At 47.0% G+C, this 57,671-nt stretch carries 46 protein-coding genes (2 of these 46 only partly in view); 23 read left to right on the top strand and 23 right to left on the bottom strand.

Annotation, left to right across the window (positions count from 1 at the left end; genetic code table 11):
* The 3 genes from AAC022_RS07050 to AAC022_RS07040 all read left to right on the top strand — a co-directional run.
* A protein-coding gene (locus AAC022_RS07050; RefSeq protein WP_339729455.1) for a HEAT repeat domain-containing protein crosses the window boundary here: on the top strand, positions 1-1,913 show its 3' portion. The gene continues 814 nt to the left of window position 1, outside the view; 1,913 of the gene's 2,727 nt are visible here — the last part of the coding sequence; the start codon falls outside the window, past its left edge; its stop codon occupies positions 1,911-1,913.
* Between the two features lie 122 nt (positions 1,914-2,035).
* Complete coding sequence (locus AAC022_RS07045; protein ID WP_339729453.1) at positions 2,036-2,401, top strand: STAS domain-containing protein; 366 nt, start codon at positions 2,036-2,038, stop codon at positions 2,399-2,401.
* A gap of 58 nt (positions 2,402-2,459) precedes the next feature.
* The gene (locus tag AAC022_RS07040; protein WP_339729451.1) at positions 2,460-3,524 is read left to right on the top strand and encodes a TIGR00730 family Rossman fold protein; all 1,065 of its coding nucleotides are present in this window, start codon (positions 2,460-2,462) and stop codon (positions 3,522-3,524) included.
* Positions 3,525-3,532: 8 nt separating this feature from the next.
* Here AAC022_RS07040 and AAC022_RS07035 read toward each other — a convergent pair whose 3' ends face one another.
* Complete coding sequence (locus tag AAC022_RS07035; RefSeq protein ID WP_339729448.1) at positions 3,533-4,159, bottom strand: sigma-70 family RNA polymerase sigma factor; 627 nt, start codon at positions 4,157-4,159, stop codon at positions 3,533-3,535.
* Positions 4,160-4,368: 209 nt separating this feature from the next.
* Here AAC022_RS07035 and AAC022_RS07030 point away from each other — a divergent pair, with 209 nt between their 5' ends.
* Positions 4,369-6,609: a serine/threonine-protein kinase gene (locus AAC022_RS07030; RefSeq protein ID WP_339729445.1), complete on the top strand. Its 2,241-nt coding sequence runs from the start codon at positions 4,369-4,371 to the stop codon at positions 6,607-6,609.
* Between the two features lie 323 nt (positions 6,610-6,932).
* On the opposite strand, the gene AAC022_RS07025 is transcribed toward AAC022_RS07030, so the two are convergent.
* Positions 6,933-7,337: a hypothetical protein gene (locus AAC022_RS07025; protein WP_339729443.1), complete on the bottom strand. Its 405-nt coding sequence runs from the start codon at positions 7,335-7,337 to the stop codon at positions 6,933-6,935.
* A 102-nt stretch (positions 7,338-7,439) separates the two neighbouring features.
* Between AAC022_RS07025 and AAC022_RS07020 the strand changes: the two genes are divergently transcribed.
* Positions 7,440-7,847 (top strand): hypothetical protein, encoded by a 408-nt coding sequence (locus AAC022_RS07020; RefSeq protein ID WP_339729440.1) that lies wholly within the window; start codon positions 7,440-7,442, stop codon positions 7,845-7,847.
* Positions 7,848-7,942: 95 nt separating this feature from the next.
* On the opposite strand, the gene eno is transcribed toward AAC022_RS07020, so the two are convergent.
* Both eno and AAC022_RS07010 read right to left on the bottom strand, forming a co-directional pair.
* Positions 7,943-9,304, bottom strand: coding sequence for a phosphopyruvate hydratase (eno, locus tag AAC022_RS07015; RefSeq protein WP_339729438.1), 1,362 nt, complete (start codon positions 9,302-9,304; stop codon positions 7,943-7,945).
* Positions 9,305-9,409: 105 nt separating this feature from the next.
* On the bottom strand, positions 9,410-10,456 hold the full coding sequence (locus tag AAC022_RS07010) for a phosphotransferase (protein ID WP_339729435.1): 1,047 nt from the start codon (positions 10,454-10,456) through the stop codon (positions 9,410-9,412).
* Between the two features lie 395 nt (positions 10,457-10,851).
* Here AAC022_RS07010 and AAC022_RS07005 point away from each other — a divergent pair, with 395 nt between their 5' ends.
* From AAC022_RS07005 to AAC022_RS06990, 4 genes are all read left to right on the top strand, one after another.
* Positions 10,852-11,739 (top strand): hypothetical protein, encoded by an 888-nt coding sequence (locus tag AAC022_RS07005; protein WP_339729432.1) that lies wholly within the window; start codon positions 10,852-10,854, stop codon positions 11,737-11,739.
* 159 nt (positions 11,740-11,898) lie between these two features.
* Complete coding sequence (locus tag AAC022_RS07000) at positions 11,899-12,837, top strand: PIG-L family deacetylase (protein ID WP_339729430.1); 939 nt, start codon at positions 11,899-11,901, stop codon at positions 12,835-12,837.
* Positions 12,838-13,117: 280 nt separating this feature from the next.
* Entirely contained in the window at positions 13,118-16,231 is a 3,114-nt protein-coding gene (locus tag AAC022_RS06995) for a PSD1 and planctomycete cytochrome C domain-containing protein (RefSeq protein ID WP_339729428.1), read from the top strand.
* Positions 16,232-16,283: 52 nt separating this feature from the next.
* Positions 16,284-17,765 (top strand): DUF1501 domain-containing protein, encoded by a 1,482-nt coding sequence (locus AAC022_RS06990; protein ID WP_339729426.1) that lies wholly within the window; start codon positions 16,284-16,286, stop codon positions 17,763-17,765.
* A 34-nt stretch (positions 17,766-17,799) separates the two neighbouring features.
* On the opposite strand, the gene AAC022_RS06985 is transcribed toward AAC022_RS06990, so the two are convergent.
* The 3 genes from AAC022_RS06985 to AAC022_RS06975 all read right to left on the bottom strand — a co-directional run bounded on the left by AAC022_RS06985 (position 17,800) and on the right by AAC022_RS06975 (position 21,011).
* Positions 17,800-19,155 (bottom strand): BBP7 family outer membrane beta-barrel protein, encoded by a 1,356-nt coding sequence (locus AAC022_RS06985; RefSeq protein WP_339729424.1) that lies wholly within the window; start codon positions 19,153-19,155, stop codon positions 17,800-17,802.
* Between the two features lie 303 nt (positions 19,156-19,458).
* On the bottom strand, positions 19,459-20,016 hold the full coding sequence (locus tag AAC022_RS06980) for a TMEM43 family protein (protein WP_339729422.1): 558 nt from the start codon (positions 20,014-20,016) through the stop codon (positions 19,459-19,461).
* 47 nt (positions 20,017-20,063) lie between these two features.
* Positions 20,064-21,011 carry a nucleoside hydrolase gene (locus AAC022_RS06975; RefSeq protein ID WP_339729419.1) on the bottom strand — a complete coding sequence of 316 codons (948 nt, stop codon included), beginning with the start codon at positions 21,009-21,011 and terminating at the stop codon, positions 20,064-20,066.
* 315 nt (positions 21,012-21,326) lie between these two features.
* Between AAC022_RS06975 and rhaB the strand changes: the two genes are divergently transcribed.
* The 3 genes from rhaB (at position 21,327) to AAC022_RS06960 (ending at position 25,740) form a co-directional block, all read left to right on the top strand.
* Complete coding sequence (gene rhaB / locus AAC022_RS06970) at positions 21,327-22,820, top strand: rhamnulokinase (RefSeq protein WP_339729416.1); 1,494 nt, start codon at positions 21,327-21,329, stop codon at positions 22,818-22,820.
* Between the two features lie 128 nt (positions 22,821-22,948).
* Positions 22,949-23,887, top strand: a complete 939-nt coding sequence (ftsY, locus tag AAC022_RS06965) for a signal recognition particle-docking protein FtsY (protein WP_339729413.1) — start codon at positions 22,949-22,951, stop codon at positions 23,885-23,887.
* A 488-nt stretch (positions 23,888-24,375) separates the two neighbouring features.
* Entirely contained in the window at positions 24,376-25,740 is a 1,365-nt protein-coding gene (locus AAC022_RS06960) for a porin (RefSeq protein WP_339729411.1), read from the top strand.
* Positions 25,741-25,860: 120 nt separating this feature from the next.
* Here the strand turns inward: AAC022_RS06960 and purH are convergent, their stop codons facing one another.
* Positions 25,861-27,444 carry a bifunctional phosphoribosylaminoimidazolecarboxamide formyltransferase/IMP cyclohydrolase gene (purH, locus tag AAC022_RS06955; RefSeq protein WP_339729409.1) on the bottom strand — a complete coding sequence of 528 codons (1,584 nt, stop codon included), beginning with the start codon at positions 27,442-27,444 and terminating at the stop codon, positions 25,861-25,863.
* A 208-nt stretch (positions 27,445-27,652) separates the two neighbouring features.
* Complete coding sequence (locus AAC022_RS06950) at positions 27,653-28,930, bottom strand: PQQ-binding-like beta-propeller repeat protein (protein ID WP_339729406.1); 1,278 nt, start codon at positions 28,928-28,930, stop codon at positions 27,653-27,655.
* A gap of 600 nt (positions 28,931-29,530) precedes the next feature.
* On the opposite strand from AAC022_RS06950, the gene AAC022_RS06945 reads away from it, so the two are divergent.
* Positions 29,531-30,790, top strand: a complete 1,260-nt coding sequence (locus AAC022_RS06945) for a hypothetical protein (RefSeq protein ID WP_339729404.1) — start codon at positions 29,531-29,533, stop codon at positions 30,788-30,790.
* Between the two features lie 63 nt (positions 30,791-30,853).
* On the opposite strand, the gene AAC022_RS06940 is transcribed toward AAC022_RS06945, so the two are convergent.
* The 3 genes from AAC022_RS06940 to AAC022_RS06930 form a co-directional block, all read right to left on the bottom strand.
* Entirely contained in the window at positions 30,854-32,200 is a 1,347-nt protein-coding gene (locus tag AAC022_RS06940) for a sulfotransferase (RefSeq protein ID WP_339729401.1), read from the bottom strand.
* 55 nt (positions 32,201-32,255) lie between these two features.
* Positions 32,256-34,478, bottom strand: a complete 2,223-nt coding sequence (locus AAC022_RS06935; RefSeq protein ID WP_339729399.1) for a biotin/lipoyl-binding protein — start codon at positions 34,476-34,478, stop codon at positions 32,256-32,258.
* A 67-nt stretch (positions 34,479-34,545) separates the two neighbouring features.
* Positions 34,546-35,493: an efflux RND transporter periplasmic adaptor subunit gene (locus AAC022_RS06930; RefSeq protein WP_339729396.1), complete on the bottom strand. Its 948-nt coding sequence runs from the start codon at positions 35,491-35,493 to the stop codon at positions 34,546-34,548.
* Between the two features lie 677 nt (positions 35,494-36,170).
* On the opposite strand from AAC022_RS06930, the gene AAC022_RS06925 reads away from it, so the two are divergent.
* Positions 36,171-38,195, top strand: a complete 2,025-nt coding sequence (locus tag AAC022_RS06925; RefSeq protein ID WP_339729394.1) for an HlyD family efflux transporter periplasmic adaptor subunit — start codon at positions 36,171-36,173, stop codon at positions 38,193-38,195.
* 91 nt (positions 38,196-38,286) lie between these two features.
* Here the strand turns inward: AAC022_RS06925 and AAC022_RS06920 are convergent, their stop codons facing one another.
* The 6 genes from AAC022_RS06920 to AAC022_RS06895 all read right to left on the bottom strand — a co-directional run bounded on the left by AAC022_RS06920 (position 38,287) and on the right by AAC022_RS06895 (position 43,816).
* On the bottom strand, positions 38,287-38,952 hold the full coding sequence (locus tag AAC022_RS06920; RefSeq protein WP_339729392.1) for a hypothetical protein: 666 nt from the start codon (positions 38,950-38,952) through the stop codon (positions 38,287-38,289).
* Positions 38,953-39,090: 138 nt separating this feature from the next.
* A complete protein-coding gene (locus tag AAC022_RS06915; RefSeq protein WP_339729390.1) occupies positions 39,091-40,482 on the bottom strand; it encodes a POT family MFS transporter in 1,392 nt (463 codons plus the stop codon).
* Positions 40,483-40,526: 44 nt separating this feature from the next.
* Positions 40,527-41,219 carry a DNA repair protein gene (locus AAC022_RS06910; protein WP_339729389.1) on the bottom strand — a complete coding sequence of 231 codons (693 nt, stop codon included), beginning with the start codon at positions 41,217-41,219 and terminating at the stop codon, positions 40,527-40,529.
* 30 nt (positions 41,220-41,249) lie between these two features.
* A complete protein-coding gene (locus AAC022_RS06905) occupies positions 41,250-41,555 on the bottom strand; it encodes a hypothetical protein (RefSeq protein WP_339729388.1) in 306 nt (101 codons plus the stop codon).
* Positions 41,542-42,492 carry a metallophosphoesterase gene (locus AAC022_RS06900; protein WP_339729386.1) on the bottom strand — a complete coding sequence of 317 codons (951 nt, stop codon included), beginning with the start codon at positions 42,490-42,492 and terminating at the stop codon, positions 41,542-41,544. Before AAC022_RS06900 ends, AAC022_RS06905 begins: the two co-directional genes overlap by 14 nt.
* The gene (locus AAC022_RS06895; RefSeq protein WP_339729385.1) at positions 42,482-43,816 is read right to left on the bottom strand and encodes an AAA family ATPase; all 1,335 of its coding nucleotides are present in this window, start codon (positions 43,814-43,816) and stop codon (positions 42,482-42,484) included. The genes AAC022_RS06900 and AAC022_RS06895 overlap by 11 nt, the downstream gene beginning before the upstream one ends.
* 189 nt (positions 43,817-44,005) lie before the next feature.
* On the opposite strand from AAC022_RS06895, the gene AAC022_RS06890 reads away from it, so the two are divergent.
* From AAC022_RS06890 to AAC022_RS06880, 3 genes are all read left to right on the top strand, one after another.
* Positions 44,006-45,178 (top strand): lactonase family protein, encoded by a 1,173-nt coding sequence (locus AAC022_RS06890; protein WP_339729383.1) that lies wholly within the window; start codon positions 44,006-44,008, stop codon positions 45,176-45,178.
* A gap of 135 nt (positions 45,179-45,313) precedes the next feature.
* Complete coding sequence (locus AAC022_RS06885; protein WP_339729380.1) at positions 45,314-45,973, top strand: phosphoribosylanthranilate isomerase; 660 nt, start codon at positions 45,314-45,316, stop codon at positions 45,971-45,973.
* Positions 45,974-46,180: 207 nt separating this feature from the next.
* A complete protein-coding gene (locus AAC022_RS06880) occupies positions 46,181-46,615 on the top strand; it encodes a response regulator (RefSeq protein WP_339729378.1) in 435 nt (144 codons plus the stop codon).
* A gap of 20 nt (positions 46,616-46,635) precedes the next feature.
* On the opposite strand, the gene AAC022_RS06875 is transcribed toward AAC022_RS06880, so the two are convergent.
* Positions 46,636-47,130 (bottom strand): DUF420 domain-containing protein, encoded by a 495-nt coding sequence (locus AAC022_RS06875; protein ID WP_339729376.1) that lies wholly within the window; start codon positions 47,128-47,130, stop codon positions 46,636-46,638.
* 246 nt (positions 47,131-47,376) lie between these two features.
* Between AAC022_RS06875 and kdsB the strand changes: the two genes are divergently transcribed.
* The 4 genes from kdsB (at position 47,377) to AAC022_RS06855 (ending at position 51,512) form a co-directional block, all read left to right on the top strand.
* A complete protein-coding gene (gene kdsB / locus AAC022_RS06870) occupies positions 47,377-48,132 on the top strand; it encodes a 3-deoxy-manno-octulosonate cytidylyltransferase (protein WP_339729374.1) in 756 nt (251 codons plus the stop codon).
* Between the two features lie 137 nt (positions 48,133-48,269).
* Entirely contained in the window at positions 48,270-49,904 is a 1,635-nt protein-coding gene (locus AAC022_RS06865; protein ID WP_339729373.1) for a CTP synthase, read from the top strand.
* 50 nt (positions 49,905-49,954) lie between these two features.
* Positions 49,955-50,884 carry a tRNA pseudouridine(55) synthase TruB gene (truB, locus tag AAC022_RS06860; RefSeq protein ID WP_339729370.1) on the top strand — a complete coding sequence of 310 codons (930 nt, stop codon included), beginning with the start codon at positions 49,955-49,957 and terminating at the stop codon, positions 50,882-50,884.
* 52 nt (positions 50,885-50,936) lie between these two features.
* Positions 50,937-51,512, top strand: coding sequence for a nucleoside triphosphate pyrophosphatase (locus AAC022_RS06855; protein ID WP_339729368.1), 576 nt, complete (start codon positions 50,937-50,939; stop codon positions 51,510-51,512).
* 113 nt (positions 51,513-51,625) lie between these two features.
* Here AAC022_RS06855 and AAC022_RS06850 read toward each other — a convergent pair whose 3' ends face one another.
* The 3 genes from AAC022_RS06850 to AAC022_RS06840 all read right to left on the bottom strand — a co-directional run bounded on the left by AAC022_RS06850 (position 51,626) and on the right by AAC022_RS06840 (position 54,839).
* Complete coding sequence (locus AAC022_RS06850; RefSeq protein WP_339729366.1) at positions 51,626-52,177, bottom strand: sigma-70 family RNA polymerase sigma factor; 552 nt, start codon at positions 52,175-52,177, stop codon at positions 51,626-51,628.
* 268 nt (positions 52,178-52,445) lie between these two features.
* Positions 52,446-52,736, bottom strand: a complete 291-nt coding sequence (locus AAC022_RS06845; protein WP_339729362.1) for a hypothetical protein — start codon at positions 52,734-52,736, stop codon at positions 52,446-52,448.
* A gap of 378 nt (positions 52,737-53,114) precedes the next feature.
* Positions 53,115-54,839 carry a hypothetical protein gene (locus tag AAC022_RS06840; RefSeq protein ID WP_339729361.1) on the bottom strand — a complete coding sequence of 575 codons (1,725 nt, stop codon included), beginning with the start codon at positions 54,837-54,839 and terminating at the stop codon, positions 53,115-53,117.
* 485 nt (positions 54,840-55,324) lie between these two features.
* On the opposite strand from AAC022_RS06840, the gene AAC022_RS06835 reads away from it, so the two are divergent.
* Both AAC022_RS06835 and AAC022_RS06830 read left to right on the top strand, forming a co-directional pair.
* Positions 55,325-56,623, top strand: a complete 1,299-nt coding sequence (locus AAC022_RS06835; RefSeq protein ID WP_339729359.1) for a hypothetical protein — start codon at positions 55,325-55,327, stop codon at positions 56,621-56,623.
* Between the two features lie 167 nt (positions 56,624-56,790).
* A complete protein-coding gene (locus tag AAC022_RS06830) occupies positions 56,791-57,444 on the top strand; it encodes a hypothetical protein (RefSeq protein WP_339729357.1) in 654 nt (217 codons plus the stop codon).
* A gap of 93 nt (positions 57,445-57,537) precedes the next feature.
* Here AAC022_RS06830 and AAC022_RS06825 read toward each other — a convergent pair whose 3' ends face one another.
* A protein-coding gene (locus AAC022_RS06825) for a PmoA family protein (protein WP_339729356.1) crosses the window boundary here: on the bottom strand, positions 57,538-57,671 show its final stretch. 1,135 nt of this gene lie beyond the right edge of the window; 134 of the gene's 1,269 nt are visible here — the last part of the coding sequence; the start codon falls outside the window, past its right edge — the gene reads right to left on this strand; it ends in the stop codon at positions 57,538-57,540.

Genomic DNA, 57,671 nt, shown 5'->3' with positions numbered 1-57,671 from the left:
TAGCACGATTTATGTCACCAGCGAATATTCCGACACTAGAACAATCATTGGACGTTGGCGACAATCAGAGACGCCTTCCCAAAACATTACGTCGCGCAGCCATGGATGCCTGCATTATCCATGGACTCTGGTTTTATGCAGATCAGAATCGATTCTCAATCCCAGGTCACTCTCAAAAAGAATCCCGATTATTTGAGCCTGCAGTATGGCCCACAAACATCACGCAGGTTCGCTGGGATTCTGATTCTCTAATGCGCACGAATTTTGGATATTGGGCTGCTTTGGTCCGTCACCCGGATGCAGAAGCGATTCTGACATCCCAATTGAAAGATGCTGACCTGCAGGTTCAAAATGAAGCACTGAAACACCTGGGAATCCTGGGAACGGAGACGGCACTGCAACAGTTGAAAGAACAGGCCAAGCGTCCTCAGGAAAGCTCTCGAATCTCAGCAGCCGTTGGATTGACTCCGTGGGGAGCCCAGTACCTGGCTCCTCTCAGCAAGGACACTGCTGCATCGGTTCGACTTGCAGCAACCAAAGGACTCGGACAGGTCGCATCCCCGGAAGCGGCGTTGTTATTGCGATCACTGCTGAATGACCGTAGTACGCATGTGCAAATAGCGGTGATAGATTCGATCAGCCAATGGCCGGATGAACTTGCAATCCCGCTGCTCCTCGAAGGAATTCAGGAAGGCGTTTATAAAACGCGTCGAAAAAGTATCATCCAGTTAACGAACCGTACGGGTATGGGAGGTTCAATATCAATCGAAGCTCCCAAAGCAGACCGTATTGCCGCAGTTAGAAAACTGATCCAATCGGAACAGGTTCCCGGCGCCTTGTGGAATCAGCTTTTACAGTCGGGTCTGCAAAAACCACGTGAGGTGAATCAAAGTCGAGCTGCAGAAATCCAAGCCTACTTCCAGGATCTCATCAATCAACCACGGGAATCAACACAATATCAGCAAGCGTTTCAGGAACTCGAAAATATCTCTTCCAATGAGCTGGAAATCCTGGAAAAATTGATTCTGGAAACCTCCATTGAACTACCCAAGGAAATCTACACCGAATTGCTCCCGGGACTGGAATCGAATTATGCCGCTTTAAACCAGTTATCGAGTTCGCATGTCACGGATCGCCGCAAAGGCGCACAACAGCTTCTGCTGAACTCACAAAACGTGTCTTTAAACCCCGTCCTGATAAAACGCCTCCGAAAACTAATGACTCATGAGCAAGACCGCCTTGTCTGGCGGATCGTCATGTCTGCGATTTCAAAAGACAATTATGATGAATCAGCGCAACTGGCATTGCTGGCGATCAACCATAACTGGTCTGACATCAGAATATTGGGATGTGAATACTTTGGCAAACACGGCTTACCACAGTATGCAGCCTGGCTACTCCCTCTCCTCAATGACAAAAATGAATCCGTTCAGCTTGCGGCCATGCATGCCCTTGGTCAGTGCCATAATCCCATTGCCATCACAGGAATTCAAAACACAGCACAGAACCAGCCTCCTGCACCATCCCTGAAGTCGAAGTTGACGCATTCAAATCACAGAGTCCGTTTTGAAGCCGTTGCCGCTCTGAGCCGCCTGGGTGACATTGAAGGCATGCAGGAACTGGTGCGACTTTCGAACGATACCAATAATTCCATTCGCAGTGATGCCGTTCGCGAAATGGGAGATTCCGGCCAGACACGATATGTCGAACCACTGATTCAAATGGCGTGGACGGAACGCAACCATTCGACTCTCAAAGAAATTCTCAGTAGTCTGGATAAACTGGTTCCCGACTCAGAGCAACCGGCAGAATTGGCTTCTCAGCTCAAACACTTTGAACAAGCGAAAATCTGGATGAACTGGTGGCAAACACACCACTCTGGCCCTTCTGCAAGACTGTTTACCGGCAGTTAAGTATGAAATCTTGTTTTTGAGGTACTTGAAGCCTGTTCTCCCTTCCTGGATAACAGTATTATGGGCAGAAATAATAAGATTTCTGTACCCATCGAATATTTTATTCACTGCGGAATTACTACATGACGAACTACCACGACGACTTTCAATTGGAATGGCATGGAAATACGGTCGTAATCATTCCAGCAAGTAATGTCGAGTCTATGAGTTGGGATCTGATTGAGCAGGCTGCCGACATCGTTATGGCTCCGTTGCAGGAAGTCGAAATTCCCATGGTCGTTTTTGACTTGAGTGATGTCAGCTATTTTGGTTCCGTATTTCTCGCACTCTTACTACGCTGCCATAAACATGTCCGGAGTAGAGGTGGTGAATTGGTTTTGTGCGGTGCCAGTAAAATGGCAAGTGAGTTATTGAGAATCACCGCATTAGATACACTATGGGCGATTTATGACACCAGAGATGAAGCTCTGGATGCCCTGATGGGTTAGGTAATATAACGAATTCAGCCTAACAACTCGACCAGTTGTGTTAAAGGATTAATAGATCATGTCGAGAAAATATCGAAAAACACGTCCCGAAGTCTCTGAATCAGACGTATTGCCAACAGAGCATAGCCCTGAGCTTTATTCGCCTGATTCCATCGTCGCCAGTATCAAAGAGACCGCCGATAAACTTCAAAAAGATCACGCAACGCGCGGTGACCTCAAGATCTTGGACCGTGCGCTAAAAGAACTCCGGTACGCCTTCAAAGTTTTCACCCCCTACCGTAAGCAGCGCAAAGTCACTGTTTTCGGATCTGCGAGAACGCTCCCCGATGACCCCGCTTATCAGCAGGCGCTGCAGTTTGGTCGCCGTATGGCCGAAGAAAAATGGATGACCGTGACCGGTGCCGGACCTGGAATCATGGAAGCAGCCCATGTCGGTGCGGGCACTGATATGTCCATGGGCGTCAATATCGTGCTCCCCTTCGAACAGGAGCCGAATTATGTCATTCATAAAAACGAAAAGCTGGTTAACTTAAACTACTTCTTCACCCGTAAACTACTCTTCGTGAAAGAAGTTCATGCCATCGTTTGCTGTGCCGGTGGTTTTGGAACATTAGACGAAGCATTCGAAACACTCACCCTGGTACAAACCGGGAAACGTGACCCTATGCCGATCGTCCTATTGGATGCACCGGGCAGTACCTACTGGAAAGAATGGGAGTCATTCCTGAAAAACAATCTGTTAAAACAGGAATTGATTTCAAAGGAAGATTTATCCCTGTTTTATGTCACGGATAACATTGAAGATGCCGTCGATGAAGTCATCGGTTTTTACAGCGTGTATAACAGTATGCGGTATGTAAAAGGCCGTCTGGTCCTGCGGTTGCATGTGGAACCAAGTGATGAATTTGTCGAACAGTTGAACAATGAATTCAGAGACATCCTCGAATCAGGCATTATCACGAAAGTAAAGGTACACGAGCTGGAAAAAGACGACGAACATCTGGCAGACCTGCCTCGTATTTCGTTGCTCTTCAATCGTAAGAATCTGGGACGGCTACGTCAGATGATTGACCGAATCAACGACGAACTGACACCCAATCACGACGAAGTCGAGGATGAGTAAGCATCCTTCTACTGCCCGAGCATGCTTTTGAATTCGTCTTCGTGTTTCAAGATCTCCTGCAACTTCACCATTGAGCGACTGACCATCACGCGCACGGCAACGTCGGATTTACCCAACTGGACGGCAATCTCTTTGGTCGGCAGACCTTCGACATACTTTAAACGAATCGCTTCCCGATTCTCTTCTGGTAAGCTTTCCAGCGCCAGTAATAACTTCATTTCCTTTGCGCCGCGCGAAAATGCCTGACTGGGACTGGTGATACTGGCAATCAGTAAATCCATAAACCCCTGCCCTTCACCATCACTGGCCAAGCGCTGTTTGACTTCCCGCCCGGCAGCCCGCTTTTGCACCTGGAAATATTTTCGATGATTATCGATAATCCGCCGTTCAGAGAGGTGGCAGAGCCAGTTAAAAGGCGTCTTTTGCTCAAAATCCATTTGAGACAATGACTCTACCGCATTGAGTGATACTTCCTGCAGAATATCGGTCGCTTCCACCTTGCCTTTTAACGCATCACTCATGTTTTTGTTGATAAAGGCCAATAACGGGGCGCGATGCGATTCGATAAATTCGAGCAAAGCCGGTTCGCTCCCTTGTTTAATTTGGCTAATCAATACTTCAATGTCAGTCGTCATGTCAACTTCACACTTCCTGCAATGAGTCATTCAAGACTGGCGCGTTCAAGTCTGGCGCGTTCTACTTTCCACATGAAGCAGCATCGGTTACTATGATGCCCATTCAGATGGATCGATTAGCCCTTTATACCATTGACGGGACGAGTCTTCTACTGAAATATTCACAGGAATTCGCGTAGAATTGCATTCAACATTTCAGGAGCACTCTGTTGTCGGAACCTTTGCCACATCTGGATACGACGGACAGCCACGACGATCTCTCTGCACTGACAGAAGTGATGGAACAGTTTGTCGACGATTGGGAATCACAGCAAGCTCCCCCCGAATTAAAACAATATCTTCCTGAAGCAGTGCCCATCAATCGCTTTCTTCTCATCGAGCTGATTAAAATTGATTTAGAATTTCGCTGGCAGCAATTTAATTTCCCGAAACGGATCGAAGAGTACCTGAAAGAATTTCCTCTACTTCTGGAAGAGACCGTACCCGTTGATCTGCTATATGAGGAGTACCATCTTCGTCGGCAGAATGGATTTGAAGTCGACCCTGCTGAATATCTCAGTTTTTTTCCAGATGCCAGCGCACAGTTGAATCAACTATTTGAATTAGACCATGCCTACAGCAGCACGAAAATGCTGAATCATTCCCTGCCACTGGCACTTCACAATTTTCAACCGGGGCATACGGTCGATGATTTTGAATTGCTGACTTTACTAGGCACAGGTGCGTTCGCCAAAGTTTATCAGGCACGTCAGAATTCAATGCAGCGTCTTGTCGCTTTGAAAATCTCAGAAGATTCCAGCGACGAACCACAAACATTAGCACAACTGGATCACGACAACATCGTACGTGTGTTTGATCAACGCCTGCTGCCAGATCAAAAAATCCGTCTGCTCTATATGCAATATCTTCCTGGCGGCACTCTGCAATCCGTCGTCGAAATGATTCGCAAAACAGCACCAGCAGAACGTGCAGGGAACATTCTCATTTCGGCCATTAATCAGTCTCTGGAATTACGCGGAGAGTCACGGCCTGCTGAATCTTTTACTTACCAGACATTGAATTCACTGTCTTGGCCAGAAACGATTTGCTGGCTGGGAATTCGTCTGGCAAACGCACTGGACTACGCACATAAGAAAGGTATTTTACACCGTGATATCAAGCCGGCCAATGTACTCCTGACGTCAGAGGGCGTTCCGAAACTGGCCGATTTCAATATCAGTTTCAGTTCGCACGTTACTGGCACCACGCCCGCAGCATACTTTGGTGGCAGCCTGGCATATATGTCTCCCGAACAACTGGAAGCCTACGATCCCACTCATAGCCGATCACCGGAAAGTCTCGACGAGCGCAGTGACCTTTATTCTCTAGGACTCATGTTATGGGAACTTCTTACAGGCATGCGGCCTTTTCAAGATACTGCAATCTCTTCTGGCTGGTCATCCTTGTTGAAACAGATGATCCAACAGCGTCAGTCGGGCTCTGACTTACAGAAAATGCCACAACACCTTCCTCCGGACTGCCCGGAACATCTGATAACAGTGCTCCAGAAATGCCTGGCTCCCGCTCCTGAAGCACGGTGGACCTCTGGCGCAGAACTTGCCAGCCAACTGAAACTGTGTTTGAATCCTCGCGCACAGCAGATCTTATTTCCCTCTTCAACAAGCTGGTTTGCCCGCTTGAAAGGCTGGGAAATTCCGCTTGTCATTCTGGTTGTTGCCCTCCCGAATATTCTGGCTGGATTATTCAATTTCTTCCACAACCAGAAACATATCGTAGAACACTTAAAAAATTCACAAGAAGCGTTTTGGCAAATCCAATCCACTATCAATCTCATCGCCTACCCTCTCGGACTGGGGCTGATTGGATGGATTACCTGGACCATCCTCCGTTTTCCTTCTGAGAAACAGGCCAGCAGCGATTCGAAGGATCAGAAATCCGCAAGCATAGAAAAACGCTGTTTACGTCTGGGCCACTATGCGGCTCTGATCTGTACGGCCGAATGGGTGATCGCCGGCATCGCCTATCCCATCAGCATGCACTATGCCATTGGCTCTTTATCCATCTCTGCGTACCTGCACTTCCTCGGATCACTTTTACTGTGCGGACTGATTGCTGCCAGCTATCCCTTTTTCGGTGTCACCTGGCTCAGCCTGCATCTGATCTACCCGCGTATTCATCAGGCCCATGATGCCGCCGGTCAGCAGGCTCCCGAAATCTACACACAAATCAAACGGCTGAGCTGGGTCTACCTGATGCTGGCTTTCCTGGTGCCAATGCTCAGTATTGCCTCGCTGGCGATGTTCAACATGGATGACAAAGTTGCTATTGGCATCCTCACAATTGCCGGAACTCTAGGCGCCATCAGCATTTTCCGCGTTTTCCAGGCACTGCAAGCCGACTTGGAAGCACTCGACGGGCTCTACTCACAAAAACAGGCCACAAACCAGTGAACGTTTGATGTTTCGTTTTTTTCTAAGAATTGCTGTAACAGATTCTGACCGTTCCCGCTTGGTGGGGTGTGAGACAACAAACTCAACACTCAATCAAACCAATAAGGAACGAAACGATGAAATTTTCAGCCACTCTCTTCGCATGCATTACTTTGAGCTTAGTTTTAGTCTCTGAAACCGCATCCGCCGGTAACAATCGTTCTTCAGGAAAATCCTCAGGGCGATCTTCAAATCGTTCATCGAGTCGCTCTTTCAACAATCGTAGCAATCACAATAGCAGCCGGAATTCGCACAATCGTAACTATAGTCAACACTCATCCTCTTCACAGCGAAATCGGACTTCTTCCACGCAACGAAATTCGTCTCTGAAGCGAGTCACCCCCAAACAGAACTACCGGACGCCTCAGACTCAGAAGTTCACCCCCCAACACAACAACCAGAAATATTTGAAAAACACAAAATATAATACGACAAAAAACAGCGGCTTCTCCAGAACAAACAATTACAAATTTTCTCCTACTCATAAGCAGACCGTTCCCAACAGAACACAGAAGTTCAACGGCAAACATCAATTCAACCAGCAGCACAAACCAACACAGCGCCCATTCAAAACAAATTTTAAACCAGTAAAACATAACAACCATCACAATGGCCATCACGGGCACCACAACAATCAACACCATGGTCACCATGTTAATCACAAAGGACATCATAACGGCCACCAACACTGGAATCGTCCCTGGTGTCACATTAACTACCGTCCCTCATGCCCCTCTGTATGTCGTCGCTGGTACCCCGTTGTTTGTGCAGATCCAATTGTAACTCCTTGTATGATCACTGCCTGTGCTCCTGTGTCTTACAATGAATTCAACGAGCCATTTGCTGCAGCTCCTGCCATTGCCGAAGAAGAAATCGTTGCTGCCACAGAAGCCACTCCAGAACAGACAGAACCACAGCGTCTGGAATTGGTAGCGGGACAAAAGTTTCAATTAAGTGCAGAAGGACTGGGAACAGAACAGGGAATGGTTGTTCTGGAAATCAATGACATGGGATTACCAGCCAAAATCGTAAAGTGGGAAGACACGGCACTCGGTTTCCAGACTCCCCAAATCGGGCTGAGCAAAGCAACCGAAGCCAAAATGCACATTATGAACAAAAAAGGTCAGTTACTGGCAACACTGGATATCAACCTGTTACCAGAAGGAAGTGCAGAAGCAACCCAAGTCGCTGCAAATTAGTTGCTCAGGAGACAAGCGAAATGAATCCACTATAAAAAGAGCCTCCGCAGAAATCGGAGGCTCTTTTTTTCGTTTAGTCATGACCTGCAATTGCGCTAGTGTTTCAAACTCGAAAAGATGCCGCCCCCGTGATAGCCGGCCCGGCCCGTCAATTGTTCTTCTAACCGGAGCAATTGATTATATTTCGCTAAGCGCTCGCTCCGCCCCACTGATCCCACTTTTAATTGACCTGCCCCCGTTGCGACAACAAGATCAGCTATCGTAGTGTCTTCCGTTTCTCCACTGCGGGCAGAGACCACAGGCCAGTACCCATGATCAATGGCCATTCGCAAGGTTTCCAACGTTTCAGAGAGCGTTCCAATCTGATTCAATTTTATCAGCACACTATTCGCAGTCTGACAGTCAATTCCCTGCTGCAACCGATGACGATTGGTCACAAACAAATCATCACCAATTAACTGCACACGATGCCCCAGTCGCTCGGTTAGTTTCTTCCAGCCTGCCCAATCATCTTCGGCCAACCCATCTTCGATACTGATAATCGGATACGTATCCACCCAGCGTTCCAGCATATCAATTACATCATCGGAAGAAAGCGCTTCGTCACCCGTCGCATTCAAATGATAGGTGCCTGTTTCCGCGTTATAAAAATGGGTGCTGGCTACATCCAGTCCAATCGAAACATCTTCGCCGGGAACTAAGCCAGCTGCTTCAATCGCCGCCACAACAAATTTGACGGCTTCACTATTACAGCTTAGTTTCGGCCCATACCCGCCTTCATCCCCAATCAAGGATCCTTCATGCCCCGTTTTGTTTAAGATCTGACCAAGCCGACGATAGATCGTCACAATCCATTCGAAAGCCTGCCGATAGGACGTTGCGCCAATTGGCAGGATCAGAAAATCCTGAAAATCAAGATTCCGCCCCGCATGCAGCCCTCCCGAAATCATGTTAACCATCGGCAGCGGGAGCAACATGGACTGTGCCAGCAAAGAGGTCCGCTGGGGAGAATCCGTACCGGGCTTCGCAGAAGCATATTCTGACCAGATTTCGGCAAATCGTTCGACGGGGGATTGTTGTTGCGCCTCAGCAGCCGCGTATGCCGTTGCCAGAGATGCCCCTAAAATCGCATTCGCCCCCAGTCGCGATTTATTTTCAGTCCCATCCAGCTCACACAATTGGGAATCGATGGCGCGTTGGTCGGAAGCATCCTGACCGATTAAGAGATCTGCAATCTCGCGTCGTACATTTTCAACTGCCAGAGTGACCCCCAGCCCGTCAAAACGCGCGGCATCCTGATCGCGCAGTTCCACCGCTTCAAATTTTCCGGTGCTGGCACCACTGGGAACAATGGCTCTCCCCGGACGGGAATTCGCACAACAAATCTCCACTTCCACCGTAGGATTGCCGCGGCTGTCAAAAACTTCCCGTGCTTGAACATATTCGATTTGGGTCATGACAGAACACACTCCCAGACTGTCGTTGTAATTAGTAAATGCATTCACGACTGATTCTATGATCTAACATAACAGAATTCGCGTGAACCGTCACCTGAGTTACATTCAGGAATTCAGCATCTCCCTCAATCGCAAATTTGCTTTTTGCAGTGATTCGGGCGGGTCCAGGATCAGCGAAAGTGCAAATGAACGTACCTGATCCTGCATCAAAGACTCAGTCAGATAATCAACCGTACTCTTACCATCGACTCGCGCCAGCATACACGCCGCCAGATGTCGAATGGTTCGTCGTCCCAACTCCTGTTCTTCCAGTTGTTTTAACAGAGAAGCGTCGCCTTTCGACAAAGGGGACTGATTACTGACGTATTGCTCCCAAAACGATTCTGCCAACCGGATACAAGCATCGTTCTCTTGTTGATAATGAATGGCCTTCAGCAACAGATGGCTCAGAAAAAAACCGAGGTCAAACGCAGGGTCGCCATAATGAGCGGTCTCAAAATCGACAAGATGAATTCGCTGGTCAGTAATCAAAATATTCTTGGGACTGAAGTCTGCCAATACGAGACAGATCTGATGGGCGGACATCTCCTCAATCAAATCATCGACCCAGTCTTTGATATCGGGATGTGCTTTCACAATGAATCGGTAAAAAGGATCGATCCGTAGCTGGTCGAAGATTTCCCAATCCCCCCACTGATCGCGATACTGATCATTCAAAAAACTCTGGCGATGGATCGTACTTAGATAGCTTCCCAACTCCTTCGCAATATTCAGATCGAATTTTCCATCTAATAATTCTGCTTTCCAGACTTTATGATCTGCATCAATGGCTTCCATCGCAAACAGATAATTCTCTCGATCTTCAAACAGAACTTGAGGCACCACTCCCGCTGGCAGGAGATGCTGCAACTCCTGCATCACTTCCATTTCACGCCAGATGCGATCAAGCTGGCTGAACCACTCTGCCTGCGTCCGCAATTGTTTTCTGGACTGCTTAATCACAAAGTCAGCCCCCGCCCCTCGATCTATACGAATGACTACGTTGGAAACACCCCATGCCAGTGCCTCTGCGGATGCGACCTCATCAGATTCCAGGTGGTCATGGGCCTTCAAATACGCAATTACATTTTCCGCAGCGATCTCCTGGAGCATGAATCTTTCCCTATAAGCACAAAAGTGTTAATGGTTGTTAACGCCTGCTGCTATCGCAGGTTAATCAGTTCCTGCCACCTGCCGCTGGTTTCTGACGATTCCAGCAAAATTATTACGCCCCGTTTCATGTTCTGCTACTGATATTTACCACATAATCGTCACAATCTGATGCGCCATCCGATTTACCTGACCGGTCCTACGTAAATAGCCGTCATGCTGACTTGTGAAAAAGTTGGTTTCAAGACAACTTTTTGTTGCCAGCACCATTTAATATGCTGTAAGATAGTAATAATGAGTTAGTTGTACCAAATAGCTATTTCAGGATTAACAACCGAATTCTTTTCTTACACCGCGCCTGCGTGGTAACCTCTTAGTGAACCACAGGAACAATTTCTATGTTGTCCACAAAACCTGCTTCCCGATTATTGATGTTTCTTTCAGTTGGCTGTCTGGCACTCTGCCTGAGCACCAGCGTCGAAGCCGCGAAGAAATCAATCAAGCCACAGAAATACGATCCTTCTGCTGAAAAGGTCGACGATCTTTTTACCGCGATGGAATCAGGTTTAGTCGACGTCAAAATTATTGCCAAGAGTTCTAAGGGCGGCAATGTTTTGATTACAAATAATAACGCCAAACCACTCAACGTAAAACTGCCTGAGACATTTCTTGCAGTTCAGGTCCTGAAACAAGGTGCCCTTGGCGGTGGCTTGGGTGGTGGTGGTCTTGGAGGCGGCCTCGGCGGTCAGGGCGGAGGCGGTGGTGGAGCTCAAACGACTGGCGGAGGTGGCGGTGGTGCTGGCGGTGGCTTAGGTGGCGGACTGGGCGGAGGCGGTGGTGCTGGCGGTGCCGGTGGTGGTTTCTTCTCAATCCCTCCTGAAAAAACGGTTTATGTTCCTTATACTTCGGTTTGCCTGGAACATGGAAAAGCAGAACCCGCAGCACGTATGCAATACCGCATGGTCAAGACAGAAGAAATGGTCAAAGACCCTGCTCTTCAGGAACTGCTCAGATTCGTGGCAACAGGTCGTGTTAATCAACAAGCTGGACAGGCTGCTGCCTGGCATCTGGCCGATAAAATGAGCTGGCAGGAACTGGCATCCAAATCAGTCAAACATTTGGGTGGTGCTCCTGCTACAGCTTATTTCAACCCGGCAGAATTGCAGTACGCTACGCAATTAGTCGGCATGGCACACGAACGTGCTCGCAACCGAACAGAAACAGCCAGTAACACAGAAGAAAAATCAAAAACCAGAACGGAAACAGCCCGTAATTTTTCGAACTAATCAAGACTCGAAAAAACACGTTTCCATTTGATACAACAAAATCAGGTTCGCTTCGGCGAGCCTTTTTTTGTGCGCAACACTACCACTTGGTCTTCAACTGAGGTAATTTGGAAGGAAGTTAAAATAATCATTCCGTCATTACCATCGGAGTAAAGGACCATGATGCGCAACTTCAAAAAACTAGCCTACCTCACACTCTTCCTCGTTTCGCCCCTCCTGTTTTCCACACCTTCCCTGCAAGCAGCAGACAAAGAGCCTTTACGTATTATCTGCTTTGGAGCCCACCCCGATGATGCAGAATACAAAAATGGTGGCACAGCCGCGCTTTGGGCGCAGCAAGGCCATAAGGTAAAACTGGTCTCCGTAACCAACGGCGATATTGGTCACTTTGAAATGGCCGGAGGCACTCTGGCACAAAGACGAGCGGCTGAAGTTAAAGCAGCCGGCAAAATCCTGGGCGTGGAATCTGAGGTTCTGGATATCCATGATGGAGAATTATTGCCCACACTCGAAAACCGAAAAAAAATTGTGAAGCTGATTCGCGAATGGAAAGCCGATCTGGTCATTTCACATCGTCCCTGGGACTATCATCCTGACCATCGCTATGTAGGAGTACTCGTTCAAGACGCCGCGTTTATGGTGACGGTCCCCTACTTCTGCCCTGACATTCCTCGCTTGAAAAAGAATCCCGTCTTTATGTATTCCAGTGACGGTTTCAAAAAGCCATATCCCTTTCGACCTGATGTGGTCGTTGCCGTTGATAACGTGTTTGATCAGAAATTGAAAGCCGTCGCCCAACTGGTTTCCCAATCACTGGAAGGGGGCGCTGGAGGCAACCCGGAACGCGCCGCGAAAGTACCACCGGCCAATCCACCGGAACTACGCGTTGAACATATCCGCCCTTCCTGGTCACGCAGACAATCTTCAGAAGCGAATAAGTACCGAACAGACCTGATTAGCATTTATGGCGAAGACATCGGGAAGCAAATCAAATATGCTGAAGCATTTGAACTGTGCGAATATGGTTCTCGTCCTAACAAAAAGATGCTCCTCAAACTATTTCCGATTGAAGCATCAATCCCAAAAACTGACAAATAAAACGCTGACCGGTTTTATTTGAAACGAATTCGGAATGAGTTGACTCACCAAACCTTGAGAGATGATTCTGATGCATCTCTCAAGGTTTTTAGCATTATGGGCTGGTCAAATGCCGTCATGCTGGAAATAATTGACTTTAGTCGTATCTACCTATTAGTATGTACTACACAACGATCAGCCCGGGGACTTACCTGTTCTCCCCTGTTGCGGTGGCGCAGCAGTGGCCCTCCAGAGACGCACCCAGATCGTTGAATTGCCTGACAACAATGAAGGCAAGTAAATGAATCATAATTTTCTCCGCACTATCAGTTGGCTGTTCTTTCTATTCAGCCTGATTATCAATCCCTCTTACGTTTTCGCCAAAGACGCGAAAGCGGACTCTGCTAAAATCGATTTCGAGAAACAGATCAAACCCCTGTTTCAGGCCAAATGTTATTCCTGCCACGGTCGGGAAATGCAAGAAGGCGGTTTTCGGCTCGATCTGAAAAGTCGTGCTCTCGAGGGAGGCGACAGTGGCTTGGCAATCACACCCGGAAATAGTCAGAAAAGTGAATTCTATCACCGCATCGCGGGAACAGGTAATGGCGATAAAATGCCCCCGGAAGGGGAAGGTACGCCGCTCTCACCTGAAGAACTCGCACTCGTCAAACGCTGGATCGATCAAGGCGCAAAGTGGCCGGAGTCTGCGAACTCAAAAGACAAACTCCCTGGCTCAGACCACTGGGCATTCCAGCCAGTGAAAAAAGTAACTCTCCCTCAGGTCCAAAACAGTTCCTGGAGCAAAAATGGGATTGATGCGTTTATTCTTCGAAAACTGGAACAGGAAAAAGTACAACCCTCAGCGGAAGCAGATCGGAGTACCTTAATCAGACGCGTTTACCTGGATTTAACCGGGTTACCTCCTTCAATAGAAGAATGGGAACGCTGGACACAGGACACCGATCCCAACTGGTACGAAACACTGGTTGATCAACTTCTGGCATCACCCCATTACGGCGAACGCTGGAGCAGACACTGGCTGGATCTGGCGCGTTACGCCGACAGCGATGGATTTGAAAAGGATAGCAAACGCCCTCATGCCTGGCGCTGGCGTACCTGGGTCATCAATGCATTGAACGAAGACATGCCCTTCGATCAGTTTTCATTAGAACAACTGGCCGGTGATTTATTACCCAAACCGGCAACCAGTCAATTAGTGGCAACCGGATTTCATCGCAATACGTTAATCAACCGCGAAGGGGGAACCGATCCGGAAGAAGACCGTGTCAAACGCACGATTGATCGCACCAATACACTGGGATCGGTCTGGCTGGGAATCACGGTCGAATGCAGTCAATGCCATACACACAAATACGACCCGCTCACACAACGCGAATATTATCGACTGTATGCCTTCTTCAACTCGTTGACCGAACCCGATATTGGCGCGCCACTCCCCGAAGAACAAGCCACCTTCATAAAAGCAAACCAGATCTATCAAAAAGATCACCAACCACTTGTCAAAGCCATACGCGAGTATGAACAAAATCAACTTGCCAACGCTCTCGCGAACTGGGAAAAGCAAAACACTGAGAAAAAACTGATCTGGTCAGTTCTGCAACCTGAGACTGTAGACGCCAAACAAAACACAACGCTAAAGATTCTGCCTGATCGCTCCATTCTTGCTGCAGGCGAAAATCCCGGCCGCGCAGAAATCTATACAATTACCTTTAAAACAGACTTACAAAAAATCAGCGGCATCCGCCTGGAGGCACTAACCGACCCAAGCCTTCCAAAAAATGGACCTGGCCGCAGTCCCTCCGGTGATTTCGAATTAACCATGCTCACGGTTAAAACAACGTCTTTACAAGATCCTGCGGCAACCAAAGAGATCAAGTTACAAAAAGCACAGGCCAGCTTTGAAATGGCCGGGTATAAAGTAGACCGCGTGATCAATAACAGCCCGCACGCCGGCTGGTCGATCAGTCCTCAGCAGGGTAAGAAACAGAGCGCCACATTCGAAGCGAAAGAGGCATTCGGATTTGAAAAAGGCACGTTGATTACCGTCTCGTTACAACAGTCCTCAACACGGAAACTATACCATAATCTGGGACGCTTTCGTCTATCGCTCACAACGGGCTCCAAACCGCTCTCTCTGAACGGAATAACGGATTTAATTGTCGAGACTCTGAATATTCCCCAAGATCAACGAACCAGTGATCAACAACAGGAACTGTTGGAGTATTACCGCACAATCGATCCTCAGTTAAAGATACTGAAACAAGCTGAACTGGCACATCGTAAAAAAGCACCACGCAATCCCACTGAGACGACCAAGGCCCAGGTTGTCAATCACCTGAAAACACCTCGCAAAACCCGCTTACTGGTTCGTGGAGATTTTTTGAATCCGGCCGATGAAGTGAAACCGAACACACCAGCAATCCTGCCATCTCTCAAATCGAAAAATCCAAATCGTATCGATCTGGCCCGCTGGCTCTTCGATCCCAATAACCCGTTAACGGCACGTGTCACCGTGAATCGTATCTGGAGTCGCTATTTTGGGCGCGGTATTGTTTCCACGATAAATGATTTCGGCACACAAGGAGAACCCCCTTCGCATCCGGAACTTCTGGACTGGTTAGCCACACAATTTCGTGACCACAACTGGAGCCTCAAACAGCTCCACAAATTAATTGTGATGTCAGCCACGTATCGACAGTCCTCTCACACAAGACCAGAACTTGCAGAACGTGATCCTTACAATATCTGGCTGTCACATCAGAACCGCCTCCGTGTTGAATCCGAAATCATCCGAGATCAGGCTTTGAGCGTCAGTGGTTTAATCAAACACAAGGTTGGTGGACGGAGTGTCAATCCCCCCCAGCCCGAGGGGGTCGCCAGTCTGGGATATGCTAACTCTGTCAAATGGCCCACCAGTAAAGGCGATGATCGGTACCGACGCGGCTTATACACATTCTTCCAGAGAACAGTCCCCTACCCGATGTTGATGACATTCGACTCTCCTGATTCGAATTTAAGCTGTACCCGCAGAGAAAGATCAAACACCCCACTGCAGGCACTGACCATCTGGAACGATCCCGTGTTCTTTGAATGTTCACAGGTACTCGGAAAACGCATTGTTGAAGAAACACAGCAAAAGGATGCCAGCCTGACTGCCCGCATCAATCGTGCATTCCAACTCTGTCTGGCCCGGCAACCGTCTCAAGCAGAACGCACTATTATCACACAACTGTATGAGGAACAGATTCGATTCCTAAAGTCAGATCAGACTGCCGTCAGCGAGTTGACCAAGTCACAAAAGATCCCGGCTGGCAGTACCCCACAAGAAGTCGCCGCCTGGATCATCATTGGACGAGTTCTTTTGAATCTGGATGAATTCGTAACACGTGGTTAATTGCCTGAACGCCTTTTAAACCAAACAATTTTATAATATTCGGATCGAAGAAATGATGAATCCCTATTCTGATTCCTTAAATCTGGCTCGGCGTCGCTTCCTGATGAATTCCTCGTGCAGTGTTGCCAGTTTTGCACTCGCTGCGATGATGGAAAAAGAAGGCCTGCTGGCTTCAGAAACCAATCTAACTAACCCACTGGCACCGAAAGACTCTCATTTCCCGGGGACCGCTAAAAACTGTATTTTCATTTTCCTGGCAGGTGGTCCCAGTCAAATTGACTTGTATGATCCTAAACCCAAATTGCAGGAACTCAACGGACAACCGCTGCCGAAAGAACTGACTGATAAAGTTCGATTCGCTTTCATCAACAAAGAAACAGCGACCTTAAGTGGCTCGTCTCGGAAATTCACCAGGTACGGTGAATGCGGAACAGAATTCTCAGACGTGCTCCCCAAAATCGGCTCCTGCGCAGACGATATCGCACTGATTCGTTCCATGCACACAGAACAGTTTAATCATCATCCCGCGCAGCTCATGATGAACACCGGCGTTGGACGTTTTGGCCGCCCCAGTGTCGGTTCATGGCTGAATTACGGGCTGGGAAGTCAATCTAATAACCTGCCTGGCTATGTTGTACTGACGGCCGGACGCGGTGCCAGTGGTGGTGCCTCGCTCTGGTCAAGCGGTTCCTTGCCTTCCACTTATGCCGGCGTCTTATTCCGAAACAAAGGGGAACCGGTTCTTAACCTGAATAATCCTCCTGGCATCAATTCGGAAATTCAAAAATCAGGTTTGGAAGCGATCAAACAACTGAATCAAGAACATCTGACGAAAACAGGGGATGCAGAGATTGCCAGCCGGATTGCCAGCTACGAACTTGCATTTCAAATGCAATCATCGGCTCCGGAACTCATCGATTTATCCAGCGAAACGAAAGAAACACAAGAAGCTTACGGCGTGAATCGTAAAGGCGACAGCAAAAAGGGAAAACGCGGTGGAGGCTCAGGTACAGAAGGGGCATTTGGCCGCAACTGTCTTCTGGCGCGCAGACTGGTTGAACGAGGAGTACGCTTTATCAATCTGTATCATGCCTCATGGGACCACCATAGCGGCTTGGACGCGGGAATATCCAGAAATGCTGGCATTGTCGATCAGCCAGTCGCAGCACTACTCAAAGATCTCAAACAACGCGGGTTGCTTGACTCCACACTTGTCGTAATGGCAGGTGAATTTGGGCGAACTCCTCTCGGTGAAAATCGAACAGGCTCAAAAGCCGTCACCGGACGCGATCATCACCCGGGTGCATTCAGTCTCTGGATGGCCGGAGGTGGCGTGAAAGGCGGACAAGTGATCGGAAAGACTACCGAACTGGGTTGGTCTGTTGAAGAAGACCCGGTCCACATCAATGATTTCCATGCCACTCTGCTGCACTTGTTTGGCTTAAATCATCTCAAGCTGGCGCAAAAATTTGGTGGGCTGGATATCCGTCTAACAAATGTCGGAGGAAAAGTTGTTGATAAACTCATCGCCTGAAAGAGACTGACCTCTCAAAATACAACGATCAATCTTATGGCAATCTGATTTCACCGCCGATGACTAGACCGTGTAGTTTGTAGCTATCAAGACTGTTCTGAGCCTGCAGTGAAACACCAGTGGTAGGATTCGCACTCGAAGTATTGTAATAGATAATCGAATCGGGGCGGGCAATCTGACTTGCCCACAAGAAATTGTACCCCACGTTAAATGTGAAGTTTTCACTCAGATGAAATCGAGCATTCAACCCAAATTCGAATGTGGGTGAAAATCTTCTTTTCGAAATGTGGGTCACGTGAGTGGGATCTGTTGCATCCAGGAATTGATCCGTTAAAACACTTCCCTCGTAGTTATTTATACCAAACCCAACTTTAGGCTGTGCCGAAATGGTAAACCAGGGATGCACAAATTCCATCCGAATCCCTGCCTGGGGAACATACAGTTTATTATTAGTAGTAGAATTGACCGTCGATTCAAACAGACTAACAGGAACAGTCAGAGTCAAGTCTTCAAATGATCCGCGAATATTCATCTCTTCCCCGATTTTCAAATAACGAAAACCAACCAAAGGGCGAATCTGTAAACCACCTGCTCCATAGTAGGTTCGGAAGAAAAGGCTTTCTGTATTAATTACGTAGTTACTTTCCACGCCCCAGGCCTGTGTCTGATAAGTCGCAGAAAACGTTTGATTAAAATTTCGACCAGTCGAAGCAGCCAATTGCCCGTCTAAAAATGTCTGAATCGAAATCATGTCTGTCTGCCCAAAGGTTGGACCTAACAAATCATTGGGCTCATAAGAGACCGAACTACTATCGGACTTCATTCCAAAGAAAACCGTTTCAAACGTGCCACCATTGAAATCAATTCCAAACGTTCCTCGAATTCCATTTGCACCGTTCGCACCGATCGAATTCAGATCTGCTTCTTTTGTCGAAAACAAGCGTCCGTCGGCATCAGTAAACGTATAAGAATTTCGCGGATCATTCCCAGATGTCGTCTCTGTACCAATTAACTGATTTCCGGGTGGCGCTTTCCAGAGCAGATACTCGAGTCTCATCCAGCTGTTTTGCGCTAGATTTTTAAACAAGCCATCCATCGGATGATCATAGGCCCACCCTCGATCAACGGGTAATGCCCGAGAAATCATCTCGGACTGATCTGCCCCGCCATAATAATCGGATTGATATTGATTCACAGTTTGGTAATCTACTGGCCCCTGTTCGTAATTCATGGGAGCCTGATTACCAGGATGATAGCCAGCTTGTGAAAAAACAGCCCCTGGTGAAACAGGTGAAGCAGCACGTCCATACTGAGCCTGCGCAGAACGGAATCCCACCCCTGACAGGAGAACAATCATTCCAAGCATTAATCGGTAGACCGGGTTTACCATGTTGTACTTCAATCTCATTATAAAGAAGTCTACAAGCCGGAGACTCTACAAAATAGCCTTGAAAACAAGGCTGATCCAGCAAACAACGCCTCTGCAGCGCAAGATTTTCTGCGTGAAGAGTATTAGATATATCAAAGATATCGGTTATGTGGGTTATTCGACTTGTAGGAATCCTGCGTTCTTGGGCAGAAAGTTGGGATCCCGACCAGGAACCAACCACAAAACAGGAAAGATAGGAACGCAAGGGAACACAGACAGCGTTGCTGTAAGATTTACAACGCAGAAAGAGCTCGAGAAGACGCGTCAGGCTTGTTTCAACGCCTGTTTTAATTTGGCGCGCTTACCAGAACGATAGAGCACCAAAAGCGGAATCACGCCAGATAAGAGCAAGACCGCCCCGAACACGGGCCTGGCGACCATCCAGACAGCTGACATCAGAATCAGAGTGAGGCTCAAAGAACTGAGTAGCGCAAATAGGGTAATGCCACGTCCCACGAAATTACTCAGCAGGGGAATTTTTTCAACCAGCACAACCAACGGTTTAAAAAGAGTTGCCAGTCCCAGAAACAGAATAACCCAACCCGCCATCCGAAATCCCCAATTCCACCCCGTTGTCGACTGCAGGTTTTGAGTTCCAACGGGAGTTTCTGCTTCATTCTCAGACGATTTTTTCTGTGTTTCCGAGATCACAGACTGTGCCTGTTCAATATTGAGCTCACGATCCAGAATCGTGGTTTCGTTATGCCATAATAAAAACAGCCCCGCAATCATAAACACGATCCCCACACCGAGATTTTTTAAAGCGGTTTTGAAGCGTTTACTGAAGGAATTCGCTGAATTGGTCTCAGTTTTCTGGTTCATTAGATCTGACTTAAGAACGGGGAATGGGAACATCACCGCGTTTTCAATTACGATGCCGGCGGTTGACTGGAGAGACTCTCCAGCACTTCTTGTGTTCTGATAATCTGCTCGGGAGTCACAGTCAAATAGTGCTGCTTTCCCTTAGGATCAGCTGAATATTCAAGCTTTCCCTGCGCGTTGATCCTAAATTTCCCAGGTGCCGATAGCCCGAAATAGTTCCGATCGGGTCTCACTGCATAAAGAACACTTGTTAAATCATACGTTGGACGATCATAGGGCATTTGATGCCATAATTCATATCCGATTTTGACAGGATGATGTTTTATATAGTTGTAATCATTCAGAATACTCGTCGCGCGATTTTGAATCGCACGACCGACTTCCCAACCACTAACGACGACCGGAATCTTGTCCGGCCACAATTCATACAATGAGCGTGCCGCGGGAACATCAACTCTGACATTATATTCATGGAACGAATCAGGCTTTCCCTTATCAAAACGGCCCATCATTTGTGATAGTAATTTGACCTTTTGCGCTACTAATTCCTGACCCGAAAGGGGGCTGAACTCGTCACCGGGAGATTGTAGCAGACGCATAATATTGGTCGAAAATCCAACCACAACCAGAACCACGGACTGATCTGCTTGTGCAGCCAATGTTTTTCGTAATACGCTTACAGCTTCGGGAATTTCCTCTGCACGTTGAAATTGACGAGGAAAGACCGGTTTGCCATTCTCAGAATATTCAACTACCTTTCGCACATAAGAACCATCCTTAGGTGTAACTCCCTTCTGAACACGTCCTAGAGGAATTTCAGGGCGGCCGTAAAACGTGTTAACCACATCACAATACAGTGCTGAATAGGGATTGTCTTTACTACTGGTGACGGCCAACAATTCACATTCGCCCCGCGACTGCAGCGCATGGAGCACTGCCAGAGCCAGGGCATCATCAATATCATTCCCGATATCGGTATCAAATATCAGCTTCACCGGCTCTCCTGCTATCACAGAGGGCTGAAGCACAGAAATACTTAAAACAAGGGATAAACACACCAGAATCGTTCGCATAACCAATTGTTTCTCGAATAATATGAGGATTTCGGAAATGGTTTTATTCAAGTCAGGATAGAGTCTCATTCTGAAAATGACAATCATTCAGATAGATGATTCCATGATCTGGAATTCTTTACAGGGGGACAACCGGTATGCAATGAAATTCCAATGAAGTTTTTGTATTATGAGTTTCAACATAATCATTTTCATATAGCATTTCAGGAATAGTTTTCGGACGACAAGGGTTTTTAAATGCCAGAGCAGTGTTTTTTGGGAGTCGATTTAGGCGCTGAGAGCGGTCGCGTATTAGCAGGAATTCTGGAAGACAAACAGATTCGCCTCGAAGAAATCTATCGCTTCAGCAATGGTCCTGTTCCCGTGGCAGGAACGCGCCGATGGAATGTGATCGGACTCTGGTCTTCCATTCTCAAAGGCCTGTCATTGGCGGCTCAAAAGTATGGAGACCGGATCATTTCAGTCGGCGTCGATACCTGGGGAGTTGATTATGTACTACTTTCACAGAAACAGGAGCTCCTGGGACAACCGTACCACTATCGAGATCCCCGCACAGAAGGCATGTTGAATCTGGCAACGTCTCGCGTACCTCAGCAGGAAATCTTTGATGCCACCGGCCTGCAGTTTATGGAGATCAATACACTCTATCAATTGTTGTCGATGCAGCAGACCGACCCGGAATTATTAAAACAGGCAGAGACATTTCTATTGATGCCTGATTTCTTCCACTGGCTGCTCTCGGGTAGTCAAGTCGTGGAATTCACCAACGCGACCACCACCCAATGTCTGAATCCGGAAACGGGAGACTGGGCAAACGATTTATTAAGGCAGCTCGAAATCCCGACTGGTATGTTCCCCAAAGTTGTTCCGCCGGGAACGAAGCTTGGCACGCTTCGTGCTGAAGTCATGCAACAGACGGGGCTCGGGAAAATTGATGTCATTGCACCGGCCACACATGATACCGCTTCAGCAGTCGCAGCCATTCCGACATCTCACACCGGAAATCCAGACTGGGCCTACATCAGTTCCGGGACCTGGTCTTTAATGGGAGTCGAAGTCAATTCTGCCGTTCTCGGCAAACGGGCATTTGAGTTGAATTTCACGAATGAAGGAGGCATTGACGGAACCTATCGGCTGCTGAAAAACATTATGGGGCTCTGGTTAGTCCAGGAATGTAGACGTGCCTACGAACGTCGGGGGAAGACACTGGACTACTCTGAGTTAGCTAAGGCAGCTGCGTCCGCAGACGCCTTTCGCTCACTTGTAGATCCGGATGATCCACGATTCCTCAATCCTGACGATATGCTGGAAGCAATCAAAAGCTACTGTGAAGAAACCAGTCAACCGGTCCCGGAAACCGAAGGCCAGTTCATTCGCTGTGCCCTGGAAAGTCTCGCCCTCAAGTACTGCAAAGTTCTCGGTTGGCTGGAAGAACTGACAGGCACTCCGATCGAAATCATTCATATCGTCGGCGGTGGTACAAAAAATGAATTATTAAACCAGTTCACAGCGAACTCCTGTCAGGTTCCTGTCGTGACAGGCCCGGTGGAAGCCACCGGATTCGGAAACGTCTTAGTCCAGGCCAGAGCAGCAGGTTCGGTAAGTTCGCTTGCAGAAATCCGAGAAATTGTCAGGAACTCCACTGAAACGAAAAGATATGAACCGTCTGACAAGGATCTCTGGGAGCAGGCAAATCAACGATTTGACATCATCCTGAATGCCAAACAGTAAACAAACAGGGCAAATGGTGATCGCCAGCAGAATGCTTGCCGTCTGTATCAGAAACCTATATCATCCCGGTCTGGAATTATTTTTAATTACGACTTTCATCCAGCTTCATACAGTTAGAGAGTAGAATAATGGGTCTGTTTGACCGCTTAAAACGTGGATTGCAAAAAACAAAAGAAGTCTTGCGAACTGATGTCCGTGACTTATTCAAAGCGGGCGAAATCCTGGATGACCAGAAGATCGAAGAATTCGAGGCTCGCCTCATCAAAACCGATATGGGTGTGGCTGCCTCTTCTGCCATCTGTGACGAAATTCGTACAAAACATGGCGGCCGAACTGTCATTCTTGAAGAAATTGAAGAAACAGTCAAAGAGAAGCTGAGATCCTTACTTGAAGGGGAAGGTGACACCAAGTGGGATCTTGAAGACCCTCTGTCGCCACTGAATAAAAACCCCGATGGAATCACTGTTATTCTTGTAGCGGGCGTGAATGGAGCGGGAAAAACCACGTCCATCGCCAAGCTGGCTAACCTGATTCTAAAACAAAACAAAACGGTTTTATTAGCGGCAGGAGATACGTTCCGCGCTGCTGCTGTCGAGCAACTCACAATGTGGGCGAACAGACTGGGCTGCGATATTGTAACGCGACCAGATGGAACCGATCCTGCCAGTGTCGCCTACTCCGGTTGTGAACGCGCTCTGGAAACCGGCGTTGATTATTTAATTATTGACACGGCTGGACGCTTACAGACTCATACAAATTTAATGGAAGAATTGCAAAAAATTAAACGTGTGATCAGCAAAAAAATTCCCAATGCACCACACGAAAGCCTTTTGGTTCTGGATGCGACGACCGGACAAAATGGAATCAGTCAGGCAGAGAATTTTACGAAAGCTGTCGAGTGCACCGGGCTAATTTTAGCAAAATTAGATGGCACTGCTCGTGGCGGAGTCACTGTTGCGATCCGCCAGAAGATGGGTATCCCCGTCAAGTACGTCGGCGTTGGTGAGCAAATAGATGACCTGGAACTCTTTAATTCGCAGGGATTTGTCGACGCTCTTTTCGCCTAATGCCTTGAAAACAGGCTCGCCTTAAAACCTTACGCAATTGCCATTTCTTCTTCATTTCCCACTCAGTATTTTCTGATGTGCTCGAAATACGCGCATCTTAAATGACATTTACCATTTGGTAAAATATACTGCTCCCGAAATATAGCGAACCATGTATGACCCTCCCGATCATACAAGATTTGCTTGACGTATCTCTTTTCATCAAAACCACTACGGAAAATTCCGATATTCCGAGTTAGAGCCATCGTTTTGTTAGCGCTCAATGTTTCGACCATAACAGGTCAACTAATTCTAACGATGGATGACTGATTAGACCGTCAGTATGGCTTCCACTACGAAATGTTTTGGAACGCATATACGCCTCCCTTCTGACGGTATGGAGACCAAGCACCTTACACGTGTACTCAGGAGTAAATAAAATGCAAAAGTTGAAAGAATTGAAGAGAAAAGCCAGACTGACTGGGCTCCTTTTAAGTGGGCTGGGTCTCATGGCTGTATCACCTGCATTTGGCGGTGATGCCAGTTGTGCCCCTTCTTGCACACCAGCACAGCCCAAAGCTTGCTGCACGAAAGTGTATGAAGAAGCTGGAGACAAGCTGGCTGTAGAACTCGAACGGTTAACAGCAGAATGCTGTGCCCCCAAGACCTGTACTGATCCCAACACCTGCTGCGGAGAAGAAGCATCCAGCGATGATGGCGATTGCTGCAGTGGACGTCTCACTCGTCTGTTCGATGACTGTGATGGCTGTGGTAATTTCCTGGACGATAATGGCTGGAAACTCAGCGGTTGGTTGGAATTCGGTATTACCTTCAATGGCAACCGTCCTCAAAACGATTTGAACACACCGGGTGTGGGATTCAACCAGGCTGACAGTCAGTTCATGTTGAACCAGCTCTACTTCGTTCTGGAAAAAGACGCTGCTGCCAACGAAGACTGCTTCGGTTGGGGTGGTCGTGTTGACCTGCTCGTCGGTTCTGATGCTGCCGATACTGCAGTATTCGGTGGTCCAAATAACACACCTAACTTCGATGGAACATGGTCTGGCAACAACACTGCAACAGCCAACCAGATCGGGCTGGCGATGCCTCAGTTGTATGCATCGTTATATGCTCCTATCGGAAATGGTGTGACATTGAATGTTGGTCACTTCTACACCGTCATCGGATACGAAGTGGTTCCAGCTCCCGATAACTTCTTCTACTCGCATGCCTATACCATGCAGTACGATGAACCATTTACCCACACTGGTGCTCTAGCCAGTACAGACCTGAGCGACAACGTCTCGCTGACTGGTGGTATTACAACCGGTTGGGACGATTTCGATAATCAGAACAACGAATGGAGTTTCCTCGGTTCTATTGGCTGGACCAGTGACAGTGAAGATACTTCACTCACGTTTGCCATCAGCTCTGGTGGTGAAAATGACGCATTTGGTGGAACATCAAACTTGACGGTCTTCAGTATTGTTGCACAACAAAAACTGAGCGACAACATGTCTTACGTGTTCCAGCATGACCACATGTTCTACAAAAACGGTGACATCAATGACCCTGGTCAGAATGCTGAATCTTACGGCATCAACCAGTACCTGTTCTACGAAATGAGTGAATGTGCTCAGGCAGGGGTCCGTGCTGAATGGTGGCGTGACCACAACGGTACTCAGCTCGGAACAGCAGGAGCAAACTATTACGAAGTCACAGCAGGTTTGAACTACAAACTGAACTCCTGCTTGCGAATTCGTCCTGAAGTTCGCTGGGACTGGTCTGACAATGCTTCTCCTTGGACAAATTCCAGTGGAGCTGCTAAAAACAGTCAGTTCACAGTTGGTACAGACGTCATTCTCGTCTTCTAAGACCAAAGGGTAATCAACCACCCAACTCAATCAGAGAAACCTGGTTGAGTATGCCATAATAAAAGAAGCCTTCTTCAAACTTTGAAGAAGGCTTCTTTAATTTTGTGTCTGCAGCATGGATCAATGTTTGAAATGCCGACGACCAGTGAAGACCATAGCAATCTGATGCTCATTGCAGGCTTCAATCACTTCTTCATCGCGGACGGAACCTCCCGGCTGAATGATCGCAGTAACACCGGCCTTAGCGGCTTCGTCAACGCCATCGCGAAACGGGAAGAAGGCATCCGAGGCTACAATGGCCCCTTTGCTTCGTTCACCGGCCTTGTAGGCAGCGATATAGGAAGAATCCAGCCGACTCATCTGACCAGCGCCGACACCAAGCAGCATTTCATCTTTTGCCAGAATAATCGCATTCGATTTGACATGACGGCACACGATCCAGCCAAAAGCTAAATCATGTAATTCCTGTGCCGTTGGTTCACGTTTTGTGACGACCTTCCAGTCAGTACTGTCATCTCGAAGTTCATCTTTCTCCTGGACCAGTAAGCCTCCCGAAACTCGTCGATAATCGAGACTGGCAACCTGAGGAGGTTCCATCATTGGACACTTCATCAAACGTACATTTTTTTTCCACTTCGGCTTCGTAGTCAATAACTCAAACGCTTCCGGATCAAAATCGGGAGCAATAATCGCTTCGATAAACCGGTTTGGTTCGCATAGTTTTTCTGCGGTCTCCCGATCTATGGGACGATTAAAACTCATGATGGAACCAAACGCACTGACTGGATCGCCGGCATAGGCTTTCTCAAATGCATCTGCAAGCGACTCTGCAGTTGCACATCCACAAGGATTTGTATGCTTGATCACAACGGCAGCCGGTTTGTCAAAATCACTGGCAATCTGTAAGGCCGCATCCAGATCCAGGAAATTATTATAAGAGAGTTCTTTTCCGTTTAATTGCTTAGCCTGTGCCACGCTCGCAGCAGGAGGTTGTTTTTCAACATAAAAAGCAGCACTCTGATGAGGGTTCTCCCCATATCGCAATTGATCTCTACGAACGAGATTAATACTAATCTGCTCGGCGAACCGAGAGTCTGTACCTTCCTGTGCCGGTAACACAGAAGACATATAATTCGCAACGGCACGATCATAACAGGCCGTCATTTCAAATGCTGCTGCTGAAAGTTCGAGGCGAAACTCCGATGTCAAAGGGCCTGCCTGTAACGTATTCAACACACGACTGTATTGCCCCTCGGAAGTAACAACCCCTACGTAAGCATGATTTTTGGCAGCGGATCGCACCATACTCGGGCCGCCGATGTCAATCTGCTCAATGGCTTCTGTTATCGTCACATCAGGTTTGGCAATCGTTGCTTCAAATGGATAAAGATTACAGACGACTAACTCGAAAGGCACAATCTCGAACTCTTTGATCGCAGCGGCATCACCGGGTAAGTCCGGTCGACCTAGAATTGCGCCATGCACTTTTGGATGCAGGGTCTTAACACGTCCATCCATGATTTCAGGAAAGCCCGTGTACTCAGAGATGTCGATGACATTTACCCCCTGCTCTTCCAGATAGCGGCGGGTGCCTCCTGTTGATATAAACTCAAAGCCTAATTCAGCGAGACCTTTCGCAAAAACATCAAGGCCTGATTTATCACTGACACTCACTAAAGCACGACGCGGATGCGAATTACTCATTTGTTTCTTAATCAATCGCCTGAGAATGTAGAAAAACCATTGCCTTTCTACGGAGTATAGAATTGCCCTGAGTGCTGAAGAAGCTGATTTTGCTTCGAATTGACAGGCATAATGCCACCAGACACTCAACGAAAAGTCAGTTTAGCTGCAAAGCAGTCAGAAAACAAACCTGCAGAAGCTGACGTTAATGAAAGCGAACGCCTCTTTATTATTCAGTATTTGCATCCGCTGGAGCCGCCGCTGCTGCTCCCTCTGCCTTGCTTGTCTCGGGAGCGATTTCGGGCAAAATAGGATAGCGATCCTGGTGTTTAAACCGAATCGGAAAGGGCAGATCATTTTGCCTTAAGCACATAATTAAGCCTGATTCTGAACAACAAAAAATACGATCTGTCCGTTCATTCATCAATTTTATCTTGTATTTTCGCAGAGGAACAGCGGAAAGCACTGCACCATCGGTACGGGAAAGAATCAGCAAATTTCCAATCTCGTCTGTGGCATACAGGCGGGTTGGTGAGAGCGACACAAAACTGGAACCGAGTGGCTGCCACCATCGTTCCTGACCCGTTTCGGCCGAAAGTTGAAATAGCCCTTTCTTTCGAGATGAAAGATAGACTTCATTATCAAGTACTGTTACTGGCTTCAGGATCGGAAACGAAGTACGAATTCTCCAGCGCACAATACCGTTTAAAATATTCAAACAATACAGATTCTGATCTTCAGAGGCGAGAAAAACGCTCTTCTCATTCTCAGCTAAACTGGCCGAGATAGGGGCATCTGTCTCAAATTGAAACGTGAGCTGACGACTATTCAACGTGACCGAATAAAGCGACCCGTCCTGGCTGGCAAACAAGAGTGTACGGTTAGTAACAACCGGAGGTGTTGTGATCCTATCACCAGTCTGATAAGTCCAGCGAATCGCACTTTGCCGCCAGGCAGGAAGCTTTGATTCATTACTCAACTCATTCAATTTCCTCAAATCCCAGGCATAGACCCGCCCACTTAAGGTTCCTACATAAACAGTGTCATCATCAACTGTGGGACTGGTGGATGCAGAACCGGGAAGTTGCAGTTCCCAGTCGATTTCACCACTCAACCTGTCAATGGAGTAAAGTTTAATACCTACTGTAATAAAGACATATTTTGAATTGGAGACCGGAGGATAGCTGACATTATTACCGCGTCCCAGTTGAGTGGCCCACAGTTTTTTACCGGTCTCATTGTTGAAAGCAGTGATGATTCCCGCTGTCGAAAGTGCATATAAATTGATTTCATCCAGGGACAGATGAACGATTCGATCTCGCTGCGGATCAACAGTCGCCTGCCCCCACCACACACGATCCAAATCGTATTGCACTAATTCCCGTGGTGAAAGTAGAGAGATGCCTACTGAAGATTCATTGAATCGCTGAGCTAAAAGACAGTCATTCATAGAGACTGTCAGCAATAACACCAGACAACTAATCGTCAACTTCTTCCAAACAGACATATGATGTTCTTTTCAAGTTTGATTCAGGAAACAGAGTATTATTGAGGAACGGGACGGCCTCAATGACTGAAACCACAGTACGGAATTCGCTCTTTTGAAGTTTACAACACGAACGCGCCCTATTCGAATTCTGTCTTTATAAACAGACTTAGAATGCGGAGCCCGTCCTGCTGAGCATGGCTCACTCCACCCATTCTACCCACTCATCCATTCCGGAATCCAGCTTTGTTCGGGATAGATTTCGAGAATTTCCAGTACCAAGACTGAACATTTCAGTGTTATTCTCACCATTTATAGATTCACAAGCGAATAATTTCACGAAACTGCTTTTTAAGAACGGGGTATTATTCTGCAAATTTAGAATCACCGGTAAAATTGGATCCCTTCATTTTAGGTACTTCCGAATCCTGAATCTAAAGTCTACAATAGACAAGCCTGATAAATCATTTTCGATTCCACCTCAAACAGCCGATTTGTATCAGTGGAAATCAATTCGAATACCAACAATTTTAAAAGTGAACTGGTATGAGAACAAACATCACAAACGCTGACTCATCCTGCAAAACATTTTTCGACTCAATTGTGATTTTCGGCCTATGTATGAGTGCTAATGCTTTTGCCTGCACTCCTGCCCGGGCTGATCTAATCAAGCTCAAAAACGGTGGTGAGATCCGGGGAAAGCTCTTAAGAACAACGTCGGGATCGACAGTGACCCGCGTGATTCAAACTCTCTCAGGGGGATCGATTACCATCGATTCTCAAAATATTGAATTCATCACCAACCGTTCGCTTTCGATTGAGGAATATGATTCTCGGTCCAAAGAAATTGAGGATACGATCGAAGCGCATCTCAAACTCGCTGACTGGAGTTTAAAGAATCATCTGAATTCACAACGTCTTGAGCAATTGGAAAAAGTAATTCAACTCGATCCTGAGCATACCAAGGCCCGTGCGGCACTGGGATATACAAAGCGGGACGGAGAATGGATGACGCGAGATGAGGCAATGCGCAAGAATGGTTACATCAAATACAAAGGCCGTTATGTTTCCTCTGCAGAACTCGAACTACTCGAGAAAAATCAAGCAGATCTGGAAGCAGAACGAAAGTGGATCAAGAAAGTAAAACTCTGGCTGATTTGGATTAATGGCAATGATTTGCTGCAACAGCAGGAGGGCATAAAAAATTTCCAGGCTATTCATGATCCGCATGCGGTTGCAGCCCTGGCGCGTTTGATGGGAAAGCATCAACACATCGCCATTCGGTCGCTGCTGATCACAACCCTCGACCAGATTCCTGGTGATCAACCACTTCGACCGCTGTCCGAACTGGTTCTGACGGATCCAATCCAGATAATTCGTAATGCTGCCCTTGAAGTACTCACGAAACGGGATGCGACTCGTGCAATCGCCTATTTTATTGAGGGTCTGAAAAACAAATCGAACATAATTGTCCAGCGCGCAGGCCAGGGACTGGAAGAGATCGGAAACCGAACAGTCGTCCCTGATCTAATCGCAGCTTTAACCACGAATCATACTTATCGTGTCAGGGTTCCCGACACGACATCTACATACAGCTACAATACGAACGGCACATTCGGCGGCTCGGGTGTGATTCTACCTCCGGATATTGAAGCAGGTTTATTAGCAGGCCGCTATCCGAATGGAGTGATCGTACTTCCGTCCCGACAACCCAAAGTACAAATGCGAACAGTCTCAGTAAAGCATGTGCATCAGAACGAAGCTGTTCTGCTCGCATTACAAAATATCACTCAACAAAATTTTGGCTACAATGAGAGGCTCTGGCGACTCTGGTGGGCTTCAACCCAGAATCAGACGGGGGTGGTTCCCATCATTCAATAAATCCCGGGAACTGACTTTTGGTAAAGCTCGTGCCAGATCAATGTGCCAGATCAATGTGCCAGATCAGTTTTCGGCAAATTCTAAAGCATCGCGCAACCCGTCGAGATGCGAATCGTAGTTTTTCCAGCGATCCAGACCGGAACGATTCATCGGACGGCGGACTTGCCAGTTACTTGCTGTCGTGACTGGTCGATTGTTGTCTTGAAAGTTTAAGCAACGGTCATCCCAATCGACATCGATATAATCGATCAGCTTTCTGGAGACATCCTCCTGGTTCTCAACCAGATCAGAATAATGTAACTCAAACGGTGCAACCGGCAAAACGTCCTTCCAATGCTGCATCAGCCGTTCGTATTCACGGTAGTAGAGCCCCAGATGTGTTAGATCAAACGAGTAATCGTGCCCGCGACGGAAACGCTGAAAATAGCAGGAAAGGCAAGTATCAAGTGGATGCCTTTGACTATGAATGATTTTTGCCTCAGGCAACATCATGGCAATCAATCCGAGATAGAGAAAATTGCCAGGCATTTTATCGATAATACGAACAGCCGAATGGTCAAATGTCCGTAAACGACGCAAATAAGCATCTGCAAAACCAGAGAAGATCTGTTCTGGAATATGAGCGAGGTATTCCGGATAATCGACTTTCTGTGTCGCATGCTGCCTCATTGTGCCAGCGATACTGGCAATGTCCGGTAGCTCCCCTGCCCCATGCACTTCGGGATGACTGGACAATATCTGCTCTACCAGTGTCGTGCCGGTACGTGGCATTCCCACGATAAACACCGGAACGTTACTGGGATTTCCTACTGAAGCTAATCGCTGGATCATCTCAGCAGAAAATACGGAAATTACGCGGTCGATTTCCATTCTGAATTGATCAATGTCAAACGGAGTTTTCTTGAAGCGATTTCCTATTTCATAAAACGAAAACGCTTTTTCGTAGTCCTTAATATCGTTAAAGATTTTCCCAGCTGCAAACCCCAGAAAGCAGCGATCCGCGTCAGACAGATCTGAACGCGCTGCCTGCTGCTCGAGCATTGAAATAATAGGATCATCGGTTTTGAATTTTCGGGCTGCTGAATAATTGAAATACGCTTCAGCATAATCGGGCTTTAATTCCAAAGCCGTCAGATAATGTTGCTCGGAAAGTTCGAAGTCTCCCACCAGACGATAGACTGCAGCCAGATTGTGATGAATTTCGGCAACCTGCGGCTTGAGTGCAATTGCTTTCTTCAGTCGTTCGATGCCCGTCGCATACTCGCCGCTGTTCGAAGCCGCCAGGCCATAGAAATGCAGAAAATTAGCATTATTGACATTTGCCGGGTAAAACGGCGTTAATAGATCTTCTGCTTTTTTTGCCTGATTGGCTTGAAGCAATTTGATTGCTTCAGCGAGGAGTTTAGCCATATTTTCCTTGATACTGCAACGAGACAAATTGAGAAAGAATCTTGAGAGAAATCGATCAGAGGCGGAAATGGAATGTTTTGCGGAAATAACGCCATAACCATTGTCCCGTTGTTAACTGACTGACCAGAAATCGGGCCTTGCCTCGCATATTCGCACGAAATAAGACCACATCTTCACTAAGCGGGACAATCGCCTGATAGGCCGTGCTGGTTAACTTTTCCCGTCCATCTTTATCTGTCACTGTTGGTAATTCTCCCCCCATTTTATTGGAGAGAGTCGGTGGAACATAATCAAGATGGCCATGTGCAACACGTTCTATTTTTGACTGATAGGTTTTATCCGGTAAATGTTCCAGCTTGAGTTCGACTGTCTGCTCCACATTGAAATCATTCCGGTACTCCTGATCGATAAACAAGACCGCCTGAAAACGGGTACCGGGAGCAATACTCAGCATGTGGGTCCGCTCTTCGAGATAACAGTTGGCATTTTTAGCATCGAGAGGCGATCCAAACCAACGTGACAATTGCTTTTTGGAATCAGATAATTTGGGTTCTGGTTGACTTGCCGGCGCGACCACAGTTCCACTAATCGGGGCAATCACTTTCATATTACTCAGGTGCTCTTGAATTTCTGCAATTCTTTCTTCGATCGTTTCTAATTCCTCTTTTGAAACTTTCACACCTGCCAAGTCATCTAAGGCCATATATTTCTTGATCTCATCTTCTTGAACCTGACGCGCGTTTTTTAACCTGTTGAGCTCATCTTCCTTTTCGAGATTCACAATGCTCGCCAGAAGCTGACCTTTCTTCACATGCTGTCCTGGTTCAACGTAGACTTGATCCAATCTACCACTCTCAGTTGTATAAACATGCTTAACGTCATAGCCCTCTACGATGAAAGGAGCTTCAAAATGCATGGGAACTGGGATTAGGAGAATTCCAAGAATCACAGCGGCAAAGACTGTCAATGTCGCTGATACTTTCCAGTAATTCATGGGTTCGGTCCTCGGTGCAGAAATAATTTTGTAAATGTTGGAGACAATACCCCAAACAAATGTCACGATGGAAATCACAGCGAGTGTGATACCAATACTCTGTAAATCATATGGTTTCAGAACGGTATAAAGAAAAAGCGTAATACCGAACATAATGAACCAGCGATATATCGATGCAGATAATGCATAAACGATAAACCAGAATTTTCCGGTTTCTGGCATAAACGGATCTTTCTGAGACTCGATTCCCAGACAAAACCAGGCAAATGTATCGCGAAGATGTTTATCTGCTTTTTGCCTTAAATTGGGAATTTCCAGCAAATCGCTCATCATATAGTAGCCATCAAACCGCATCAGCGGGTTGGCATTAAAGATCACGGTTGTCACCGTGGAAACGAAAAACAGATTCAATGCCAGATGGTTCAGCAGACCTGGTTTTGTAAACCACCAGATCCAGACAGCGACCGCCGACATAATCACTTCGATATACATCCCCGCGCCGCCAATAATAATCCTCTGCCATTTATTTCGCAGCATCCAGGAATCGGATACGTCACAATACAGACAGGGACTGAAAACCAGGAACATAATCCCCATCCCGTGACACTCACCACCATAGTGCTTGCACGATATACCATGCCCAAACTCGTGAACGACTTTCGCAGCACCGAGTACAAACCACATGTAAATCAAGTTGGGCCAGCCAAAGAATTGCTGAAATTCGGGCAATCGACTGCGAAACGCTTCAAATTGCACGCCGATCAATATCCAGGAAGAGACAATGAGCAAAGTAAACATTGTCGTTGCCCCGGAACGCCACATCCATTTCACATAGGGGTATAACCATTGCAGCGTCGTTTCCGGGTCCCAACCAGGGAGTCTGAGATACATCAGATTTTTAAAGGTGGTAACTAATTTCTTACTATGCTCTTCACGACGCTGCTTGATCAGCGTCACACCTTGCCCCGGTCGTCCGCTGGTCAACAGGCCTTTGCGATATAAGTCCGAAATCAATTGCTGAATTTCTGAAATGGAAAGCAATAATGTTGGATATTGCCGGTGCACTTCATCCTTGATCTCATCGGGATTCCGCTCTCCATTTAACAGATTCAGAATATAGAACTGCTCAGGATGAAGACGTGTGTACTTGAGGGAGACCGGATCTTTGATAACCCAGTATCCCAAACCTTTGTAGTGAATCCACTTGCTGATTAAATCATCGCGCACGCTCAACGGAATAGGCCGTTCGGTTGAGGATGTCATGGATTCGCTTAAAGTGCTCATATGCTGTGAATGTCTTTAACGGGAAAGAATACTTGAACGTGACGGTGAAACAGTAACTTTAATATGCCTATTTTTTGACTGAAGTTTCTGCTGCAACTTTGTTGTTCGATTTATCAGGTAGAATTTTCATCGTCGCCATATATCCGGCTTTCAAGATATTTTCGGGGTTTTCCACTTCGGCCCAGACGCGAATCGACTTTCCATGAATGGGCTCGACTTCGACATCAATATAAATGATCCGCCCGTTATATTTCTTATCTTCAATCGGCAGACGAATTCCGGGAATGTCTAATTGAACTTCAACCGGTGTTCCCACCTGAAACTTCCAGGTATCGTCGATGTTAACATTACATTCCACTTTGACACGTTTGGTACTGACGAGCTCTATTACTTCATCGCCGTGTCGGACAACTTCACCGGTTGAGCGGAATTTTTTTGTGACAACCCCATCAAAGGGAGCCACAATTTTAGTCTCTTCTATCTGGGCATCAATTTCTTCAAGCTGTAACTTGCTCATCTCTAACTCAAGCTCAGCCTGTTCAATTTGCAGATCACTTTTTTCCGCGTTGAGCTGCAACCGTTTAATGTCCAGCTTCGAAATCGCATTCGATACACGTTTATTGATATCCAGATTCATCTCCAGTTCAACATAAGCGGTGTCTCGTGCTTTTGTGGAATAACGAACCTCGATATCATTGGATGACCGCTTTTCGGCCGTCTTGCGTGATGCCTTTAATGCATCGCTCTTTAAAGCCGCAATCACCTGGCCTTTTTTGACCTGTTCGCCTTCATTCGGTTCGACAAATTCGAGCACACCTGGGCGGTCACTTCCCAAAATCACACGATCAATCAATTTAATACGACACTCATTGACGATAATCTCAGACCCTGGATTGGATGACGTGGTTTTTTCTTTCGCTTGATCGCCTGCATCAAGACTTCCTTCAGCCAGAATCAGGCTAGCTCCGATCATCAAAATCACGCAGAAAAAAGTATTCACTAAGCTTAACTTCATTTCTTCACCCTCAAATTGAATCCGATATTTTAGTGAAAGCGGAAATTTCTTCCCGGTCCGTCGATCTGTCAACAATCTTTGGCAGATATAAATATAGACACTTCTGAGCCTCATATCTAACGCTCGCCTCCCCCCGCTGACAAGCGATTTTCCACAATCCAATCATGAATTTTAAGAGGGAGGTTGGAACATAACGCCAGGTTGTAACAGGACACCCCGGCGGCACATACGTCATATTTCACCTATTTACACCATCCAACCAGAATCCCGACGTTCATTACAAACTCATTCGATATGAGATCCATCGTAAATCTATATCAGCTTTAGAATTATACCAGTTCTCATTATACGCATGTTATACTTTAAATATTTGACCGTCTCTTATGGTATCAGGCCATTTGTAGGAATCTTCCCCCTTAAACCGGTTAGACAAACCTTCCGTTTCAAATACGCAACATAGGGAAAAAATTAAGTTTACGACAAATTCCTTTTTTGCAAACGCCCTCACTCCCGAATAAAATCAGAGTATGTAAAATTGTCCAGACAATGAAAATTGATGTGACAACACACTAAAAACCATTTTTTCTGGCAGTCTTACCGTATAATTTCCAGAAGGCATCTGTCTTTAGAAATTTGAGAACCGGTTAATAAACAGACCAAACAGGTAACTTATCTAGATGACAAGTACTCAATCACCCACCCAGACCCGTGAACGTGTTATTCGTATTGCACGGGAAATCGAAGAATTCGCTCATTCAAATGTGGCAGCGGAGACGTTTTTTCGTGAATTCCTCAGAAGAGTGGTAGCCGGCCTGGGAGCCACGGCAGGAGCAGCCTGGTTAATCGACGAAAGTGGACGGCTTGCCATCAAAAGTGAAGTGAACCTGGCTGATACCGGTTTTTATGAAGAACCGGAAGCCATTCTTAAAAACCAGCGATTGTTATCCGACGTCTTATCGACAGCGGAAGCACGGATCTTCGCTGCAGACAATGAGAGCGACGTCCATTTACCGACTGATAACCTCATCGTTGTCGCTGCATTAACCATCCGAAAAAAGCCGGTTGGCGTCATTGAAATCTTTCAACGATCAAATTCTCCTAAACAAGCCCACTCAGGTTATCTGCAATTCGTTGAGCAGATGTCAGGCTATGCTTCGCACTATCTGGCAGAACGCGAAAAAGCCAGTAAAACGGATTCTTCACTCGAAGTCTGGGAAGAAGTCGATCAATTCGTACAACAAATCCATCGTAGCCTCGATCTAGCAGAAGTCTCTGCCACCGTTGTCAACGATGGCAGACAACTGCTTGATGCAGACCGAGTCAGTCTGGCGATGCAACACGGCAAGAAAACCGTCATTGAAGCCATCAATGGTCAGGATAAAGTAAATAAGCGCGCCAACACGGTACGGCTACTTTCCAATCTATCCAACAAAGTACTTTCCATGCGGGAGACATTCATTTATTCGGGGGCAGTTGAATCCATCCCGCCTCAGATTGAAGAACCGCTGGCAGATTATCTGCAGGAAAGTGGAACCCGAATGATCATGATCGTCCCTCTGTTTGAGCCCGAGAAGGTCATCAAGAACGACGAGGAAGCACTGGGAGGCCGCAAAAAAGATGTCCCCAAAAAACTGATCGGTGGTTTGATTATTGAGCAAATTACAGACAGTCAACCAAGACCACACTTAGAAAAACGTGCAGATCTGCTCGCCGGTCATATTGCCAGCGGTATTGCGAATTCTCGCAATCATGAAAGTATTTTCCTGATGCCTTTCTGGCGGTTCATTGGTCGTTGCTTTGCGGCATTAAGAGGAAAGACCCTTGTCAAAACCCTGGTCATTACAGCGATCATCGTAGCGGCAGGGATTGCTCTTGCTTTAGTCCCCTATGATTACCGTGTTACCTGTGATGGCAGACTCATGCCCACAATTCAACGGGAAGTATTCACGAACTGGGAAGGTGAAGTCGTCGCAATTCATGTTGAAAGTGGTCAACGGGTGAAAAAAGGGGACCTGCTGATCGAGATTCGCAATGAAGACTTAAAAGCTCAAGCACTGGAAACACAAAACAAGTTAAATGAACTTCGCTTGTCCATGTTGGCCGTCAATGCAAAACTCCAAGCCGGTAACAATAATAAACGTCCCACAGAGGATATTATCAATCTGCAAGGGAAATTAAATGAAACGCGCACACAGATTTTCGGCGTGGAAAAACTTTTGGAAATCTTAAAGGACCGTATGGAAAAGCTGAATGTCAAAGCGCCCATTGATGGCGTAGTCACAACCTTCCAGATCGAGCAACTTCTGATTAACCGCCCTGTACAACGTGGAGAATTACTGCTGGAAATCATGGATCCGACAGGTCCCTGGCAATTAGAACTTGACGTCGAAGAAAAACGAATGGGACATATTCTTAGAGCCACTGAGAAAAAAGGCAGCATCGACTTGCCAGTCGAATTTATTCTGGCCACCTCGAACGAACTAACTTACGAAGGTGAAGTCACCGAAATCTCAACGCGTGCCAATTCCTCTGAAGAGAGCGGCAGTGTCGTGGAAACCTATGCCACCTTCAACAAAGAAGAACTGCCAATGCTGCGTATCGGTGCAGAAGTTAGCGCAAAGATTGACTGTGGAGAACGCAGCTTATTCTATGTGCTGTTTGGTGATGTCGTCGAAACCTGCCGACGCTTCTTCTGGTTATAAGACACATTGATTCAACGAAACCTGAAATAAAAACAGCTCCCTTGTTCCACGAACAAGGGAGCTGTTTTATTAAACGAGTGCAAACTCGGAACTAATTCTTGTCTACTGGCTTTGTCTCTTCTTTCTTAGCTTCCGTTTTCGCAGGCGCTGCCTTGGCAGCATCTGCTTTCTTGATTTCTGCTTTTTCATCGTGTTTATGATCGTCGTGATCATGACCTTCATGACCTTCATGACCTTCATGACCTTCATGACCTTCATGTTCGAGGTCAACGTGGAAATGATCATCGCCCACGTCCAGATGAAAATGACCGTTCAAATCTGATTCGGCTTTAACCGATTCAGGAATCGCTTTTCCTGCTGCGACAAAACGCGAAGACTTGCCATCTTTTTCGCCCTCTAATGGTTTCGCAGCCAGTGGAATCTCATGCTCCTTGTCACCAACTTCCATATCAAAATCGATGCTTTCGCCTTCAATGGGGAATGGTGTTTTGGCATCCGGGCCTAAAATAAACGCCGTCATAGTACGGTTCTTGCCATCAAAAACCACTTCCATATGATATTGTTCTTCGCCGACTTCCAACAGATGTCCGCCATTCGGCCCGTGTTCATGAGCGTGACCATGATCATGTTCGGCTTCAGAAGAGGCCACTGAGTCTTTATCGTCAAATGTACGAGTATCCTCTTTGGATGAACATCCCACAAATAATGCCAAACCAAGACCACAAACCGCCACCCGAAACGATTGAGAAAAACGCATATTCCATTCCTTATTTAAGCGTAGAAAACTTCTGAATGATTGTGAAACCATTTTGCCCCCGCAGCCACTTACTGCTACTAGCAAATCATAGCAAAATCGAACATAAAAAAAAGTCTTTTGCAATAGAATTGTAAAAGCTTATTGAATCCCCTCTTCCTGAGCCTGTGCGGCATTGGGTTCTTCATCTTGGATGTAAGTTTTTCCGCGATAAAACCGGGCCACGAAAACAAACAGGATCGCCGCGACAAACATCAGACCAGAGAAGAACCAAAAATAGGCAGCTCCTTCCAACCGCGAAGTCTTTTCATCAATCATGATAAATTCATTCACGCCAGATGTGAGCAAATTCCCCACAGTTACTGAGAGCAAATAGAGCGACATGATAAACGACTTCATCGATTTGGGAGCCTGCGTGTAGGCAAATTCGAGACAAGTAATAGAAATCATGACTTCGCCTGCTGTGATCACCAGATACGGAACTGCCTGCCACAGCATATAGGGGGGATTGTCTGGAGAACGATCAATGGCGAGCTGAATCAATGCGACAATGGCAAAGGAAGCCGCTGTCAAAAAGAAACCAATCGAAACTTTCCTCAAGGGAGTCAGAGGAAAGACTTTATCGATGAGTGGATAAACGACATAGTTAAATGTCGGCACCAGAACTAAAATGAAAAAAGGGTTGAACGCCTGAATCTGAGCCGCTTTTAATTCATACCCTCCGATAGAAACGGTTTTCATCTGAGTCGCTTGAATCACCCATGTTGATCCCGTCTGGTCGAATAATGCCCAGAAGATCGGCACAAACACGTAAAACAGTACGGAAAGATTGAGTATGGCTTGTAAACCTTCTTTTCCAAGCGTCTCTGTACGAAATTTTTTCCAGCCCGAGGGTGGTATATGTACGAACTGATTCCTCCCCATCCAAAACAGAATTGTCGCGATCAACATCAATACCCCAGGCAAGCCAAAAGCATAATGTGGTCCATAATTGATCAGTACGACGGGTATCAGTAGCGAAGAAACGAATGCGCCCAGATTAATCGCGATGTAAAACCAGCCGAAGATTTTACTCAAAAGATGCTGGTTCTGCTTGCCAAATTGATCTCCCACGTGTGCCGAGACACAGGGTTTAATCCCCCCGGATCCGATGGCAATCAGCATCAAGCCTAGAAAGAGCCCCAGCCGCGTCTCGTCAATGGCAAGTGCAAGATGCCCGAGACAGTAGACGATGGAGAGCAGCATAATTGTTTTATATTTACCCCAGAAGACATCTGAAAGAATCGAGCCTAACAGGGGGAAAAAATAAGCCGAAGCGACGAAGTAATGAAACACAGCGGTCGCTTCATTGCCCGACATATGATCCATTTCACCGCTGGCATTCAACATGTATTGCGTCATAAATACAACCAGGATGCCCCGCATCCCGTAAAAGCTGAACCGTTCGGCCGTTTCGTTCCCCACAATATAAGGAATCCCGGAGGGCATTTTGTTCGTGGGTACGGGAGCCGTCTGATAATTTGCCTGTGCCATTGTTTTATAAAGTCCTTCCACAAAGGTGCGGCGCTTGAATTTGGTTATTCATCTCTCTGCCAGTCGGTTTCGATGCGCTGCGTCTGAACGCCATCTTTAGTCGGGGTAAACTGATAAATGCAATCCGCATAGCGTTCAAACGTAGATGGATCATGATGACTGATCATAATAATCTGAAAACCGAGAGCCTGTCCCGCCTCGTGAATAATTTTGACTAAGCGAGGCACCAGATCCGGCCGTAACCAGCAATCCTGTTCATCCAGAACTAAAACGCGTCGGTGCTCTGATTCATCCAGAGTCATCAGAGCAAACATCCGCAAACCCACCGACAAAACATTCGCTACCGAGCCTCCCTGGCCGCGCATGATATCTTCTATGTTTCCCTCACGTTCGATCTGAAATTCGACGGTGGCTGCGTTGCGTTTCCATTCTGCCACTGCTTTCAATTTGAGAGGCTGCTCCAGCACTTCCTGCAGCGCGATAGTCAATTTTTCCTGAATCAACTGCAGTTCCTGCTCAAACAGCTGCCCGCTCAAGGTTTCCAACGCTTCCGTCACCTGCTCGGAAATCGCAATATACGTTTCCGTTTTCTGCATTTGCTCAGCCAGCTGGGACGCTTCTTTGCTTTTCTGCTTACGCACGGCCGCCAACTCCCAGCATTTACGTTGTAAATGGATAGGCGAGCGCAACTCCCCTTGGGAAGAAGTGGGATCCTGGTTGGAAAATGCCTCAGTCATGAATTCAGTTCAAATCCGCTCTCATAAGTTTCAGGAGGCATCCGTCGCGTGATGCTCTGTTTCAATTTTTGCCAGATCGGCTTCAATTTTTTCCAGCGTCTGATGGTACTCCGCACGCTTGCGTTCATTTTCCGCCTTGATCTGTTTCAGTTTTTCCTTCAACTCATCCAGCTGATCTGTTCCATACTCGTCTTGCGCCTGCTGTTTGAGTTCATTCAGATTTTTTTCGGCATTGACCAGATCGCGTTCTGACTCGATTTTGCGTTTATTCAGCTTCTGGAACTGATCCGTCAAAGCTTCGATATCAGGTATAAACTCTTGATTATTGGACGACATCTTTCGAAACCTCACTTGCTAATTTTCTGACTTCTTCTGCAACGGATGGTTCAAATTGCTCCAGATTTTTCGTCAGGAACAGCTGTAATCCCGCTCCCGTGTCAGTCTTTCGCGACTGTAAATCTGCCAACCCGGAAATAAAGGCGGAAGGAATTCCCTCTTCTGTTTCCTCCAAGACCTCTTCGTAAAATACTTCATCAAACACCTGATGCGGAACTTCAATTACGGAACGTTCCCAACCCTTAGCTGTTACTTCCAGTTTCAACACAGAAGGAACATGAGACCGCGAGGCATCACTGCGCGATCTGCGAATAATATTTCCAGGAGTCACCCACGTCGTCTGCCCTTTGACCACATCTTCCAGTGTGCGATGAATATGGCCGTTAATGACAAAATCAACTCCTTCGATTTCGTACGGCTTAAAATGCCCCTGCTCTTCATAACCGGGAACGATCAGATCGTGATGAGAAACCCAGATCACCAGTGGTTTCTCTTCACTCTCATTATATTCAATTGACTTCGGCAGTTTTCTCCCCCAGGAAGTCCCGCCGATGATCACAGAACGCCCCGCCATTCTCCCCCGCCAAGGTGTCTCTTCTGAAAGCAGACGATATTTGTCCGCCTGGATGAGAATGCTCAGCGTATCGTGTTCATTCAGCTGATTTTCCCTGCAATCATGGTTCCCATAGATTCCATACACGGGAGATTCAAACAGTGCCAGCAACTCATAGAGCAACCAGTTCTGATTGTCACGGGGTACATGAAACAGGTCGCCGAGAATAACCGGCAGTAACTTCTGTTTTTCCGCGGTCTGCAGGCACCACCGTAGTTTCTCCAGGACCACCTGAGGATATTCGTCTTTACGAAAACCGGGAACCCGTCCCTCGATGTGTGGATCGCCAATCAGCAGCACACCGCAATATTCATCACGTTCCATGAGTGTGCCCCTTCAGTCCCGTTTCCGCAGTCTGAATAAATTGCTCCGGCTCCATTTCGGCCCCACAAGTCGGACAGCTCGGATTTGCCTTCACCCAGTCAACCAGTTCCGCGCGAACTGATTCATGCTCTGCTTCACATTCTTGAGAAACTTTCTGTAACTGATTGAACTGAGCTTGAGCCTCCTCCCATTGCTGGCAGATCTGTTCGACCATGAGCATATCAGCCATTTCGGGTGGCGGGGTGCAGTTTTCTAAAACCAGAGATTCGATACGGTCGAGCCTCATTCTTTCTTCGGCAGCATGCAGCTTCTCGATCAATTTCTGGAGTTGGTCTGTCTCCCTCAACTGAGGTGGCTCGTTTAAGTCATGCAGACATTCACCTGTTGCACTGGCCCGTTCACAACTCTGTTCCTGAGACCGAATTTCCTCTATCAATGCGCTCAGTAAACGCTCATCGACTAATTCAGGTGGTTCATCTAAATCCGATAGAGTTGATACATTGCATCGCGTTTGCTTTACCTGCTGTTCAGCGACCCTTAATCGCCGTGCCAAGAGCTCCAAAGGTTTCTCTGGAACCTGGTTGAGTTCCTCGGGCAACAAGCTCAAGGCGGCTACATTTTGTTCCAGTTTCACGACATGCTGCGCAGATTGCTGCAAGCTCTGAATCGAGCGTTCCAACTCTTGAATTTGTTGATCTGCCGCGCGTAACGCTTCATATGTTTTGCCAAGCTGCTCCAGCTTCGATTCCAGATCGGGAATCGGAGTCAGAATTTCCAGGGTCGTTGCAATCTGCTTTGACTCAGCCTGTTGACGCTGAAAGTCCTGCTGGGCAGACTTTACCTTACCACGATGCAACTTCTGCATTTCGATCAGAATAGAGGCATCAGAAGATGAAGCGAAGAAACGGGCCGCCCGACTGCCTCGTTCACCGAGTAAGAAAATGGGCGATTTCTGTTCGCCGAAATGGACGTCGAACTCATCACTATCTCCCGCTTTGACTTTTGAAAGTCTAAGGACCTCTTGTAATTGATCAGGAGTTTTTCGATGAATGTCTATTCCATCAATACAATAACTGGCGTTTTTCTTCTTCCGTTTCCACTCGATGGTATGACCATCGTCCGTTTCCACAATCACGCGGCACTCTTTGGCACCATGCCTGATCATGTAATTACCTTTGGTATTCTCTGCCAGGTTTTGTAGTGCAGAGATAAAGGCAGACTTACCGCAATTATTGGGTCCTGTCAGAACGGTCAGGCCGGGCGACAGATCAATCACGGTATGTGAGTGGCTCATGAAATTATGTAATGTGATCCGCTTTAACATGGCTGTAAGTATAATCTCCGCCGATCAGAAATCACAGGATCGGCATACCTGGTATTTCAGATCCCCCTGATAATCAGACCATTGCTTTTCCCTGTGAATTCGATTCAAATAAATAGTACCGGTGGGCAGGCCCCTGAATTTCCTGCCCTCTTCCTGCACTCTATTTAATGATCGAATTAAGGTTCGTCTATGATCACCTCATACAAATGCCTGTTGGCGATTGCTATTATGCTCAGTCTCTCATTTCCAACTCAGTCAACATCGGCTGCAGATCAATTCTGGGTCTACGTCGGCACCTATACTCGTGGTAGCGATAGCCAGGGGATTTATCAGCTGCTGATGGATGCCAAGACTGGCAAGCTGACGCATGTAAAAACCACCAAAAATGTGGATAACCCCTCGTTTCTCGCAATTCACCCCAATCAGAAAACCCTGTTTGCTGTCAACGAAATCGGTGATTTTCAAGGCCAGAAAGCTGGTGCCGTCAGTTCTTTCGCCATCAATGCCAAAACGGGAGAATTAACATTTCTCAATCAGCAATCTTCCAAAGGCGCAGCCCCCTGCCATCTTGTTGTTGATGCCACTGGAAAATATGTACTGGTCGCCAATTATACAGGGGGAAATATCTGTTCGCTGCCCATTCGCAAGAACGGAAAACTGAAAGCGAGCGCTGCGTTTGTTCAACACACCGGCTCCAGCGTCAACTCAGCCAGGCAGAAAGCGCCTCACGCCCACTCAATCAACTTAGACAAACAGAATCAACACGCGATTGTCGCTGATCTGGGAATTGATCAACTGCTGGTCTATCAATTTGACTCTGAGGATGGCTCTTTGAAAGCGAATACCATCCCGAGCATCAAAATGCCTCCCGGAGCGGGACCACGGCACTTCGCCTTTCATCCCACTGGAAAATGGGGCTATGTGATCAATGAATTAAATCGAACGATCACTGCAATGGACTACGACGCTAAAAATGGTTCGTTTCAGGAAATCCAGACGATCTCGACTGTACCGGCAGGAACAGCTGCAAAAGGGAACTCAACCGCTGAAGTTCAGGTTCACCCTTCTGGTAAATTTCTGTACGGCTCAAATCGGGGTCCGAACACACTGGCAATGTACCGCATAGACGAGCAGACCGGTAAATTGACCTCCCTCGGTTTCCAATCAACGGGTGGCGCAATCCCGCGGAATTTCAAAATCGATCCGACCGGAAATTTCTTACTGGCTGCGAATCAGGAGACAAACAATATCGTGGTCTTCAGAATCAATCAGCAAACCGGAGTACTGGAAGAAACGGAACATGAAATTCAGGTTCCCAAACCGGTCTGTATCAAATTCCTGCCTGTACCATCTACACCTTAGGGCTGAAGCAGTCTATAATTAAAACAGTTTCATCAGAGATTGAGATTTCCCATCAGGGTGGATGTGCCCCAAACAGGCATACGACATCACGAGATGGTTGATTATATAAGACTTCTAAGCAGAGTACTCAAATCGATGTGGGTTAAAATTTGCGGGATTCAAGATCCCAACACGGCTTGCATGGTCGCAGACCTTGGCGCTTCGGCGCTGGGGCTGAATTTTTATGCGCCCTCGCCGCGCTCGATTGATGTCCCTCAAGCGCTCGAGATCAAAGCAGCAGTCGCCGACAGAAAAGTCACACTGGTCGGGCTGTTCGTAAAACATTCTCTAAGCGAGGTGAAATCGGCCTGCGAAGATCTCGCTTTCAATATGATCCAACTGCACGGCGATGAGTCTCCTGATTTTTTAGCAGAATTAGCACAAGCACTTCCCGAACTTGCGATCATTCGTGCCTTTCGTGCCCAGGGTTCTGACCTATCTGCTCTGTCTGACTTTCTGACCGAATGTGATCAGTGCGGAAAGCGTCCCGACTATGTGTTAATCGACGCTTATTCACCTCAAGCCTACGGAGGGACAGGACAAGTGGCCCCCTGGAAGATGATCCAGGAGCAATTTCGGGAACAAGAATGGCCCCCCCTGATCCTGGCTGGGGGATTAACCCCACAAAATGTGGCTGAGGCCATTCAAACGGTGAAACCGTTTGGCGTCGACACTGCCAGTGGAGTCGAAGAGACACCTGGTATCAAAAGTCAACTTAAGGTCCAAGAGTTTCTGATTCAGACACAAAAAGTGTGAAAATACTTCGCTAAAGCCGGTATAATAGCACACAGCCAGAGATTGAAAGAAGAAGAATCAAGACAGTTTTATATAACTGCCTTGAGAATCGTGGGATAGACTCATACCATATACCCGAGACAGGAATGTCTGAGTATGTGATAGTGAGTCACTAGCAAACTACAGGTGAGGTGAGGAACAAGTTGTTTCTCCAGGGAATACAAAAATATGTCAACCGACTATAAAATTTTATTGATCGAAGATGACCGCGAGATTTCCAGTACACTGAGTGGTGTCATCAAATCAGCGGGGTACAACATCATTGTGGCCCCTAATGGACTGGAAGGCCAAAGACTCGCCCAAACAGAGAATCCCGATCTGGTCATTACCGATATGATGATGCCCAAAATGGGCGGTTTTCCGGTATTGGAAACTTTGAAAGCACTGCCTTCCCCCCCCAGAGTCATTATGATTACTGCCAATGAAGGTGGTCGGCACAAAGCCTATGCAGAAATGCTGGGAGTCGATGACTATCTGAGAAAACCATTTGCGATGGATATCTTTCTGGATGCAATCGCCCGCGTGCTTGCCAAAGATAAAGACAGTGATAAGGCAGAGAAGCCTGCCAAGGGACCGGTTAGTCGCGCACGCAAGAAATCCTGACCCGCATACTCTTCTCGTTTTCATGTGCTGATTACGAAAGCCACGTAGTACCAGTACAGTCCCGTCAATGATGTTAACGTAATATCAATTGTAGAAATCCAGCCCAGTTTTTTATGCAGGCTGCTATGCGCGCAGGGTGCGGGGGGATTTGGAATTCGCTTCAATGCCAGAAACAGAGTCGTCGCCCAGAAGATCGGCGTCGTGACCGCAAATACCAGGTGGACATAGAGTACATTTTTTACGTAGCCCAACTGTTCTGGCGTTAGAGGAGTTTCACGCTGGTTGACAATATTTTGCCAGCCTCCATGCATGATCTGCACATCAATTTCAAAAGCAGCAACTGCCACCAGCAAAACCGCTCCGAGCAAAATCTGCAGTTTTTTATGCAGCGTAAAGTTGCGTTTGATTTTGACGGTATACAGACTGAACAACAATAATGGCACGATCAGGATGAGTGCTGAGACGACGAAATCCAACATAAATGTTGAGCGATAGCCTAAGAATCCGTGCTCCATCTGAGAATCCTGTCATAATTGGGGGTTGGTTTCTAACCTGTTAACATCGAACAATATCAGAACATTCAAACCTCTCCAAGATCAGCCTGTATAATGTCAGATTTCCATGACTGAAAAGATTACTTGAGCGAATACTCTAGTTTTCGTTGTCCTCCGCTTGAAGTGGCAGACTGACTGTTGATAAATTGGGCCTGTTAAAGAGTTATTGAATTGAGCCGTTCATCAGGAAACACAGGAGGTGTTCACGTGCAAGTGTGCGGCGTGATTCCAGCGAGACTGCAATCATCCCGTCTTCCCAAAAAATTATTACTGAATGAGACCGGAAAATCTCTGATTCAGCATACATGGGAAGCGGCAGCAAGCTCGGAAAAATTAGACCGTTTGATCGTGGCCACCGACAGCCTGGAGATTATGGAAACGGTTCACGGTTTTGGAGGGAAAGCCGTCCTGACCGGTGAGCATCCCAGCGGTACGGATCGAATTGCCGAAGTCGCCATCAAAGAACTCTTTGATGCCGAGATTCTGGTCAACATTCAGGGGGATGAACCTGAAATATCTCCGCAGTTTATCGACCAGTTAATCGAACTGCTCATCCAGTCGCCCCAGGCGGAGATGGCGACGTTAGCAACTCCAATTCGCAATCTTGAACAATTACAGGACTCATCCTGTACTAAAGTTGTCTGTCGCACTGATGGATCGGCGATGTACTTCAGTCGTCTGCCAATACCTTACACGAGAGATATCGAGCCGGAAAGTTTGTTACCCGACCAGAGCCCCTGGTTATTGCATTTAGGTATCTATGCGTACCGTAGACCGTTTTTGCTGGATTTAACGAAAATCCCTCCCACTCCGATGGAACAGCTGGAAAAATTAGAACAACTACGTGCCTTGGAGACAGGTGCCACGATTCAAGTCGCTCAAGTTGCACATCCTTCTGTAGGGATTGATACTCCGGAGGATTACGCTCAGTTTGTAACACGCTATAATCAAGAAAATTTATAGCCAACGAACACTGACATTGGATAAAATAGTTCATCGCTCAATTTGGAACGATGATGAAATCATTGAAACGCGTAATCCGGCACGCATTGACCATTCCAAACAAAAGAAGAATCTCGACTTAGTTAGCAGATAGTGAAATGACCAAACATACGACCAAACACATTTTTGTCACCGGAGGCGTTGTCAGTTCTTTAGGAAAGGGGCTCACTTCCGCCTCAATCGGACTGCTTCTGGAACAACGCGGGTTACGAGTTCGCATGCAAAAGCTCGACCCGTACATCAACATTGATCCCGGAACAATGAATCCCTATGAGCACGGCGAAGTCTATGTGCTGGATGACGGCTCAGAAACCGATCTGGACCTTGGTCACTACGAGCGTTTCACGAACAGCCCCCTCTCTCGCAAATCGAATTATACAACCGGTCAAATCTACCAGCGTGTGATTGACAAAGAACGCCGTGGCGAATATCTGGGTGCCACCGTTCAAGTCATTCCCCACATCACCGACGAAATCAAACAGTCGATTTTCAATCTGGATAGTTCCGACGTCGATGTCGTCATCACGGAACTTGGAGGAACCGTAGGTGATATTGAAGGGTTACCGTTCCTCGAAGCGATCCGACAGATTCCCCTTGATATCGGCAAGGAAAACTGTCTGTTCATCCATTTAACGCTAGTTCCCTACATCAAAGCGGCGGGAGAAATGAAAACCAAACCGACACAGCACAGTGTTGGTTTATTGCGACAGATTGGTATTCAGCCCGATGTTTTGATCGTGCGAACCGAACGCCCCATGGATCAAGATCACGCAGACAAAATTGCTCTGTTCTGCAATCTGGAAAAAAATGCTGTGATTGAGGAAGTGGATACGGAATTTTCAATTTACGAAGTGCCTGAAGGCTTGGCCAACGACGGACTCGATAAACTGATCATTAGCAAATTACAATTGGATGCAGAACCACTGGATCTTTCTAATTGGCTAACCCTGCTGAATCGAGTCAAAAACCCGGAACACGAAGTGACCATCGCCGTTGTGGGAAAATACATCGATCACAAAGATGCCTACAAATCAGTTTATGAATCACTGTTCCATGCTGGCTTCCATCACTCCACACGGATACTTCTTAAACGGATTGAAGCTGAAGAAGTCGAACGCCAAGGCGCTGACACGCTACTTGCAAACGTCGATGGACTTCTTGTTCCCGGCGGATTTGGAAAACGTGGGATTGAAGGAAAAATTGCCAGCGTAAAGTATGCTCGTGAAAACAAAATCCCTTACTTCGGAATCTGCCTGGGAATGCAATGTGCGGTGATTGAATTTGCACGTAATGTGTTGGGTTTACCTGACGCACACAGCACCGAGTTTAACAGTGAAACCAATGCCCCTGTGATTTGCTTGCTGGAAGAGCAAAAAGAAATCACAGAAAAAGGCGGTACGATGCGTCTGGGAGCACAGGATTGCATCATTACCAAAGATTCCAAGTCCCATACCTGTTACGGCGCCGATTCGATCAGTGAGCGGCACCGCCATCGGTACGAGTTCAATCCGGAATATAAAACGCAGATGATTGACGCCGGCATGATACCGACTGGCTCCAGCCCGAACGGCAACTTGGTCGAGATCGTGGAAATCCCCGATCACCCCTGGTATCTCGCCGTGCAGTTTCACCCGGAATTCAAATCCAAGCCCGTCAGTCCGCATCCACTGTTTGCCGGATTTGTCGCAGCGGCCTTGAATTACCACCAACAAAAGGTCCGCGTCACTGTTTAACGCGCTGATGTCTGTGCTGGAACGCACCAGGAAAATGAAAACATTCCCCAATGAGTTCCAAGAAAATTGAAACTGGCCTGAACTTAACCGGCTTGCTGAATCTCCATAAACCGCCTGGCATCACCTCGCGCCAGGTGGTGAATCAGATCCAGAAGCAGATCAAACCGGTAAAAGTCGGACACGCCGGCACGTTGGACCCTCTGGCGACTGGCGTATTAGTGGCCTGCATTGGCTCGGCGACTCGATTGATACGTTTCGTGCAGGATCAACCCAAAGAATATATCGGCGAATTCTTACTGGGAAAACGCAGTGACACCGATGATATTTCCGGGAACGTGATTGAGACACCAGACTGCCCCCCCATCACGCGAGAGCAATTAGAAAGCTGTCTACCAGACTTTCTTGGACAAATTGAACAGGTTCCGCCTCAATACTCGGCGGTACATATCGATGGGCGGCGTGCCTATGACCGGGCGCGGGGGGGAGAGACTTTTGAAATTCAGCCCCGAACGGTTGAAGTCTACGAAATTGAATTAACGGCATTTCAGTTTCCCATGTTTCAACTTCGAATCGTCTGCGGTTCGGGAACCTACATTCGATCCATCGGACGTGATCTGGGAGAGCAACTGGGAACAGGCGCAACGATGTCATCTCTCGTACGGACGCGGATTGGCCAGTTCCACCTAAACTCCGCAATGAAACTGGATGAAGACCTCTCACTGGAATCGATCACCCAACATTTGCAACCCGCGACATTAGCAGTCACGAATCTGCCTCAGTATCAATGCAATGAACAGGAACTCCTGTTTCTCAGCCAGGGACGCAAGCTCAAATGCCATTCGGATCGTTTTCCTGATACGAATCAGATTACAGAAATTGCAGTAATGACTCAGGATGGCACACTCGCCGCCATCGCCGAGTGGGACCAATCCATTCATCAACTGTCACCCAGACAGGTCTATTACCAACGCTCATCATAAGCGGTTTAGAAACCACAAAGTCTGGTGAATCAATCCACCGGCGGAGTCATCTATGAAACTGATCCTGGCCAGCACATCCGCCTATCGCGCCGAACAATTGAAACGGCTGGGGCTTGATTTCGAAGCCCATGACCCACAAGTTGACGAAGCATTGTTTAAGCAGGCAGGGTTCACCCCCGAGACGCTGGCCGAGGTACTGGCTCTGGAAAAAGCCAAACAGGTCTCTCAACAATTTCCTGATGCGATTGTGATCGGAGGGGACCAGTTGGTCTCGTTTGAGAATACAATCCTGGGGAAACCAGGCTCAGTACAGGCTGCCATAGATCAGTTAATGTCAATGCAAGGTCAATCGCACACCTTGATCACGGCCATCGCAGTCACAGGGCCAGGCTTTATGGAAACCCACATTAACCGCACGGTCCTCAAGATGCGGCAACTGGATAAGGACACCATCAAACGGTACGTTCAATTCGATCAGCCGTTAGACTGCGCGGGAGCCTACAAGCTGGAAAGCCGCGGAATCACATTGTTTGAAGAAATCCAATCAACAGATCACTCCGCCATCACCGGCATTCCTCTCATCGCCTTGACGGACCTATTGATCAAGGCCGGAATGACACTCCCCTGATCGAGTGTTTCGCGATTGAATACCAAGATAGAACATCCTTCTGCCCCAAAAACACAAAGCCCACAGAAGTTTCCTTCTGCAGGCTTTGCTGATTCAACAAAAACTAATTTTACTCAGACGGACTGCAAGTCCACCAGAGCTTCCCGCAGACGATTTCGTGCGGTGTGCAGTCGACGCTTGATCGTACCGATCGGACGATCAAATTCGTGACTCATTTCTTTCAAAGACTGTCCTTTGAAATAAAATGAGATCAACGTTTCACGGTCAACTTCACCCAGCTGTTCCAGGCCACCGCGTAATTCAGTAGCCCGTTCACTTTCCAGCATTTTGTCCAAAGGACTTTCTGGTTCATTGTCCAGGACGATGAATGTATCAGGGCTCTGAATGCACTCGTTAGGCCGACGAACAGCTCGGTTAATCGACATCCGAACTGCAATCTGACGCAACCATCCACCGAATCGTTCCGGTGCATTCAGCTGAGACAGCTTTCGCATTGCCTGAATGAAAATATCCTGCGTCACTTCACTGGCTTCAGCGTGATTTCGCAATCGCTTCATCACAATTGCATAGACAGTCGATTCAAATTGAACAACAAGTGAACCAAATGCGTCCCGGTCTCCGTTCTGAGCGGCAGTAACTAATCGAATTAAGTGCTGATCTTCCATTGTATTTTCTCTTCTCTGTCCTTGTTAAAGGACTCTGGTTCATAGATGTTCAAAGTGGTCGCTCTAATCACATTTGAAATGAGAACAAAACAACATACGAGTCAGCCGTGAGACCAGAGAAAGAGTTTGACTCTTCCAGCCAGAAATTCAGGTGTCCTACGTAAGGCTCTCGCCATCAAACATGGCATAGTCAGCTAAAACCTGATGGGTTTTAACCAACCACTTTGAGTAAACGATTTTCTGCTAAAAAGCAGGGAAAGGAGGCTGCTTATGAAGCAGTTCCGGTCACAGTGGTCCTGGTTCCCGTTATCTGCATATCTCTTTGATATTGCAGATGCATCGATGGTTGATGTTGACAACAACTATGCCAACTCATCGAGGGGGTCCCCGGCATACCACCGGATTCCGACAATCGTTCTCCATATAGAAGGTCTAACGCATCTAGACGGAGGGCTGCACGGACGACATCGATGGCTTTCACGACAGCTGCTGTTTTCACAAACGCGCTATTGTTAATTGCTTTGACGACGATACGACGATTCTGTTTAGAAAAAATCATCAGTGCACCTCCTGCGTAAAACCGCAGAGAAAGAGACTAAAAAAGAGAGGCTGATGCCTCATAAATAAAAAACGGATTCAATCCGTTCACAAAATAAACTGTCGAGATTCTCAGATTGATAGTCAAGAACCTCTCTACATCAACTAGACAGCTACAGTCTGTCTTTGGTTCGCGTACTTTTGACAGTTTTCGGTAAAATACCGATTATTTCAAGAGATCTTTCGTGAAATCGCTAAATATTCTTCACCAACCGCGAAAAACACGGCAGACCCAATTTTTCATAAACCGTTTAAAAATAGTCACTTAAAGAAGTAGATCTACTTTACAACTACCCGTAACATATTTTCAGTTATTTTTCAGCTACGGGATCAGATCTCGCTATTTTTGACTGGAAAGAACAGTGAAGACTTTGAAACCACTTTTTAAATTCTGGACGGGCACAAAGGTCTTGGTCGTCAGCGATTGAGAACCGGTAGCTAGACTGAATGTCAGATACGAAGCCGCGATCTCCTGCTTTTTCACTAGTTCTGGTGAGAAGGGCGGCTCTTTCTGCTGGCTTTCCGCCAGTATATTGTAGATTTTCAAGGTCGTTGTCGGCACATCAATCAGAGCCAGGAGATTTGCCTTACTTAGTCCCTTTTCACGTGCCGCTTTAAACGCTGGCTGATTTTGCGCAAGCTGTTTTGAATCAGCCGGTGCATTGAGGGCTGAGAGGAACTTCTTCATGGAAGCAGTTGCTCCCATCGCCTGCAGGACTTTTCCTTCCGGATACGCCATCCGATTGGTGATCCCTGTGGGACCATAAAGAACTTCCAGCATCCGTTTTTGAATCTGCAACGGATCGGAGTCTGGGTCGATCTCCTGTTTGATTACTGTCAGATCGACTGTGACATCACCAACTTTTTCGGCATCGGGCGTGATCGTCACATGCGGTTGCATGCCGGGAAGTGAAATGTTTTTCATCAATGACATCATCTCGCGCGTATATTTTCGCATTTGTTCAGAAGGACTGACTTCTGAAATCGTATAGGCATTCAGGATTCCTTCTGAAAGTTTGCCTAATTCAAATGAAAAATAGTAACTGCCAAATTTCAAATTACGAATCTCTTTGACAATCGTTTCGAATTTCGCCTTGGCTGCGGCATTCTGCTTGGTCTCATCGAACATCTGAGCCGTAATGTTCATGCCCCAGGTAATCAACGCATCCGTATTCCCCGCGCCGGAAAAATAGGCCAATTGGTCTGCTGGGAATTTTCCAAGTTGTGCAAACTCCTGAGGTCGATTTGTCTGAAATAATAGATCGGTTATCGAATTTTCGTTGACTTCAAACAGGCTTTCCACACCAATACCGGAAGAATTGAAATGGAATGCCGTGGTATAACTTTGAGAGTCCTGAACTGCCTGCAAGGCTCCTTTTGCTAATGCCGAATACATTGCCATCATGGGCTTCACATTAACGCCAGGAGCAGTATTGACGGATGCAGAAAGTTGATCCAGCCTTTGATCAATTTGTTGCCCCGCAAGGCTAAGTTGTGACTGGTAGATTTGAACCAGTTTTTTTGAATTCACGTAAATGGATAGATCTCCCTTCGCAAAGAGATCCCGAGAGGGCGTACTCAATTGAGAAGAAAAATTCTGATCACGGCTCGTTAACAGAGAAACCGCTTGATCAACCAGCGCCTGATCTTCACTGTAAATAATCCATTTCTCATGAACAGCACTATGATAGCTTTTCCCCAGTGCTTCCTTAGCTGCTTTCTGATCCGTAGCGGGGATCACGTATAGTAATCCCGGTTGCTTTGCCGGACTGAGGAACACGCCCACATACATATCACGAGAAGTATCGACTCCGGCCAGAGTCGGATTAGAAATAGAACGTCCCAGAAACGTAGGTAAGTTCCCGGCCAGGACCCCGCTGAGAGTCTCATCAACCTGGTTCAGTAAGCCGGTTATGTTCTCCTGAGTTTTCTTAGGCTGCTTGAGTCGAATCACAATACCAGCATCGGAGGAAATGGCAGATTCGGGATCAGTGGCTGCGGAAGTAAACGCAATGGGAAAGAAAAGCAAAACAGACGTCAGAAAAGTCTTCCAGTTCACAAACATCAATCAACACTCCATTTATTCAAATCTATGTGGCCCGTAATTTGAGTCTCCATTATATACCCTGTTGATGAACGAGAGGACTGTTTGCCAGTGAGAAAGTCTGACATTTTTAAACCTTTTACAGAGAAAGAGTTAAGTCTATTTCGTCTATAAAGCTTCAACATATCCCAGATTGTGCTCTACACACCCGACGTAAACATAGGAGCCTTGGGACCCTTGGCAAGTTTTTTATAGTTACCGAATCGATGACAATTAAAACAATTGCACCAATCACACTCCACATGACTCCCCCAAGTACTAGCAAAATCTGAATCCAGACTTGTGACAGAATTTGTTCTTTACCGATGAGAAGAGAGTAAACTACGTTCTATTTGCGAAAACGATCAGCTTCCCACCCTTTTTGGCTGGGAACCCAAAGCGAGTTTTTCGCATCATACTTTTTTAAAAACGACAAAGATCTCGTTGAAGGATCACACAGAGCATCAATGTCTACTGGATTTGCTGGCTCGCGTTCCATGGATGAACGGCGGCGTCGAAGATTGGCATCGGAATCGTCAGAATCACTCGATGATTCGAACGAGGATTCTGCATCTCAAACAATTGCGCGGACCCATCGCTTTGCCGCAGGGCAATTTCCGCTCCGTTCCTTAATCTTCTCCAGACGCTGGAAGCTGTGCTTCTATTATCTGCCCATCTTTTTATGTTTTGCAGGATTGATTGCAGCAGACTTTTATCGGCCCGAGTTCTTAGAATCCGACTCTGCCCTGTTCCACTACTTCTCTCTGGAACAAGGTCCGTTATCTCGTTACCTGAGTGGTGGTCTCCTGTTTGTCTCAGGACAGATTGCTCTGCTGATTGCGGCTCTACGCACGCAGAGCCTGCATGATTTTTCAGGCAGGTATCGCTTGTGGAAATTGGTTGCCGGCGGCCTCTTTCTGTTTGCCTTGTGCACCACCACCCAAGTACATCAGGTATGGGCATCAACGGTGATAGAACAGAGTCTATTTGACTGGGGACCTCAAACTCAACTTCTGGCCTGGCTGGTTCCCGCATTAGTCTTTGGCTTAGGCGTCTCAATTATGACGTATATTGAAATGCGGGGAGACCGTGCGGGCTTAAACTTCACGATCATGGCAGCCGCCACGTACGTTGTCAGCCTGACGTTTATGCTGACAGGAAATCTGATTCCCTGGGAAGCATATCATCATTTAATCTCTGCAGGCATTTTATACTTCGCACATTGGTGTTTATTTACCAGTTTGCTCCTGCATGTGCATCACCTTCTCTACCAGTCCATCGATTTACCAGAGAAAGCCCCTTCCCGCCTTAAACAGGTCTGCACAACATATCTGCATCGCCGCCGTATCAAACGAAAAGCAAAACGGGTTGTGAAGGCAATCAAACAAAAAGAACAATTGGCTGAAAAAGCCAGACATCTGGAAGCACAAAAAGCTTCTGCCGAGGAAAATCTATCACATTCAAATCAAAAACCTTCTGACACTCGGACTACCACAAAAGCGGTCGCAACGCCGAAAACAACCGCTAAGGAGACCGTTGATCCCCAAACGGAGTCAACGACGGCACCTGTTTCCAAAAACAAAACTGCTAATAAGCCCCCCGAAAAACAGCAACCGAAACCTGAGAAAAAGAATATCCGGGTTGACTCTGCACATGATCCGGAACTGCTGAAAGGACTCAGTAAACGTGAAAGGCGAAAGTTGCAGAAGCAATGGAAAGAGGAAGAGCGGCTCAACGCTCTGCAGAACGAAGAAGATTTTGCATAATTCTCAGAATTTTTTGAACCGGTTTTGAATTTCGCTCGTTTCTTAAGAGATTTCGTTATAGACTTGCGCTGTTCAGAGCGAGATGCTTCTCTGAATGCAAAGTTCTTACTTACCCATACTCTGTATGCTCATTTCAATCCACACGTTTGGAAAAGGTGAATAGCACAATGTCAGATGATAACTTTTACTCTGAAGAGAATGACTCTCAGCCCGATGAGTTTTCTGCCCAACCTAAGCAGGGAATGAGTACGGGGGTAAAAGTCCTGCTGATTTTTCTCGGCGTGGGAGGGATCTGCTTACTGTTATGCTGTGGTGGTCTGTATTATGCGTTCAGAAGTACTGAATTCAAAATGACAGAAAAAAAAGAAGATATCATTGAGATTCAGAATGACATCACTGAAATTACCATCCCCGACTCATTCAAGCCTCAGGCAGGCATGTCAATGAAAATTGTCGGGATGGAAATGAGAATGGCCGTCTATGAAGAGAAAGCAAAACAGGGCGCGATCGTCTTAATGAGTATCAGTACGCCCGACGATGGCATGGTCGATCTGGAAAAAGAGTTCCAGAAAAACATGCGACAGAATAATCAGAATCAGCGGGATCTCAAGATAACAAAAGAAGAGACACGGGAATTCACCATCAAAGGGAAAAAAGTCGACTTTAACTTCTCGGAAGGAACCGACCCAAAGGGAAAGGAGTTCCACCAGATATCAGGTGTCTTCTCTGGCAAGAAAGGCCCGGCATTCCTGTTTATTCAGCTCTCATCTGAAACATATAACGAAGAAGAAATCGTGAAGATGATTGAGTCGATTAAATAATCAGCACCCCATCATTCGACAGAGACAAAAAAGCTGGCCGTGAATTCAATTCACGGCCAGCTTTTTCTCTAACGATACCGTTCCGCTTTTTGACTAGCGTTCTGGAACAATTTTGATCATCGGAGGATCTGCGTAATCTTCCCACAAACGTTGATCCACTTTGGCACTCGGTTTCCCATCATGCACATAGAAGCGATAGCGTGAGACATATGGCTTTCCGGGTTCAA

It is taken from the genome of uncultured Gimesia sp. (genome assembly GCF_963976445.1).
Lineage (GTDB): Bacteria > Planctomycetota > Planctomycetia > Planctomycetales > Planctomycetaceae > Gimesia.
The sequence above is the reverse complement of the archived record's forward strand: the minus strand, read 5'-3'. Positions and strand labels throughout refer to the sequence as shown.

Excerpts from the sequence above, each read along its gene's own strand:
- AAC022_RS07020 (WP_339729440.1), top strand. The coding sequence starts at position 7,440 with ATGATCACTGCCTGTGCTCCTGTGTCTTACAATGAATTCAACGAGCCA.
- AAC022_RS06895 (WP_339729385.1), bottom strand. The coding sequence starts at position 43,816 with ATGTTAAAGCGGATCACATTACATAATTTCATGAGCCACTCACATACC.
- AAC022_RS06900 (WP_339729386.1), bottom strand. The coding sequence starts at position 42,492 with ATGGAACGTGATGAATATTGCGGTGTGCTGCTGATTGGCGATCCACAC.
- eno (WP_339729438.1), bottom strand. The coding sequence starts at position 9,304 with ATGACCCAAATCGAATATGTTCAAGCACGGGAAGTTTTTGACAGCCGC.
- AAC022_RS06990 (WP_339729426.1), top strand. The coding sequence starts at position 16,284 with ATGATGAATCCCTATTCTGATTCCTTAAATCTGGCTCGGCGTCGCTTC.
- AAC022_RS06905 (WP_339729388.1), bottom strand. The coding sequence starts at position 41,555 with ATGTCGTCCAATAATCAAGAGTTTATACCTGATATCGAAGCTTTGACG.
- AAC022_RS06945 (WP_339729404.1), top strand. The coding sequence starts at position 29,531 with ATGAGTGCTAATGCTTTTGCCTGCACTCCTGCCCGGGCTGATCTAATC.
- AAC022_RS06915 (WP_339729390.1), bottom strand. The coding sequence starts at position 40,482 with ATGGCACAGGCAAATTATCAGACGGCTCCCGTACCCACGAACAAAATG.
- AAC022_RS07040 (WP_339729451.1), top strand. The coding sequence starts at position 2,460 with ATGTCGAGAAAATATCGAAAAACACGTCCCGAAGTCTCTGAATCAGAC.
- AAC022_RS06850 (WP_339729366.1), bottom strand. The coding sequence starts at position 52,177 with ATGGAAGATCAGCACTTAATTCGATTAGTTACTGCCGCTCAGAACGGA.
- AAC022_RS06835 (WP_339729359.1), top strand. The coding sequence starts at position 55,325 with ATGTCTACTGGATTTGCTGGCTCGCGTTCCATGGATGAACGGCGGCGT.
- AAC022_RS06885 (WP_339729380.1), top strand. The coding sequence starts at position 45,314 with ATGTGGGTTAAAATTTGCGGGATTCAAGATCCCAACACGGCTTGCATG.
- AAC022_RS06845 (WP_339729362.1), bottom strand. The coding sequence starts at position 52,736 with ATGATTTTTTCTAAACAGAATCGTCGTATCGTCGTCAAAGCAATTAAC.
- AAC022_RS06855 (WP_339729368.1), top strand. The coding sequence starts at position 50,937 with ATGAAACTGATCCTGGCCAGCACATCCGCCTATCGCGCCGAACAATTG.
- AAC022_RS06920 (WP_339729392.1), bottom strand. The coding sequence starts at position 38,952 with ATGCGTTTTTCTCAATCGTTTCGGGTGGCGGTTTGTGGTCTTGGTTTG.
- AAC022_RS07000 (WP_339729430.1), top strand. The coding sequence starts at position 11,899 with ATGATGCGCAACTTCAAAAAACTAGCCTACCTCACACTCTTCCTCGTT.
- truB (WP_339729370.1), top strand. The coding sequence starts at position 49,955 with ATGAGTTCCAAGAAAATTGAAACTGGCCTGAACTTAACCGGCTTGCTG.
- AAC022_RS06935 (WP_339729399.1), bottom strand. The coding sequence starts at position 34,478 with ATGAGCACTTTAAGCGAATCCATGACATCCTCAACCGAACGGCCTATT.
- purH (WP_339729409.1), bottom strand. The coding sequence starts at position 27,444 with ATGAGTAATTCGCATCCGCGTCGTGCTTTAGTGAGTGTCAGTGATAAA.
- AAC022_RS06940 (WP_339729401.1), bottom strand. The coding sequence starts at position 32,200 with ATGGCTAAACTCCTCGCTGAAGCAATCAAATTGCTTCAAGCCAATCAG.
- AAC022_RS06865 (WP_339729373.1), top strand. The coding sequence starts at position 48,270 with ATGACCAAACATACGACCAAACACATTTTTGTCACCGGAGGCGTTGTC.
- ftsY (WP_339729413.1), top strand. The coding sequence starts at position 22,949 with ATGGGTCTGTTTGACCGCTTAAAACGTGGATTGCAAAAAACAAAAGAA.
- AAC022_RS06910 (WP_339729389.1), bottom strand. The coding sequence starts at position 41,219 with ATGACTGAGGCATTTTCCAACCAGGATCCCACTTCTTCCCAAGGGGAG.
- AAC022_RS07010 (WP_339729435.1), bottom strand. The coding sequence starts at position 10,456 with ATGCTCCAGGAGATCGCTGCGGAAAATGTAATTGCGTATTTGAAGGCC.
- AAC022_RS06930 (WP_339729396.1), bottom strand. The coding sequence starts at position 35,493 with ATGAAGTTAAGCTTAGTGAATACTTTTTTCTGCGTGATTTTGATGATC.
- AAC022_RS06925 (WP_339729394.1), top strand. The coding sequence starts at position 36,171 with ATGACAAGTACTCAATCACCCACCCAGACCCGTGAACGTGTTATTCGT.
- AAC022_RS06950 (WP_339729406.1), bottom strand. The coding sequence starts at position 28,930 with ATGTCTGTTTGGAAGAAGTTGACGATTAGTTGTCTGGTGTTATTGCTG.
- AAC022_RS06890 (WP_339729383.1), top strand. The coding sequence starts at position 44,006 with ATGATCACCTCATACAAATGCCTGTTGGCGATTGCTATTATGCTCAGT.
- AAC022_RS06960 (WP_339729411.1), top strand. The coding sequence starts at position 24,376 with ATGGCTGTATCACCTGCATTTGGCGGTGATGCCAGTTGTGCCCCTTCT.
- AAC022_RS07035 (WP_339729448.1), bottom strand. The coding sequence starts at position 4,159 with ATGACGACTGACATTGAAGTATTGATTAGCCAAATTAAACAAGGGAGC.
- AAC022_RS06985 (WP_339729424.1), bottom strand. The coding sequence starts at position 19,155 with ATGGTAAACCCGGTCTACCGATTAATGCTTGGAATGATTGTTCTCCTG.
- AAC022_RS07005 (WP_339729432.1), top strand. The coding sequence starts at position 10,852 with ATGTTGTCCACAAAACCTGCTTCCCGATTATTGATGTTTCTTTCAGTT.
- AAC022_RS06980 (WP_339729422.1), bottom strand. The coding sequence starts at position 20,016 with ATGAACCAGAAAACTGAGACCAATTCAGCGAATTCCTTCAGTAAACGC.
- AAC022_RS06875 (WP_339729376.1), bottom strand. The coding sequence starts at position 47,130 with ATGGAGCACGGATTCTTAGGCTATCGCTCAACATTTATGTTGGATTTC.
- AAC022_RS06995 (WP_339729428.1), top strand. The coding sequence starts at position 13,118 with ATGAATCATAATTTTCTCCGCACTATCAGTTGGCTGTTCTTTCTATTC.
- AAC022_RS06830 (WP_339729357.1), top strand. The coding sequence starts at position 56,791 with ATGTCAGATGATAACTTTTACTCTGAAGAGAATGACTCTCAGCCCGAT.
- AAC022_RS06880 (WP_339729378.1), top strand. The coding sequence starts at position 46,181 with ATGTCAACCGACTATAAAATTTTATTGATCGAAGATGACCGCGAGATT.
- AAC022_RS07045 (WP_339729453.1), top strand. The coding sequence starts at position 2,036 with ATGACGAACTACCACGACGACTTTCAATTGGAATGGCATGGAAATACG.
- AAC022_RS06840 (WP_339729361.1), bottom strand. The coding sequence starts at position 54,839 with ATGTTTGTGAACTGGAAGACTTTTCTGACGTCTGTTTTGCTTTTCTTT.
- rhaB (WP_339729416.1), top strand. The coding sequence starts at position 21,327 with ATGCCAGAGCAGTGTTTTTTGGGAGTCGATTTAGGCGCTGAGAGCGGT.